Annotated in this window: 52 protein-coding genes and 1 riboswitch (2 of these 53 cut by a window edge); of the genes, 13 read left to right on the top strand and 39 right to left on the bottom strand. The window is 50.2% G+C overall.

Annotated elements, in window-relative coordinates:
• From ACAN54_RS26915 to yyaC, 6 genes are all read right to left on the bottom strand, one after another.
• Positions 1–679, bottom strand: the 5' portion of a protein-coding gene (locus ACAN54_RS26915; protein WP_379162959.1) for a hypothetical protein. 317 nt of this gene lie to the left of the window's left edge; 679 of the gene's 996 nt are visible here — the first part of the coding sequence; the start codon lies at positions 677–679; the stop codon falls past the left edge of the window.
• Positions 609–1274 (bottom strand): O-antigen ligase family protein, encoded by a 666-nt coding sequence (locus ACAN54_RS29930; RefSeq protein WP_489685753.1) that lies wholly within the window; start codon positions 1272–1274, stop codon positions 609–611. Before ACAN54_RS29930 ends, ACAN54_RS26915 begins: the two co-directional genes overlap by 71 nt.
• A gap of 1217 nt (positions 1275–2491) precedes the next feature.
• Positions 2492–3685, bottom strand: coding sequence for a class I SAM-dependent methyltransferase (locus tag ACAN54_RS26905; RefSeq protein ID WP_379162953.1), 1194 nt, complete (start codon positions 3683–3685; stop codon positions 2492–2494).
• 247 nt (positions 3686–3932) lie between these two features.
• Positions 3933–4595, bottom strand: coding sequence for a DUF6483 family protein (locus ACAN54_RS26900; RefSeq protein ID WP_379162950.1), 663 nt, complete (start codon positions 4593–4595; stop codon positions 3933–3935).
• Positions 4596–4765: 170 nt separating this feature from the next.
• Complete coding sequence (locus tag ACAN54_RS26895) at positions 4766–5551, bottom strand: alpha/beta fold hydrolase (RefSeq protein ID WP_379162947.1); 786 nt, start codon at positions 5549–5551, stop codon at positions 4766–4768.
• A 102-nt stretch (positions 5552–5653) separates the two neighbouring features.
• Entirely contained in the window at positions 5654–6160 is a 507-nt protein-coding gene (yyaC, locus tag ACAN54_RS26890) for a spore protease YyaC (RefSeq protein WP_379163040.1), read from the bottom strand.
• A 183-nt stretch (positions 6161–6343) separates the two neighbouring features.
• On the opposite strand from yyaC, the gene ACAN54_RS26885 reads away from it, so the two are divergent.
• Positions 6344–6568, top strand: coding sequence for a DUF1128 domain-containing protein (locus ACAN54_RS26885; protein ID WP_379162945.1), 225 nt, complete (start codon positions 6344–6346; stop codon positions 6566–6568).
• Positions 6569–6666: 98 nt separating this feature from the next.
• Here the strand turns inward: ACAN54_RS26885 and ACAN54_RS26880 are convergent, their stop codons facing one another.
• Positions 6667–7386 carry a pirin family protein gene (locus ACAN54_RS26880; RefSeq protein WP_379162942.1) on the bottom strand — a complete coding sequence of 240 codons (720 nt, stop codon included), beginning with the start codon at positions 7384–7386 and terminating at the stop codon, positions 6667–6669.
• A 391-nt stretch (positions 7387–7777) separates the two neighbouring features.
• On the opposite strand from ACAN54_RS26880, the gene ACAN54_RS26875 reads away from it, so the two are divergent.
• Positions 7778–8281, top strand: coding sequence for a YtxH domain-containing protein (locus ACAN54_RS26875; RefSeq protein ID WP_379162939.1), 504 nt, complete (start codon positions 7778–7780; stop codon positions 8279–8281).
• A gap of 125 nt (positions 8282–8406) precedes the next feature.
• Complete coding sequence (locus tag ACAN54_RS26870; protein ID WP_379163037.1) at positions 8407–8739, top strand: DUF5665 domain-containing protein; 333 nt, start codon at positions 8407–8409, stop codon at positions 8737–8739.
• Between the two features lie 90 nt (positions 8740–8829).
• Here ACAN54_RS26870 and ACAN54_RS26865 read toward each other — a convergent pair whose 3' ends face one another.
• From ACAN54_RS26865 to ACAN54_RS26820, 10 genes are all read right to left on the bottom strand, one after another.
• Positions 8830–9600 carry a sigma-70 family RNA polymerase sigma factor gene (locus ACAN54_RS26865; protein ID WP_062519132.1) on the bottom strand — a complete coding sequence of 257 codons (771 nt, stop codon included), beginning with the start codon at positions 9598–9600 and terminating at the stop codon, positions 8830–8832.
• Complete coding sequence (gene rsbW / locus ACAN54_RS26860; protein WP_379162936.1) at positions 9597–10049, bottom strand: anti-sigma B factor RsbW; 453 nt, start codon at positions 10047–10049, stop codon at positions 9597–9599. Before rsbW ends, ACAN54_RS26865 begins: the two co-directional genes overlap by 4 nt.
• Positions 10050–10067: 18 nt before the next feature.
• The gene (locus tag ACAN54_RS26855; protein WP_379162933.1) at positions 10068–10406 is read right to left on the bottom strand and encodes an STAS domain-containing protein; all 339 of its coding nucleotides are present in this window, start codon (positions 10404–10406) and stop codon (positions 10068–10070) included.
• Positions 10407–10503: 97 nt separating this feature from the next.
• Positions 10504–12174 (bottom strand): response regulator, encoded by a 1671-nt coding sequence (locus ACAN54_RS26850; protein WP_379162930.1) that lies wholly within the window; start codon positions 12172–12174, stop codon positions 10504–10506.
• Between the two features lie 17 nt (positions 12175–12191).
• On the bottom strand, positions 12192–13061 hold the full coding sequence (locus ACAN54_RS26845; RefSeq protein ID WP_379162927.1) for a CheR family methyltransferase: 870 nt from the start codon (positions 13059–13061) through the stop codon (positions 12192–12194).
• Between the two features lie 83 nt (positions 13062–13144).
• Positions 13145–16813 carry a response regulator gene (locus ACAN54_RS26840; protein WP_379162924.1) on the bottom strand — a complete coding sequence of 1223 codons (3669 nt, stop codon included), beginning with the start codon at positions 16811–16813 and terminating at the stop codon, positions 13145–13147.
• On the bottom strand, positions 16810–17982 hold the full coding sequence (locus ACAN54_RS26835) for a SpoIIE family protein phosphatase (RefSeq protein WP_379162921.1): 1173 nt from the start codon (positions 17980–17982) through the stop codon (positions 16810–16812). Before ACAN54_RS26835 ends, ACAN54_RS26840 begins: the two co-directional genes overlap by 4 nt.
• A gap of 215 nt (positions 17983–18197) precedes the next feature.
• The gene (locus ACAN54_RS26830) at positions 18198–18545 is read right to left on the bottom strand and encodes a YflT domain-containing protein (protein ID WP_379162918.1); all 348 of its coding nucleotides are present in this window, start codon (positions 18543–18545) and stop codon (positions 18198–18200) included.
• 88 nt (positions 18546–18633) lie between these two features.
• On the bottom strand, positions 18634–19167 hold the full coding sequence (locus tag ACAN54_RS26825; protein ID WP_379162915.1) for a hypothetical protein: 534 nt from the start codon (positions 19165–19167) through the stop codon (positions 18634–18636).
• Positions 19168–19237: 70 nt separating this feature from the next.
• Positions 19238–19744: a DUF948 domain-containing protein gene (locus ACAN54_RS26820; RefSeq protein WP_379163034.1), complete on the bottom strand. Its 507-nt coding sequence runs from the start codon at positions 19742–19744 to the stop codon at positions 19238–19240.
• A 185-nt stretch (positions 19745–19929) separates the two neighbouring features.
• Here ACAN54_RS26820 and ACAN54_RS26815 point away from each other — a divergent pair, with 185 nt between their 5' ends.
• Both ACAN54_RS26815 and ACAN54_RS26810 read left to right on the top strand, forming a co-directional pair.
• On the top strand, positions 19930–20097 hold the full coding sequence (locus ACAN54_RS26815) for a DUF1328 domain-containing protein (protein ID WP_025709419.1): 168 nt from the start codon (positions 19930–19932) through the stop codon (positions 20095–20097).
• Between the two features lie 320 nt (positions 20098–20417).
• Positions 20418–20792, top strand: coding sequence for a hypothetical protein (locus ACAN54_RS26810; protein WP_379162912.1), 375 nt, complete (start codon positions 20418–20420; stop codon positions 20790–20792).
• A 313-nt stretch (positions 20793–21105) separates the two neighbouring features.
• On the opposite strand, the gene ACAN54_RS26805 is transcribed toward ACAN54_RS26810, so the two are convergent.
• Both ACAN54_RS26805 and ACAN54_RS26800 read right to left on the bottom strand, forming a co-directional pair.
• On the bottom strand, positions 21106–22170 hold the full coding sequence (locus tag ACAN54_RS26805; RefSeq protein ID WP_379162909.1) for a C40 family peptidase: 1065 nt from the start codon (positions 22168–22170) through the stop codon (positions 21106–21108).
• A gap of 212 nt (positions 22171–22382) precedes the next feature.
• A complete protein-coding gene (locus ACAN54_RS26800) occupies positions 22383–23252 on the bottom strand; it encodes a cation diffusion facilitator family transporter (protein WP_379162906.1) in 870 nt (289 codons plus the stop codon).
• 141 nt (positions 23253–23393) lie between these two features.
• On the opposite strand from ACAN54_RS26800, the gene ACAN54_RS26795 reads away from it, so the two are divergent.
• The gene (locus ACAN54_RS26795; protein WP_379162904.1) at positions 23394–23579 is read left to right on the top strand and encodes a hypothetical protein; all 186 of its coding nucleotides are present in this window, start codon (positions 23394–23396) and stop codon (positions 23577–23579) included.
• Positions 23580–23687: 108 nt separating this feature from the next.
• Here the strand turns inward: ACAN54_RS26795 and ACAN54_RS26790 are convergent, their stop codons facing one another.
• Positions 23688–25313: an ABC-F family ATP-binding cassette domain-containing protein gene (locus ACAN54_RS26790; RefSeq protein ID WP_379162901.1), complete on the bottom strand. Its 1626-nt coding sequence runs from the start codon at positions 25311–25313 to the stop codon at positions 23688–23690.
• 121 nt (positions 25314–25434) lie between these two features.
• Positions 25435–26424: an MBL fold metallo-hydrolase gene (locus tag ACAN54_RS26785; protein WP_379162898.1), complete on the bottom strand. Its 990-nt coding sequence runs from the start codon at positions 26422–26424 to the stop codon at positions 25435–25437.
• A gap of 164 nt (positions 26425–26588) precedes the next feature.
• Here ACAN54_RS26785 and ACAN54_RS26780 point away from each other — a divergent pair, with 164 nt between their 5' ends.
• Complete coding sequence (locus tag ACAN54_RS26780) at positions 26589–27722, top strand: virulence factor (protein ID WP_379162895.1); 1134 nt, start codon at positions 26589–26591, stop codon at positions 27720–27722.
• 99 nt (positions 27723–27821) lie between these two features.
• Positions 27822–28036, top strand: a riboswitch (Lysine riboswitch).
• A 137-nt stretch (positions 28037–28173) separates the two neighbouring features.
• Positions 28174–29667 (top strand): amino acid permease, encoded by a 1494-nt coding sequence (locus ACAN54_RS26775; RefSeq protein WP_379162892.1) that lies wholly within the window; start codon positions 28174–28176, stop codon positions 29665–29667.
• A 167-nt stretch (positions 29668–29834) separates the two neighbouring features.
• On the opposite strand, the gene ACAN54_RS26770 is transcribed toward ACAN54_RS26775, so the two are convergent.
• From ACAN54_RS26770 to xylA, 9 genes are all read right to left on the bottom strand, one after another.
• The gene (locus ACAN54_RS26770; protein ID WP_379162889.1) at positions 29835–30974 is read right to left on the bottom strand and encodes a transglutaminase domain-containing protein; all 1140 of its coding nucleotides are present in this window, start codon (positions 30972–30974) and stop codon (positions 29835–29837) included.
• A 343-nt stretch (positions 30975–31317) separates the two neighbouring features.
• Positions 31318–33699: a glycoside hydrolase family 95 protein gene (locus ACAN54_RS26765; protein ID WP_379162886.1), complete on the bottom strand. Its 2382-nt coding sequence runs from the start codon at positions 33697–33699 to the stop codon at positions 31318–31320.
• 110 nt (positions 33700–33809) lie between these two features.
• On the bottom strand, positions 33810–35552 hold the full coding sequence (locus tag ACAN54_RS26760) for an ABC transporter substrate-binding protein (RefSeq protein WP_379162883.1): 1743 nt from the start codon (positions 35550–35552) through the stop codon (positions 33810–33812).
• Between the two features lie 194 nt (positions 35553–35746).
• Positions 35747–36646: a carbohydrate ABC transporter permease gene (locus tag ACAN54_RS26755; protein WP_379162880.1), complete on the bottom strand. Its 900-nt coding sequence runs from the start codon at positions 36644–36646 to the stop codon at positions 35747–35749.
• A 13-nt stretch (positions 36647–36659) separates the two neighbouring features.
• Positions 36660–37646, bottom strand: a complete 987-nt coding sequence (locus ACAN54_RS26750; RefSeq protein ID WP_379162877.1) for an ABC transporter permease — start codon at positions 37644–37646, stop codon at positions 36660–36662.
• 121 nt (positions 37647–37767) lie between these two features.
• The gene (locus ACAN54_RS26745; RefSeq protein ID WP_379162874.1) at positions 37768–39540 is read right to left on the bottom strand and encodes a sensor histidine kinase; all 1773 of its coding nucleotides are present in this window, start codon (positions 39538–39540) and stop codon (positions 37768–37770) included.
• Positions 39541–39692: 152 nt separating this feature from the next.
• Complete coding sequence (locus tag ACAN54_RS26740) at positions 39693–41240, bottom strand: response regulator transcription factor (protein ID WP_379162871.1); 1548 nt, start codon at positions 41238–41240, stop codon at positions 39693–39695.
• 91 nt (positions 41241–41331) lie between these two features.
• Positions 41332–42828 (bottom strand): xylulokinase, encoded by a 1497-nt coding sequence (gene xylB / locus ACAN54_RS26735; protein WP_379162868.1) that lies wholly within the window; start codon positions 42826–42828, stop codon positions 41332–41334.
• 129 nt (positions 42829–42957) lie between these two features.
• A complete protein-coding gene (xylA, locus tag ACAN54_RS26730) occupies positions 42958–44277 on the bottom strand; it encodes a xylose isomerase (protein ID WP_379162865.1) in 1320 nt (439 codons plus the stop codon).
• Between the two features lie 389 nt (positions 44278–44666).
• Between xylA and ACAN54_RS26725 the strand changes: the two genes are divergently transcribed.
• Positions 44667–45827 (top strand): ROK family protein, encoded by a 1161-nt coding sequence (locus ACAN54_RS26725; protein ID WP_379162862.1) that lies wholly within the window; start codon positions 44667–44669, stop codon positions 45825–45827.
• Between the two features lie 132 nt (positions 45828–45959).
• Positions 45960–46157: a hypothetical protein gene (locus ACAN54_RS26720; RefSeq protein WP_379162859.1), complete on the top strand. Its 198-nt coding sequence runs from the start codon at positions 45960–45962 to the stop codon at positions 46155–46157.
• Here the strand turns inward: ACAN54_RS26720 and ACAN54_RS26715 are convergent.
• From ACAN54_RS26715 to ACAN54_RS26700, 4 genes are all read right to left on the bottom strand, one after another.
• Positions 46138–46551: a GNAT family N-acetyltransferase gene (locus ACAN54_RS26715; RefSeq protein ID WP_379162856.1), complete on the bottom strand. Its 414-nt coding sequence runs from the start codon at positions 46549–46551 to the stop codon at positions 46138–46140. The genes ACAN54_RS26720 and ACAN54_RS26715 overlap by 20 nt on opposite strands.
• Positions 46552–46676: 125 nt before the next feature.
• Positions 46677–46910, bottom strand: coding sequence for a glutaredoxin family protein (locus ACAN54_RS26710; protein WP_074085007.1), 234 nt, complete (start codon positions 46908–46910; stop codon positions 46677–46679).
• Between the two features lie 220 nt (positions 46911–47130).
• Entirely contained in the window at positions 47131–48072 is a 942-nt protein-coding gene (trxB, locus tag ACAN54_RS26705) for a thioredoxin-disulfide reductase (protein WP_379162851.1), read from the bottom strand.
• Between the two features lie 204 nt (positions 48073–48276).
• The gene (locus ACAN54_RS26700; protein WP_379162848.1) at positions 48277–50232 is read right to left on the bottom strand and encodes a heavy metal translocating P-type ATPase; all 1956 of its coding nucleotides are present in this window, start codon (positions 50230–50232) and stop codon (positions 48277–48279) included.
• Between the two features lie 325 nt (positions 50233–50557).
• Between ACAN54_RS26700 and ACAN54_RS26695 the strand changes: the two genes are divergently transcribed.
• From ACAN54_RS26695 to ACAN54_RS26685, 3 genes are all read left to right on the top strand, one after another.
• Positions 50558–50722: a hypothetical protein gene (locus tag ACAN54_RS26695; RefSeq protein ID WP_379162844.1), complete on the top strand. Its 165-nt coding sequence runs from the start codon at positions 50558–50560 to the stop codon at positions 50720–50722.
• A gap of 93 nt (positions 50723–50815) precedes the next feature.
• Complete coding sequence (locus tag ACAN54_RS26690) at positions 50816–51616, top strand: polysaccharide deacetylase family protein (protein ID WP_379162841.1); 801 nt, start codon at positions 50816–50818, stop codon at positions 51614–51616.
• A 120-nt stretch (positions 51617–51736) separates the two neighbouring features.
• Positions 51737–52111 (top strand): hypothetical protein, encoded by a 375-nt coding sequence (locus ACAN54_RS26685; protein WP_379162838.1) that lies wholly within the window; start codon positions 51737–51739, stop codon positions 52109–52111.
• A gap of 79 nt (positions 52112–52190) precedes the next feature.
• Here the strand turns inward: ACAN54_RS26685 and ACAN54_RS26680 are convergent, their stop codons facing one another.
• The 5 genes from ACAN54_RS26680 to ACAN54_RS26660 form a co-directional block, all read right to left on the bottom strand.
• Positions 52191–53381 (bottom strand): hypothetical protein, encoded by a 1191-nt coding sequence (locus ACAN54_RS26680; protein WP_379162835.1) that lies wholly within the window; start codon positions 53379–53381, stop codon positions 52191–52193.
• 326 nt (positions 53382–53707) lie between these two features.
• On the bottom strand, positions 53708–55000 hold the full coding sequence (locus ACAN54_RS26675; protein ID WP_379162832.1) for a homocysteine synthase: 1293 nt from the start codon (positions 54998–55000) through the stop codon (positions 53708–53710).
• A 216-nt stretch (positions 55001–55216) separates the two neighbouring features.
• The gene (locus ACAN54_RS26670) at positions 55217–55747 is read right to left on the bottom strand and encodes a GNAT family N-acetyltransferase (protein ID WP_379162829.1); all 531 of its coding nucleotides are present in this window, start codon (positions 55745–55747) and stop codon (positions 55217–55219) included.
• 128 nt (positions 55748–55875) lie between these two features.
• Positions 55876–56553: a deoxyribose-phosphate aldolase gene (gene deoC, locus ACAN54_RS26665; RefSeq protein ID WP_379162826.1), complete on the bottom strand. Its 678-nt coding sequence runs from the start codon at positions 56551–56553 to the stop codon at positions 55876–55878.
• 169 nt (positions 56554–56722) lie between these two features.
• A protein-coding gene (locus tag ACAN54_RS26660) for a SulP family inorganic anion transporter (RefSeq protein WP_379162823.1) crosses the window boundary here: on the bottom strand, positions 56723–57671 show its 3' portion. Its footprint extends 503 nt past the window's final position; only the last 949 of its 1452 coding nucleotides appear in the window; the start codon falls outside the window, past its right edge; the stop codon is at positions 56723–56725.

The raw sequence follows: 57671 nt of genomic DNA, 5'->3' as shown, positions 1-57671 counted from the left end.
ATCCCGGATGATTACCTCCCAGGGCCCGCTTGGCCAGTTCCCAGTTCAAAAGCGCGTTCGCTGGAGAGTAGTTCAGACTTTCCAAAAGCAGGTCACGTCCCTCATTCCCGGGAAGCATCCGGGATAAAACAGCTGCTGTTATGGGATTGCGCGGGTTCCACTGCAAAGATTGCCGCAGCAGGGAAATCTTGTCCTTACTGTGTGCAGAATTAACCGCCTGCATATATAACGTTTCCCCCTTCATGGCTTGAAAGGAAAGAATGGAAAGTGCCAGAGCGGTACCGCAAACCAGTGTTAATGATGCAATCCGCCACAGGTAAACCAGCTTCGTAAAGCATAAACGACTGGGCTTGGTCTTGGGGGGGATTGGCGAAAGCTCCGGGAGCAATTCATCAGGTAGAGAGTTGGCCGATGCTGGTATGAACTTCATCAATGAAGCAGATCTTATCGGTCTGCCGGTAACGGAAGACAACTTGGCAAATGCCAGTGGCAATTTGGCGGATGCGGGGGAAGCCGGCGGTTCGCCTTCGGCCATACTGTACAGCTTCCGGGCCCGGGCAAGCGCCGGCAGCAGGAACAGCAGCAGCCACATGAGGCCATAGCTCCAGTCAAAATCGACGGCGCTGTGCAAAGCAAGCGCCAGCAGAGACGGCAGCAGCCTTGGTGATGCTGCTGCCACCAGCCATCCTGCTGCCACAAGCAGCAGCAGGAGTATGGCAAGGCCGACACCTCCCAGGTTCAGCAGGAGGTCGAGGTAGCCACTGTGCACCTGGCNGCCTTGGTGATGCTGCTGCCACCAGCCATCCTGCTGCCACAAGCAGCAGCAGGAGTATGGCAAGGCCGACACCTCCCAGGTTCAGCAGGAGGTCGAGGTAGCCACTGTGCACCTGGCTGCCCACATAGGGGCGGGACTGGGCGGCGAGATACGAGCTCCGCCAAGTCCCGCCTCCACGCCCCAGCCAGGGCGCCTCTGCCGCGAGCTTCCAGGCATCGCGGTAGAGCAGTCCGCGAGCGGCGACCGTCGAGGACGGTCCGGTGATCCGCTCGCGTACCTGCAGTAGGACGGCGCTGCCCGCCGCCGTCCACAACACCGCCGCCAGAGCTGCGCTGGCGGCCCAGCCCCTGCCTGCCGCGTCTAGCCGGCGGCAGCACAGCCAAGCGCCGCCAAGCAAGGCGGCGCTCCACAGCCCGGCCAGCAGCAGCAGGCCGGGGGCAGGCTCCACCGCCAGCCCGGCACGGGCCAGCTGGCGGTACAACAGCGCCGCAGCAGCCATGGGCGCGGCGCCGGCAAGCAGAAGCGGCGCGCAGAGCTGCCGCTTCCAGAGCAGGACCGCGGCGCCGGCCAAAGCCGCGGTCAACCACGCGCCGCGCGACTCGCTGAGGAGCAGCGCGGCTGCATAGGGGAATAGCGGCAGCGTGCGAAGCAGCTGTCGCCCGCCCGCAACCCCGCACATTCCGCTGCCTTCACTACTTTTCCGACCCTCCCCCCACTCCCTTATCCCGCTCCTTTCGCCACAATTATGAATACCCAGCACCGCGCCCCTTAACCTTTTCCCGTGTCCACCACTCCATTCCCTAAACGCAGATGCCCAGCCATACATTCCAGTGGCTGCAGAATGATCTACCGCTGCTGACTTGAGGTCAGCCCGTTCCACCAAGGGAGCAGCGGCAAATAGACGCTCCAGCAGAAAAACAGCCATCACCGCGCCAAACGTATTCGGATATTGAAGCAGGCCTGCCAGCCTGGCCCCTGTGGCGCTAATCTCAGCTGCTGAAGTATACATTACTGCATAGGGAAGCCTCATCCCCGCGCATACCGCAAGCAAAGCGCTTAAGCTGACGGCCATTCCTGTTACATGCCATATCGCCGCGAGAAGCCGGGCTCCCTGCCGGTATCCTGCACAGACATAGGCCAATATGGCAAAAGAAGCATAAAATCCCCAGCGGAGCAGCTCATCCAGGGTCCCCTGCGCAGATATGGGATTCCGCAGCCCTGCCCATGCATATAGAACAAACAGCGCCAGCGGGCAGACCAGCAGAATCAGAGCCGCATGATTCCCCGTGGGGATCTCGAATATTCGGACTGTCCCATTGGTCCGCTTGCGTAGTTCAACTACAGCTAGCCCCGAAGCAAAAAGAATCCCGCAACATACAAACCACACCGTAAGAAACGGATACATCTCTCCCGCAAAAAACATCCCTCTCAGCAGACAAGCTGCAAGAGCCGCAGCAAAAACCGCAATTGCACAAACATACCCGATAGCCAGATCCAGATGATTCTGCCGTTCGTTCCACCTCACACGAATTTCCCCTATATGAATTTAGTTACCTTTAGTATTTCCAGATTTAATCCGAAACAAAAGGCAACGCAGCCAGAACAAGGTTATCACGGGAAACCTTTACTTTCCCTAATGACAAACAGGACGGAATGGTTCCCTTAGGAAACAGTACCGTCCTGTCATGGTATTAACTATTAATCCTATAAATGAGGTTAACCCTCTAAGCTGCTTTGAATCGGCAGCAGATCGGTGCAGGCGCGTTCGAGATATGGCTGTGCACCGAGGAAGTCACGGAATGCGCTGTATTCGCGCCATTTGGCGGCGTTGTCCCCGCTTGTACTTTTGACAGCGCGGATCAGGATGTTCTTCGGCGTATGTTCCATATCGATGAACTCCAGAAGTTGTGTCCGGTACCCCATCAGATCCAGCAGCTTCGCCCGGATCGCATCGGTAGCGAGAGCAGAGAACCGTTCTTTCAGAATTCCGTGCGACAGCAGAGGATTCAACACCTCGCTTTCGATCTGGGCAAACAGCTCGTGCTGGCAGCAGGGAACGGAAAGGATCACCGATGCACCCCAGCGAACGGCTTTTTCGAGAGCAGCATCGGTTGCAGTATCGCAGGCATGGAGCGTAACGACCATATCAACCTGATCCAGCTCATTGTAGTCCGCAATATCACCAACCAGGAAGCGCAGCTTGTCGTAACCGAGCCTGGACGCAAGCGCACCGCAATGCTCAATGACATCGGCTTTGAGATCGAGTCCGACAATGTTCAGCTCCCGCTGCTCACGAATGGCCAGATAATGATATAAAGCAAAGGTTAAATAGGATTTGCCGCAGCCAAAATCAACAATGGTCAATGGACGGCCGGTCGGCAGATCAGCAAGCACATCCTCCACCATCTCCAGGAATCTGTTGATCTGACGAAACTTGTCGTATTTCTTGGCCAGCACCTTTCCTTCGCTGTTCATAATACCCAGCTCGACCAGAAACGGTACAGGTTCCCCTTCATCCAGCACATACTGCTTGCGCCGGTTATGAGCCAAATCGGGAGCCTCCTGCTTGCTAGGCGATTTGGTCAGGATTGAGACCTTGTACTTTTTGCTGATCAGCACTTGATAATCGGCCTCTATGGTACAGAGCAGCCCTTGGCGGAACGTCTCTCTCATCAGCGTCATCAATTCCTCCGCTGCAGTTTCAGCCGGGATATTGCGGTGCTCAACCTTCGGACCGGTATAATAGGCAAACTGATAGTGCAGCTTGCCCTTTAATTCCACAGGCTTCACCTGCACCTTGCTGTAGAGGGTCTCGCCTTTACTGCGCAGCTGGCTGAGAGTTGCCGTAATCAGAGTACGGCCGGCCATAATTTGTTCAATCAATGCATTTAAAGATTCCACAGGGTACATCTCACTTTCGTCACACAGAAACGGCTACGGACTCTTTGGGAAGGCAGCGTATGATTTTGAAACTGCGATCGTTCCCGGATGCCGTTTCTGCGCGAAATAGAAGAATATATTATAGCGTTATACATTTGAGTCCTGGTTATTCAACATTGGAGACGCTTGTTCTCCTGAATTTTCTTAATTAGTATAGCATTATTTCAGTTGGACCGTGGCCGTTGACGCGGTTCACCTTGTTAACCCGCACACCATACTACTGCGTAATCGCTGCAGTACGTCTCTCCCATTCATCCCTGCCTTCTGTAACCTCTTGTACCGGGAGACCGCCCCGTTCCAGTTCCTCCGGGCTTATCAGCAGCAAGCGGCCATAGAGTTCTCTGCCTTCCCGGGCAACGTCTTCCCCTTGCTCCCATAGTCTGTAGAGACTGTCTTCCGCTTTGGCGTACCGGCCGATGGATTCCATATAGACGAGCAGCAGACGCTCCGTTTTTGCCGGAAGCCTATACGCCTGAGTTTCTTTTAAGAGCTCATCAATATCAGCCGGCATCTGCAGCAATTCACGTTCTGCACCATGAAGATCGGCGTACAAATAAAGATGCAGCGATCTCATCGCCCTGAACAGCGCAGCATCTTTGTCTCCAGCCGCAGCAAAGATTTCTCCTTCTTCCTTAAGCAGCCGGGCCACACCCTGAAGCTTATCAGATTCCACCACGCCTCCAAGCAGATACATATCAATAATATCCTCGACGGACAGTGAATTCAGCAGCCGGGAATTCAGGCGAAAATGCCGGTTCAGCAGCTCATCGACCTCCCACAAGGCTTCGGTTGTCTTTTTCTCCTGCTTAAGTGTCATAACCTTGGCGACCATCGCCGTCATATCCTCTATCATCCGCACGATGTAGTCTCTTCGAAACATATTGCACACTCCTTCCGGCTCCCATTAGAATTCATCTTAAACCATTAGACACTTCTGCGCTACTTAGCCGGCCAGCCGCAAGTTCCAATAACAGAGGCAGCACCCGCTTGGTTCCGGCGGGTGCTGCCTCTGTAGGTTTGCTATATGCTCATCTTGTTCCAATTCTCCAGTTATTTGCGCACAGCCGCATGCACGTAATCTTTGATGATTTCGGTCAAACGTTCAGGGGCTTCATACATGCTCATATGCCCTGCTCCTGTAATCGTCGCCTGGGTTATGTTCGGTTTGTCTGAGGTAAACGTCCGCTCTGGAGATACCTTACTGTCCTCTGCACCGGCTACAAGCAGCACCGGCAGTGTCGTAGCTGAGATGACATCGCGGCGGTCAGGCCGCTCACGCATCGCCATCGCTGCACCCACCGCCCCTTGGGGAGGTGTTCTATAACCGATCTCCTTCGCACGTTGCAGTAACTTCGGAGCCGCACCGGGTGCAAAGAGGCCTGGCACCAGACCATCCACAAACGCAAAAATCCCTTCGTTCTGAATTATACTTACACTTTTCAGACGGTTCTCTTTGGCTTCATCACTATCCGGGTAACCACTGGAATGAATCAGCCCGAAGCCTTTGAGGCGGGATGCGTGACGCTGGGCAAAGGATAAAGTGATATAACCGCCAAGTGAATGTCCCAGCAGATAACACTCCTGGATCTCCAGCGCATTAAGCAGTGACAATACATCATCAGCCATCTGATCAACTGTATAAGCTCCGAGCGGGGCATCCGAAGCACCATGGCCCCGCAGATCCGGAGCAATTACCCGATAATCGCCGCTCAAAAGCGGGATCACCTGCTCCCAATATCCAGAGCTTCCACAGAAGCCGTGCAGCAGCACGATAACTTCACCTTTACCCTGATCACTGTAACAAATATTGCTTCCCTCACAACGAATGTTCTCCATGTCGCTTCCCTCTTTCTATGTAGCAGCCAAACGCGGCTCGCGGACCCCTGAACGCTCCGTATCTTGAGACGGTTTGCTTGTCTTAATTATTAAGCCGATTTCTCAATCTTGAAACGCTTTCTTGATATCCATTCCGAAACCGGCCGCCGCAGCATAAGCAATTTGCCCGGCCATTCCCATCACCCTGTTTAGTGGCGTGCTCTGCAGTGTCCGGTAGGGCCGCGGCCCGTTCACATCTACAATGGCAGCCAAGCTGTAATGTCCCACCGCCGGAAGCATCAATCCCACAGATTGTGCCGGCTGCAGCGGTTCAGCAGCTGTCAGGAAATAGCCAAGCGAGGCCGGAGGACCGAGACATGCATCAATTGCAATAATAACCTGCCCCGCAGGAATCTCTGCTATCCGTGCCTCCAGATTATCCGCGTCACAAGGTGACGGCAGCGTGCCGCTTACATGCGGAAACCCATGCTCCAAAAGCTTGCTTCCGGTCAGCGGTCCAAGCGCATCACCAGTAGATCTGTCCGTGCCTATGCACAAAAATGTGATCTGCTCCAGCGGATGCCGGGACGCGATCTCCTGAAAGAAGGAAGTCAGCCCGGAAGCATCCATTTTTTTGCGTTTTCTGCTTTCCTGCTCCCTGATTGCCAATTTCCTGCCCCTTTCTGCATTTGATAACGAATTTATTTCTTTTAATTTAACATGATATCTAAGAAAGGAACAAAAAAATGGTGTTTGCGTCCCCAAACATGTTAGAATGTTTGAATTAATATATAGAGAGGACTGTTAACCCTAATGGATCTTTCACAGCCAACACAGGAAAATGTTGAATATATGATTGAGGGCATTAAAAATAAGCTGAAGATGGCAAGTGCTGCAGCCATGCAGGCTTCAGCCTTCTCGGTAAAGAATTATGAGGATATTCTTGATATTTACGAAGTTGCTATGGGCAGTGACAGACTAAGCATCTCCCAGGTTGAAGCACTGGTCTCCGAACTTGGACGCCTGCGGGGGAAATAAAAAGGGATATAAGCACAGACAGGAGCCCCATACCTTAGGGCCATCAGCGGATGGACATCTAAGGCATGGGGCTCTCTTTGTCTGGTTGACCTATGGAATTAAGGAAGGTCGATCAACAGGAACTCCGCGTTCACGTCACTGCCTGTACCTTTTAAATTCAGATCGCAGCTCTTGCGGATGCGGGCGGCGTCGCCCGGCTGAAGGTAAAAGGTTCCGTCCGAGCACGAGATCTCCAGATTGCCGGAGACTAGATAAATATGCGTCCGCCTCTCTTCGCGCTGAACGTAAGTCAACTCCCGGTTAGTATCCAGAGAAGACAGATAGACCGTTACATTCTCATTGATCTCGAGCGCGCCCTCTTCTCCCTTCCCTGAGGCTACAGGCAGAAGCGTATTAGTCTTATGCTCAATTGGAAAGAATTTCGCATCCCATTTGGGCTGCCGGCCCGGCTGATCCGGGAGCAGCCAAATTTGTAGAAAACGTGTATTCTCCGTATCCGACGGGTTGGTCTCGGAATGATTGATGCCGGTACCCGCGCTCATAACCTGAACGCTGCCGCCCTGAAGCTCTGCATGATTACCCTGATCATCCTGATGCTTCAGTACCCCGGATACCACATAAGTTATAATCTCCAGGTCGTGATGCGGATGTTCGTGCATACCTTGCCCCGGTCTAAGCTCATTGTCGTTATGAGCCAGCAAGGCCCCAAAGTGCGCATTGCTTGGATCATCGTAATCGGCAAAAGAAAAGCTGAATTCACTGTGTATCCATTCTTTATTCGAAGTATGACGTTCTGCTGATGTAATAATCTTGATCATAATTGTGTGCACCTCCAATGGTGTAGGAACCTAATCCTCAAATGCAACGGCGCTATAATTATGTATTTCTTACCCCCTTCCTTTCTTTGTCAATCATGGAAGCATGGCTGGCTCCCAATTTTTAAAGTTCCGGCTGTTTGTAAAGTCCTAAAATCGCCCGTTTTGATCGCTCTATGCCTACTAATATCTCATATGCTGAACCATGCTTCGGCAATCTTTGCCATCCTACTTTGCTGTTTCAGCCTATACGCCCAAGTTTATATACGAAGTAAGAACGTTCAGGACACCCTGAAATCCAGTCGACGTCTGCATGGGAAACTATCTATTCTATATACTCCACTCCCTGCAGCCGGAACCTGGAATACAATAATCTAATGAGGAGTGATTGGTTATGAATAAAGCAGAGACAGAATATCCGGTAGAAAGCGGAAACACATTTTTCAAAGGTATTTTTATCGGAGGTTTGATTGGAGCTGCCGCTGCATTGCTGTTCGCTCCTAAGCCAGGCCGTGAAATGCGCAGTGACTTGTCTGAAAAGTTCTCGACAGCTACGGACAAAACTAAAGAGGTTGCAGGTGTCGTAACGGATAAAACGAAGACGATCGCCGCTACTGTCGGAGAAAAGGCTACGGATCTTGCCAGCACGGTATCCGCCAAAGCTTCTGATATCTTCACTACAGTCAGTGACAGCAAACAGCAGATTGCTGCTACGTTATCCGAAACAGGTAAAAAAATTGGTGAAACGGTAGGAAGTGCATCTGAGGATATCTCTTCTGATGTCAAAGACGCTTCCAAAGACGTTGCTGATGAGGCTTCCGCTTCTTCCAAGGATATAGCGGACACCGCAAAGGATGCCAAAGAAGAAGTTAAGTCTTCTTATAAATCTTCTTATTAAAAAAGGTGATCCGCGGCTTGATCTAAATTCGGGAACAGCCAGCTCACTTGCAGCTGGCTGTTGTTATGTCACATCTATTCGTTAATCAAAGTCCGGTTACGGGCTATAGAAAGCAGGTATACCTTATGGGAGATGCGGGAGGCAACACGAAAACCTACGATGTGGAGGAGCATCCCTTCGAGCTGAGACATGAAGTAAAACGGCTGAACGCCAGGCTTGACAAAATTGCCGATTCCCTGGAGAAATCGGAATTTAAGGATATCCTTGAAAACTATACAGACCCTAAAAAACGGATCATCACCAATCTCATGGCAGGCATATCCCGTGGTCTGGGACTATCGCTAGGTACCTTTGTTATTCTCGGCTTGCTGGGTTATATTCTTAGCTTGTTCCTGAATGTACCGGTAATCGGAGAATATCTGGGAGAGATTAAAAAGTACATTGATGCCAATAGCTGATGCACTCCGGAACGAATCCAAACAAAAAGGACATGCTCTCCCTGGATGGGAATCAAGGCATGTCCTTTTTGTAATAACACCACTTTTATATTAATAGGATGAATTCGCCATAATCTGCTTCAGCTTTTCTGTAGCCCGCTTCTGAATGCGGGATACGCTCATTTGCGACACTCCAAGCTTCTGGGCTATCGCACGTTGGGATTGACCGTCCTGGAAAGCGAGCAGCAATACCTGCTGTTCCTGCTCTTTGAGCTGTCCGAGAGCTTGTTGCAAGTCCATGCGTTTCTCCACGGTCTCATAATCATTGGCTTCGGAGCTGATAAGCTCACCAAGCGTAGCACCTGTCTCCTCCTGGGACAGAGGTGAATCCAGGGATACGTAATGGTAGCACTCTCGGCCGGCCAGTACTTCCACTGTTTCTTCTACGGTAAGATCAAGATAATGGGCAATTTCCTCTACAGCAGGAGAACGCTCCAATCTGATGGTTAGCTCATCAATGGCCTGCTGTACAAGAGCACCTTTTTCTTTAATCCGTCTAGGAACCTGTATGTACCAGGATTTATCACGCAGAAAATTCTTCATATGCCCGATCATGCTTTTCATGGCATAAGGCTCAAACGGAATTCCCAGACTGATGTCATATTGCTGCAGCAGCCGGATCAGCGCCATTTGTCCTACCTGGTACAAGTCTTCGTATAGATCTGGACGGTTGCGGGCAATTTTCCCGGCAGCCATCTTCACCATAGGTTCATATTTACGGATCAAAACCGTTGCAATTTCATTATCTTTGGTCTGCTGGTATTCCCAGATCAGACTTACCGCATCGTTCATGGACTCTGGGGGAGTCACTTTTTCGTTCATACTTTCTCCTCGCTGAAATTAAGCCGCTTGGTCAGGGTAACGACTGTCCCTCTCCCTGCTTCGCTCACTACGCTAACGTCATCCATGAGCGCTTGCATTAAATAAAATCCCAGCCCGCCTACCTGAACGTCATTCAGCTCTTTGTCATGCAGCGTCATGCGTTGCTCGGACGCTTCCAATCCGTCAAAACTCTCCCCCTCATCTTTGACGGTGATGGACAAGGCTCGTGTCCCAACTTCAAAGATCACATCAACCATCCCGTCTTCCTGCCCATAAGCATAAAGAACGGAATTGTTGCAGGCTTCCGAGACAGCCACTTTCATATCTTCGATGTCTTCATAAGTAAAGCCCATCTTAGAGGCAATGCCATATAAATTCAGTCTGACGATATCGACATATTCTGCACTTGCGGGTAACTGAAGAACTACTTTTTGCACGTCATCACTCATCCTTAGTTCGATCCTTTCCTAGTGGGAATTCTCTTGGGGGGCAAAAAACTTGGAGATTCCTGTCATATCAAATAGCTTCTGTATTTGCGATGGAACTTCCTCCACCGAAAACTTAACGTCCATTCCATGTCGTGCTTTGAGAATCGAGAGCAGAATACCAATTCCAGTACTGTCGATATATCTCAATTCCTTCAGATTAATCACAAGATCCAGCCCAGTATCCCCTACGAGTGGTTCCATGACCAGACGAAAATCGGGAGCTACCGACAAATCTAGCTCACCAACTAAGTAAACTGTGCACACATTACCTTCTTTTTCGGTTCTTGCGTGGAACTTTTCGCTTTTATTTGTATTCATAGACAATCTCTCCTGATAAATGTTTTCTTTACCAATAACCCTAAAGCTATACGATTGAAACAAAAAACGTCACATTCACAAAATGGTACTTAATGGATTACGCATTGAAAAGGGATGTATTCCGTTGTTCTGCCGGATTATCGCCAGGTGCATAACGTGAAATAATTTGTTTCAGACTGCTCATCTTCAGCGGTTTGCTAATATATCCATCCATTCCAGCGTCAGAACAACGATTCTGGACACCCTCCATTACGTTCGCTGTCATCGCGATAATCACTGCATGGGTAGCATTATGTCCAGCACTCTGCCGTATTTTGGACGTGGCCGTTAATCCGTCCATCACAGGCATCTGCAAGTCCATAAATATGAAATCATATTCCTCGCGGAGAGACAACTCCACTGCCTGGCGGCCATCCTGGGCAACTGTAGAGTCATACCCCAGCTTATCCAGCATACTAACCATCAGACGCTGATTGATCGGATGATCATCCACTACAAGGATCTTTTTCCGCCAATGATGGCCGGTTTCAGCGGCAGGGTCCTCTTCCTCCTGAAAGGTTCTTCCAAGTTCATCATCCGGCACCGTAGCCTTAATGGTAAAAACAAAGGTCGCCCCTTTTTCCTCCATGGATTCCACGCGGATATCACCGCCCATCATCCCGACCAGGGATTTACAGATGGCCAGTCCCAGGCCAGTCCCGCCATATTTGCGCGTCATAGAGGAGTCCAGCTGAGAAAACGGCTGGAACAGCCGGTCACATTTTTCCGGAGAAATCCCTATGCCTGTATCCTTAATCGTGAATTCTACGGTCATCTTATTATCCTCTGAAAGTACGCTGGAGGCTACAAGGTAAACACCGCCTTGATTGGTAAATTTAACTGCATTCGCCACCAAATTAATCAATACCTGACGCAAACGAGCCATGTCTCCATATATCAGCCTAGGCAGCTTTTGGTCAATAAAATAGGCCAGTTCAAGATTTTTCTTGCCGGCTTCCGCAGAAAACAAGCTAAAGACCTCCTGAATGGTGGTCTGTAGCTCAAACAACTGTTCTTCCATTTCCATTTTGCCTGATTCCATCTTGGTAAAATCAAGAATATCATTAATGACGGTAATGAGCGTATCCGCACTTTTACGGATAATCTCCGTATATTCCTTCTGGTCTGGAGCAAGATCCGTCTCCATCAGCAGGTCAATCATGCCCACTACACCGTTCATGGGTGTGCGGATCTCATGGCTCATCATAGCCAGGAATTCCGTCTTGGCTTTGGCGGCAATCTCGGCCTCTTCTTTGGCTTTGGTCAGTTCTCCATTGATTTTTTCCAGCTCCTGCGTCTTTTGCTGCAGCAGCATAGTCTGCATCTGATGTTTCTTGGTTGTCACGTACATATCGACGAAGCCTTCGATTTTGGACTTCAGAATCTGAGGGATAAAGGGCTTGACCATATAATCAATCGCACCAGCAGAATATCCCGCAAACAAATGCTCCGCCTCTTTGTTGTTGGCTGAGATGAAAATGATGGGGATATCCTTCGTTTTCTCTCTGGCTTTGATCAATTTGGCGGTTTCAATTCCATCCATACCCGGCATCTGTACGTCCAGTATAATCACAGCAAACTCATATCTTAATAAACACCGCAGTGCTTCTTCGCCGGAATTGGCTTTGACAAGCTTGTAATGCTGGCTTTCGAGCACTGCTTCCAGTGCCAGCAGATTCTCAGGACGATCATCGACAAGCAGTATATGAATCGGTTCTTGAACCCCCATTGGCCCCTCCTTACCCGCTATTTATTCTTGCGGTATATTTTTTCCACTCTGTCTAAGGGCTCATAGCTGTCGCTAAACCTGGTGAAATGTATAGACTCCTTAGAACCCAGCACCAGAACTCCGAACCGGCTTAGGCTTTCATGGAACAAGCCATGCACATGGTCCCTGAGTTCATCGTTAAAATAGATCATGACGTTCCGGCACAATATAACATTAAATTCATTAAAGGATGTATCTGTAGCCAGATTATGCTCTGCAAAAATAATATTTTTGCGTAAAAAAGGCTGCAGAATCACAGAATTATATTTCGCTGTATAGTATTCGGAGAATGCGCGGGTTCCACCCGCTTCCAAGTAATTCTTGGTATACTGCTTCATCTTACTGATCTCGTATACCCCTTCTTTCGCCTGCTGTAGTGAGCGAGCATTCATGTCTGTGGCATAAATCCGCGCCTTGTCATACAGTCCTTCCTCATGAAGCAGAATGGCCATGGAATATACTTCTTCTCCGGTAGAGCAACCGGCATGCCAAATCCGTATATAAGGGTAGGTGCGAAGAAGAGGAACTACCTTCTGACGGAAGGTAAGAAAAAGACCAGGATCCCGAAACATCTCCGTTACCGGAATGGACAAGCTGTATACAAACCGTTCAAAACAGTCCCGGTCATGCAGCACCTTCTCCTGCAGGGCCGAAATACTGGGCACATTCTCCGCATGCACATGATGCCAGATCCGCCGCTTCAAGGAAGGCAGCGCATAATTCCTGAAATCATATCCGTAAAAGCGGTGTACACCGCTAAGAAGCAGTTCAATTTCAATCTGCTCAAGCTCCTGTTTGGGCCCGGTGTGGGCAGATTGCTCCTCATATCCGCGTTCCATAGCTGTCATGATTATCAAGGCTCCCTTGCACCTAACGTAACTCAGGATGGGTTGTGATTCAGTATTGTAATCCTATTACCCCAAAAAACGGCTTACGAATACAACCACACACGCATTAGAGAAAGAAGCTGCTCTGTACTGATTGGTTTCTTCATATAATCAGAGGCACCAGCTTCTATGCACTTGGCACGATCCTCCTTCATTGCCTTGGCTGTAAGAGCTATAATGGGCAATTTCTGATACTGCGGCATTTGTCTGATCCGGCGCATAGCCTCATATCCGTCCATTTCCGGCATCATCATATCCATCAGAACCAGATCAAAATCCTCTTGTTCCACCAGCATGTCCAGCGCCTCACGGCCGTTCTCGGCAAACTTCACTTCCATATGATAGCCTTCCAGCACACTCGAAAGGGCGAATACGTTGCGGATATCATCATCAACCAGCAATATTTTTTTGCCGTCGAATAGTTCTTCTTTATTGTGCAGCTTTTGCAGAATTTTACGCTTGTCCTCCGGAAGATTGGCTTCCACACGGTGCAGGAACAATGTAGTTTCATCCAGCAGCCTTTCTGGTGAACGCACATCCTTAATAATTATGGATTCAGCATACTTGCGAAGTCTCGTTTCTTCCTTGCTGTCCAGGTCCTTACCGGTATAGATAATAATCGGCAGATCATTCAGCTCTTCATCATCACGGATCTGATCCAGCAGTTCGAAGCCGGTCATATCATCCAGCATCAGATCGAGAACCATACAGTCATATCTTTGCTTGCGAAGCTCGCCCAGCGCCTCACGGCCTGTGGAAACTGCGGTGATGACCACATCATCATGCCCGATGAGTTCCATGATGGAGCGGCGCTGGATATCGTCATCCTCTACAATCAGAAGATGCTTCAAGGTGCTGGCCGTATAATTCTCGATCTGTGAAAAGGCCCGGTCCAGCGCTTCTCTGGAGGAAGGTTTTCTCAAATAAGCCATGGCTCCCATCATTAGTCCCTGTTTCACTTCATCATTCACAGAAATCACATGAACAGGAATATGGCGGGTCTGGGAGGAGCCCTTGAGCTCCCGCAGAATGGACCAGCCATCCAGGACAGGAAGCTGGATATCCAGGATTATGGCATCCGGCAGATGCGTTTGGGCCATGCTCAGTCCGATATCCCCCTGAAGAGCTACCAGACCTTTGAACCCCCGGCTCCGGGCCATGTCTAGCAGAATCCTGGCAAATTTCTCGTCATCTTCAATAATCAGCAGAATCTTATCCTTAGACGACAAATTCTCACGGTCATCTTCCATGACAACAGGCTCCATCGGTGCCGCAGGAGTGTCCTCCTTACGTTCTGTCTGGAGATCACTATTCAATTCGGGTATTACTGAAACCTCACGGGAGGTTGCGGCCTCCAGCGCTCCAGGAAGGATGCTGTAATGGCCTTTAACCGGCAAGTATAGTGTGAAAATGCTGCCTTGGCCTTCGCGTGAATCGAGCCCAATGGCTCCACCCATGAGCCGTGCAAGTTCCCGGCTAATCGAGAGTCCCAGACCGGTGCCGCCATATTTACGGCTGGTTGTTCCATCGACCTGCTGGAAGGCTTCAAAGACAATATCCGTCTTGTCTGCCGGAATCCCAATGCCGCTGTCCTTCACGGAAATGGCAATATAATCGAAATCATTCGGAAGGAAGGCGGGCAGATGTTGCTTATTCGCAGCACTTACCGCAAATTCTACAAATCCCTCACTTGTGAACTTAAAGGCGTTGGACAACAGATTCCGCAATATTTGTTTCAGCCGGTGACTGTCCGTGAAGACCGTATCCGGTAGCGGCTCATCGAACAAAAGACGTAAAGACAACCCTTTTTTGACAGCCTGTGGTGCAAAATTCTGCTTCACGAAGGTTTTTAGCTCAGTCATAGGAATTTCTTCATAATTCAGTTCCATTTTGCCGGCATCTACCTTGGACAGATCAAGAATCTCATCAATCATCTTAAGCAAATCTGCGCCCGACATATAGATCGTATGCGCGAATTCCACCTGTCTCTCCGTGAGATTCCCGTCTTTGTTCTCCGTAAGCAACTGCGATAGAATCAGCAGACTGTTGAGTGGAGTACGCAACTCATGCGACATGTTGGCCAGAAACTCGGATTTGTATTTACTGGTAACAGCAAGCTGCATCGCCTGCTTCTCCAACTGGCTGCGGGCATGCTCGATTTCATCCTTCTTCTCCTCAACCTCCTGCACCTGTTCCTCCAATGCACGGGTCTTGGCAATCAACTCGGTATTGTAATGCTCCAGCTCTCCCTGCTGCCGCTGCAGCAGTTCTTCCGATCGTCTAAGCGCTTCCGTCTGCTCCTCCAGATTCTCATTGGAACGGCGAAGCTCTTCCTGCTGTGTCTGGAGCTCCTCGGATTGACATTGATATTCTTCAGCAAGCGCCTGAGACTCCCTCAGCAGCTCTTCCACGACAAGCCGGCGACTCACATTATTCAGAATCACGCCCATGCTGATTGCAAGCTGATGCAAGAGTTCATTCTGCAGGACACTAAATGGAGTAAAGGATGCAAATTCCAGAACCCCCATTAACTCATCTTCGAAAAGAACGGGATAGATCAGGATGTGATCCGGATGGGCTCCACCAAAACCGGAGGTAACAGAAACATAGTCTTCGGGGGCCTCTACAAGCTTGATCGGGGTTTTGTCCAGCGCACTCTGCCCTACAAGACCTTGCCCCATTTCAAAGCTTGCTCTGAGTGTGGTACTGCCCTCTCCCGCATAATATGCGCTGCTGACAAGCAAATTAGGATTGTTCTGATCCTTCAGGTATATCGCCCCATATTGGGCACCCAGCACCGGAGTGAACTCACCAATGAAGGTCTGTGATACCTGCTCCAGCGAGCTGACTCCACGCAGAAGATCTGTTACACGGGCAATGTTTGCATTAAGCCATGCCTGATCGCTCTGCGCTTGTGCATAGGCTTTTTCCATCTCCTGCTTCTGTTCAAGATCTTTAGCCATATTCTGAAAAACCCGGGCGACATCCCCAATTTCATCCTGGGAGTTAACCTTTAATCTGCGGATTGCCCTCATTTTTCCATTGCCGAAGCTCTTAATCATCATAGAAACGACATTAAGCCCCCGTGTAATGCTCGGAATCACCCATAAAATAACTCCTAGCCCCAGGAGCAGCCCTGTAATCATTATTAAGGTCACCATCTGGATGGAACCTTCATATGCATTCTTAGCTTTGTTATTCTCCTCTGTCATTCGGAAGGCGTTATAATCCGATAGGGCATTGAGGCTGTTCAGCACCTCTTCCTGAATGTCCTGGCCTTCCGCATTCCGGTAGGCATTAGCATTCTGAAAATAGCCGGCAGAGAGCATATCAAGCATTTTATTCTGATAATTTATATATTCCGTATAGGATGATTTAATCCGCTGCAGCAGCTGCATTTCTTCTGTTGTTTCCATCGATGCTTCTATATTCTTCAGATACCCTTCAGCCTTTTCCGCTTTAGCATCAATCTCCGTTTTTTGGGAATCGACTGAGAGCTTGTCGGCATTGAGCATGGAGGTCGTCAAAATACGCGCCATGTCGTTAACTTCCCCACGAAGTCCAGAAGACGAGCGGCCCTTGCTGTACCGGTCCTGAAAGCTGTTCAGCTGGCTGCTCATATAATTAAGCCGGTCGTATCCAACGAAGGTTAGCAGAAGCATAATGGCCAGCATTGCACCGAATCCGATCAGCAGTTTAGCTCTTATTTTCATGCCGAATCTTTTCCTTTCTTCAGTGAAATCCACACCAGGCATTTATCATCATCACGTTCCTGGTCAGGAACATCATGAAAGAAAGAGGCACGCATCAGCTGCTCATGCCACTCATGCCCTCCGTTCAAATAACCAACCATAAAGTTCAGCTGTTCTTCCTGTCCGCCCTCTGCCATCTCGAGCAATCCGTCGGTATAAAGCACCAAGTGGCCTTCATCCTCAAAGGTCAGCGTCTGCGGCTGAATATCAATACTGTCAAATAGACCAACCGGATGACAATTGCTCTCCAGCAGGACCGGACTTAAGGACCCACCTTCGAAGAAGAGTCCCGGCGGGTGTCCCGCGTTCACGTAATCAATACGTTTCATACGGGTATCTATGACCAGGTAAATCGCCGTAAAATAATACTGTACCAGCTGTTTCTCGATATATAGCTGATTAAACCGCCGGTTCAGCTCCTGAATGACTTTCTCCGGCTGCACATAAGTTGTTACGGTATCCTTGAGTACGGAGGCCAGGAACATGCAGAACAAGGACGAGGAGATACCATGTCCCATCATATCCAGCAGAATAACCCCATACCGCCCGTCTCCAAGCGGGTACCAGGCATACAAGTCTCCCGCAAGCTCAGCAGATGGCTGATAAAGAGCATGCACTTCAAAAGCCTCATCCTTGAGCGGCAGACTTAGAACTGCATTTTGCACCAGGGCAGCCAGCTTAAGCTCATCCTGTATCCGCTGATCCCGTTCCACATGCCAATCCTTTTCACGTTTCAGACGAAGGGCCAGCCGGATACGCGCCATCAGTTCAACCTTATTAATAGGCTTGGTCACATAATCTACAGCCCCTGCATCGAGGGCCTCGGCCAGTTTTTTGGAATCACCGACAGCAGTAACCATAATAATCGGTATATCCTTCAGATGCTCATACTGCTGTACGACCCGGCAAGCCTCGATTCCATCCATCTCCGGCATCATCATATCCAGAAGGATCAGGTCAATATCTGATTGCCTCGGCCGAATGTCTTCACTTCCCGCGCCGATACCCAGCAGCTTCAGCATCTCTTTGGCTGAAGCTGCAGTTATAAAGTTCCGGTAATCTTCTTTTTTTAGAATTTCACGGATAATGATTACGTTCGTTGGATTATCGTCTACGATTAAAATTCTCAATTCCCTTCACCTCGCACAAATATGGTTTCAACCGTAAAATTCAAAAACATTCATCTCTATCATACGATATATAAAAGTCCAGTTTCCATATATACAAATATTGGAATAAATCCATCCTTTTGCATTCAACAAAGTAACCTCCAGCCCCACCAATTGCAGTGGGACTGGAGGTTACGCTATTGGACTATAGGTCTCTTCATGTGAATACCATCGAATTAATGCAGGTTTCTTCTGGCTATGACAAGAACTTTACCCATATCAAGCTCTTTCTCGTAAAAGCCCGCTTCTGCTGCACTGAAACCTAATGAAGTAATCTTATTGCGGAGTGCATCACCCCGTGAACGGAACATGTTGGCAATGGAGCCGAACAGACCCTCTTCATGTAAACCAACCTCATTCGTGTCTGCCGCATCCACAATCCGGCCTTCACGATCAGCATTATGACTGAGCACATAAATGTCATCTCTCGTGTAGCCGCTATCGCGCAGCCGATTCACTTCTTCTATCGCCTGAATACCATTCTCAATCAGCTTGGCATAAGCCTGCGTACGGATCGAATCCATGAAATCACGCTCCTTGTATTATATAAGAGGGCAACGCAAAAAAAGATGACTGACTTTCATTAACCATCTTTCCCGCCTTTGAAACGCCTCAAGAAGAATTCCCGTCAAACAAATCCATACCATCCCATACACCTGTCTGGGAATTACGGTATATCTTAAGTGCGGTGCTTCCTCTCATATATACATCCCCGTCTTCAGCTGCAAAATCCGGGGAACCCAAAAGATCAGGCAGATTATTCATTTGCGGTTCAATCCGCTGTCCGTTCAGATAGAGTCCGTACTGTACGGCTTCGGCTGGAGTCACATGCACGTATAGAACCGCTCCCTCACAAATTCCTGCAGACATATCCTTGTAATGATACTCCTCACATCCCTGCCAAGGATCAGGGGTAACAGCGAGCGGCGATCCTTTAACCCGCAGCAACTCTTCTTCCGGCATATAGAGCGACACCCCTGCCAGGGAGTCAAACTCGGTGATATAAGGGCTGACATTCATACTGTCCTGGTTGGCGAGAACTACCGGGGGCTGCGGAGATAACCAAGCGGCAGGAACAGCTTCCTTCTGCGGAGATGCAGATAAATAAGGAGACAGGAGACTTAGCAAAAGAAGGATAACATTCATGTTTCATCCCGCCTTTCTTGTTCTGCTGCTTGATATTATCACCCGGCCTAGTATTGCTCAGCCTGATCCATTAATGACGGAATTTCTGCCAAATGGTAGCAGCAGTGTCTACGCCTTTTAGCGCCATGGCTATTTTGCCAGGAGACTTCTTAGCATGAGCACTGTCGTATGATTGAACGGTACGCTCTTCTGCAGGGCTAAGCGGAGTACTTTCTATAGAAACTGCCTTAGCCTTTTCCTTCAGTTCACGCGACTTCCGGTACTTCTCAATTACAGTTACCGATACCTGCTTCACGGTCAGTGTCAGTTCATTCATAACGTCACCGAGGTTTTTCACAGAATCGACAATCGGATCAATCTTTTGAATTTTACTCTGCACATCTGCAGTAATGTCGTTCGCATGTCTGACGGTAGTTTTCACTTCATAAGTAAGTTCATCAATCGTCTTCTGCACTTCCTGCAGAGTCTGGCTGACCTTGTCGAGGGATTCCTTCGCTGATTTCAAGGTTTTAATTAAAAAGAAGACAAGTACGGCGAATGCAATCGCAGCGAGTGCGACGCTAAGATCAATAATCATTTCCAAAACCCCTTCCAAATCGTTGAATGTCGGCTTGCTCTGCCTTATTACTGCATAGTTACCCTTACGAGAATGGCCCGAAACAAATGTCAAATCCCACCTCCTTGTTTGTTTCAAATCAGATCTCCCCGTTTAAACAATGACTACATTTGATTACACTTTACGCACCGAAAGGATGATACATCATGTTGAAATGGTCAGTAATTCTGCTTGTTATTGCTTTAATCGCCGGGATCTTTGGATTCTTCAATGTTGTAGCTGCAGCAGTAGGCATCGCAAAAGTACTCTTCTACATCTTCCTGGTTCTCTTCATTGTTTCACTCTTTATGGGACGCAGAGGAAGATCAATGTAACGGCATTAGACGTCTTTTAAATCTTCTGCCTATACACACACAACCTGAGCCCGGACTCCCTCATGGAGTATCCGGGCTCATTGTGTGTGAAGCGGCAGAACGGCGATTTATGACCAGAGAACCTCATGTCCCCGCTTCAAATTCTCTTCTATCCTATTCACACTGCAGAAAATGTAGGCCTCCCACCCTTGACTGCTTCTGAAAAATAAAAAAACAAAACGTTTGGTTCACAAGGTCCCCTTTCTGTTTACATGCTTATTAGCACAGCACAAAAAAGGAAAAACCTACTACAACCAAACTAATCTCAGGAGGAATCACAGATGAAAAAATTCGCCAGTATCGCAGTAGCCATGGGTCTTGTAGCTTCTTTTGCCGCAACAGCTTCAGCCGATGAAGTATCGGGTACGACAACAAGTGTAACAGGAAGCACATATGGCGCCCAATACGAGACTGTAATCACACAAGCAGATATTAAGCCAGCCACTCCTATGATTATCCTCACCAAAGCAACACCTTTCCACCTTTCCACAGGTAGTACGACTCCAGCCGGCTGGTTGAGCGCACAAACCGTAGATACCACTGGAGCTATCATGACCGACAGCTGGGGCAATGAATGGAGAGAGATTTATACATGGCTGGGCAAAGCATGGATCAAGGTGCCTGCGTCCGCTTATGTAATCACTCCAGCGATGTAATTATTGAATAATTGTACCCTCGGCCGTATGAACATGCTGTGAAGCATATTGCATACTTGGCTGAGAGCCCGTAAATCCCAGTCTATTCATACTTTTTGCGGGCCTACATACAACAAGCCATGCTGGATCTTGCCGATCCTGCATGGCTTGTTTATTCCGGTGGGTTTTGCCGGGAATATCTGCAATCCACATAAAAATAGAGGCTATCCCTTCAGTAGAATCATTCTACTGGAGGGATAGCCTAAAAAAACACCCGCCCTAGTTCACCCGTCACAAACATTACTGCTGTCGCTTCGCATCTCTACAATCTATTTTAGCGGATGACCGAGCCTCCGTAAAGGAAACGATTCACCCAAGAAGCGCTTAATTTATCAACCCGGACTCCGCCTGAAGCCACTGAATAGGTCTGAAGCAGCTGACCGTCTCCCAAATACATAGCTACATGCGTAATCCTTGCTGTCAACTTGTCAATTCCGGCATATGCGTAAGCCGAGCTGCCCTGATAATCCGTAAAAAACATCAAGTCTCCACGCTTCAGGCCGGAAATATCGGTGACTATCGTACTGTTCTGCTTAATCCATTCACCCTGCTGCCGGGAATCGGCTGGAAGCTTCAGATTAGCTGCATCCATAAAAATCTGCCGGATAAAATCGGAGCAGTCGAAGGTGCTGGTGTCGCTGCGGCTGGAGCCGAACTCATAAGGAGTTCCAAGATAGCCCATCCCTGCAGCAATTACACCCTCAATTCCAGCCGCTTGCTGCGGAGCCGAAGGCACCGGTGCTGGTGCTGGTGTTGGCACAGGTATTGGAGCCGGGGTCGGTAATGCCGTTCCCGCTCCTCCATCCACTACAATGTATTGAACCGAGGAACTTGTATATCCTACATTGCCACTTGCCGTTCTCACCTTGTACCAGTAACTATTCGGAACATCCACAATGGTGACCAGATCACCTTTGTTCAGATATCCAATAATCTGACCGCCCGTTGAAGGGGTATCCCGAAGGCGGACTGTAGCTTGAATCACTGCTGTCTGTGCTGCCGGAGCTGCAGCCACCTGAATATATTGTTCTCCCCTGCTCGTATACCCAACGTCACCGTCAGCAGTTCTGACTTTGTACCAAAAGCTGTTCGTTTCTTCCAGGATAACAACCTGGTCGCCCTTACTCAAATATTTCAGTACTGTTCCGCTTGTGGATGGTGCCGTACGCAGACGGACTGAAGATATAATCACACCTGTCTGTGCTGCGGAAGCCGTAATGGCGGATTGGACAGAAACAGAAGCCGCCTGCGCCTGCTGCGGATTGAACACTCCCAGTGTTACCGCAAGTGAAGCCGAGACCAGCAAAGATGATGCCAGCCCTTTATATGATACGATCATAGCGTTCCCCCGCTTGGCATAATGAGAAATTCAACAACGGCGCGCGTTACGTTTGTTGCTTTCTGCCCTCATTATAGGCTTGACCGGGAAATGGAACATGCTCCAAATTTCACAAAAAAACTTGCCAACTTATGGTAGTATCCAGGTCTATAGTCTTGAATTCTCCTTGGATTTGGTGGAAATTACAGCTAATTAGTAAAAATCAAGGAAGTTTAAGACTTCGGTTCGACATGAACCTGCACATTCATAATGTTATGCAGCTTGCTCATCCGCTCTTCTATAGAATCACTGATCGCGTGGCCTTGCTTCACTGTAATCTGGGCATCTACCTCCACGACTACATCCACCAGCACATGATTCCCGTGAACACGGGCCTTCAAGTCCTTGATGCCTTCGACTCCGGGTGTACGGGCAATCGTGCTTCGCAGATCCATAAGCTGATTCTGATCGAATCCATCCGTCAGGCGGTACGTTGAATCACGGAAAATATCCCATGCCGTCTTCAGTATAAGCAAGCCGACAGCAACGGCTGCTGCGGAATCAATCCAAGGCAGTCCGAATTGTGCCCCGACAATCCCTACAGCTGCGCCAATACTTACCATCGCATCCGAGAAATTATCCTTGGCTGCAGCCATCAGTGCGTGGTTATTAATCTGTCTGGCGAGCCGTTTGTTATATATATATACCCCCATCATAGCTGCGGCACACACCACTGCGACCCCGGCTGACCATAACTGCGGCGTGGCTTTGGCTCCCTCAAATAAGGAACGGACAGCTTCCACAATCACTTGAATACCAACCACCGCCATGATAAAGGAGGCGAGCAGCGCAGCCACCGTCTCCGCACGGAAATGTCCATAGGCATGATCCGAATCGGGAGGTTTCCGCGAAATGCGCAGACCAATCAGCACCGCAAGCGAAGCAACAATATCGGTGAGGTTGTTGAACCCGTCCGCAAGCAGTGCGCTCGAACCGAATACATACCCGCTGATCAGCTTGAAGGCCGATAGGATGAGATAGGCGATAATACTGATTAGAGCGCCCCGTTCACCTTTCCGTATGTCATCATAAATATCAACCAACCGCCATCCCTCCCCCATAATGCTCTCTATACTGTTCCCGTGCCCCGGCAGATCATTCTTTGAATTATTCTTGCCCTTGTGGCTGCATTTAAAAACAATTAGAATAAAGGAAAGGACTTGCTACCTAAGGGGGTTAACATAATGAGCGAGAGCAATGAAAAACCAAAAATCAATCTGGCAGATGCCATCCGTCAAAAACTGGAGCAGAAGAAGCAGCAGTCTTCCGGCAAACCAGGATCCACCTTTCAGGCCGGTTCTGCCAAACCGCTGAAAAGCCAGAATAACAAAAAGCCCAACAACCAGCGCCGCCGTACCGGCGGTTCCTAAGTACGGGTACTCGTGGATATTTGAACATAAACGGCTGCGTTATCCCTTATGGGACGACGCAGCCGTTTTTCATATGAACATTGCTTGTTCAAGGTTTCTATATAATTCTTATACTTCTACCGGATACATCCGGGCACGCATTTCCTTAATCTCCGGATTCTCCAGATACTCATCGTAGGTCATGGAGCGGTCGATAACGCCTGCCGGTGTAATCTCAATGATACGGTTAGCGATAGTCTGGATGAACTGATGGTCATGGGAAGTGAACAGGATCGTTCCATCAAAATCAATCAGCCCGTTGTTGAGTGCAGTAATCGATTCCAGATCCAAGTGGTTGGTTGGCTCATCGAACACGAGCACGTTGGCACCGTTCAGCATCATTTTGGCCAGCATGCAGCGGACCTTCTCGCCCCCGGACAGCACACTCGCTTTCTTCAGTGCTTCCTCACCGGCAAACAGCATCCGTCCAAGGAAACCGCGCAGGAAGGTTTCATCCTGATCCTTGGAATATTGGCGCAGCCATTCCACCAGGTTCATGTTCACCCCATCGAAATAACTGGAGTTGTCTTTCGGGAAATAAGCCTGTGTTGTTGTAACGCCCCAGGTATATTCGCCGGCGTCAGCCTCTTTCTCGCCCATAATCACATCGAACAATAGTGATTTTGGCTGGGAGTAAGGACCGACAAAAGCGATTTTGTCGCCTTTGTTGACCACAAAGCTGATCTCATCCAGCATCTTCTCGCCTTCCACCGATTTGCTCAGCCCGCTGATTGTAAGCAGCTGCTTGCCGGCTTCACGCTCAGGCTTGAAGTTGAGGAACGGATATTTGCGGTTCGACGGGCGGATATCGTCCAGGGTAATCTTCTCCAGCTGTTTCTTACGGGAGGTCGCCTGTTTCGACTTGGAAGCATTGGCGGAGAAGCGCTGGATAAACGCCTGCAGCTCCTTCATCTTGTCTTCCTTCTTCTTGTTCGAGTCACGCTGCAGCGCCTGGGCCAGCTGACTGGATTCATACCAGAAGTCGTAGTTGCCTACATACATCTGGATTTTGCCGAAGTCGATATCAGCAATATGCGTACATACCTTGTTCAGGAAGTGACGGTCATGGGATACGACAATAACTGTGCCTTCATAATCCATGAGGAAGTTCTCCAGCCAGCCGATGGATTCCAGATCCAAATGGTTGGTAGGCTCATCGAGCAGAAGGTTGTTCGGACGTCCGAACAGGGCTTGCGCAAGGAGTACCCGGACCTTCTCGTTACCGCTGAGTTCGGCCATTTTCTTATCATGCATTTCACGCATAATCCCAAGTCCGATCAGCATAGCAGCAGCATCAGGCTCTGCGTCCCAGCCGTTCAGTTCAGCGAATTCGCCTTCCAGCTCACCGGCGCGAAGTCCGTCAGCTTCGGTGAAGTCGCTTTTGGCATAAAGGGCATCTTTTTCCTTCATGATGTCATACAGGCGTGTATGACCCATTATTACCGTTTCCAGCACCTGGAACTCGTCATACTCGAAGTGGTTCTGTTTCAATATGGCCAGACGTTCGCCGGGTGTAATATGCACTTCGCCGACATTGGCTTCAATCTCTCCGGACAGGATTTTCAAAAAGGTCGATTTGCCGGCGCCATTAGCGCCAATCAGGCCATAGCAGTTGCCGGGTGTGAATTTTATGTTTACATCCTCAAATAGTGCGCGTTTTCCGTAGCGGAGTGTTACGCCGCTTGTGCTAATCATTAAGCATTACCATCCTTTTCACTTAGGGTTCCGGCTCATTATAGCATAAAAACAAGGAAAAAAGCCCGAAGATCCGCCTATAAAATGTAGTTTTACCTCATTAAACGGTTATAAGTAAGCTCTACCCGACTGGCGTTCGCTCCTCGGGATGCACGACCAGCGTTTCCCCATATGCCAGCGTTCGGATCCGTTTCTCCTCAATCCCATGTGCCAAGCGGGCCTGCTCCATCCGGTCCAGTGCCTCCCTGGCCGTGTCATCTGCCAGCCTGAAGGTCCCAAAGTGCATGGGGATCATCAGTTCCGCGCCGACATCTATGAAAGCCTGAACGGCCTCCTCTGGAGTTACATGCTGGGAGCTCATGAACCATTCGGGCTCATAGGCACCAATCGGCATCAGCGCCACATGCAGCTTGAATCGGCTTCCAATCTCTTTGAATCCGGGAAAAAAACCGCTGTCTCCGGCAAAATACAGATTGGGCGGCAGCTCATGCTTAGCCCCGTCACCCCGGGGATGCTTGCCCGGCTCAGCAGGCTGTAGCACATAACCGCCCCAGTGGGAAGTATTGGTATCAAAGGGCGTCCGCCGTGTCCAGTGCTGTGTTGGAACAAAGGTCAGCTTCACGGCTCCCAGTGTAAGCTCCTCCCACCACTGCATTTCCAGGCAATTGGCAAAGCCTTTGCGCACCATCTTCCGCTTCAGGCCCGCCGGCACCACAAGCGTAGTTCCCGCCTTGTACAATTTGCGGACTGATGCGAGATGCAGGTGGTCATAATGCGAATGGGAGATCAGAATGAGATCCACCGGGGGAATGCTGCTGAGCGGAATACCCGGCTGGCAGATCCGTTTCTCGAACCCCAGCCGCTGCGCCCATACGGGATCAGTAATGATATTTACCCCTTCATATTGAAGCAAAAATGTTGAATGCCCGATCCAGGTTATCGTCGTATCGAGACGGTTCTTCACCAGATAGTCCAGCTCGGGTGGATGATTCGGCACTTTATAGGAATAATCTTTCTTCTTCATCCGCCGCTCCTCGCGCCATTGACGGAGCTGCTTCAGCGTTTTGTCCGTACTAACATTATCAATGTTATTGTAGCGTATTCTGGCCATTTGGCTTCTCTCCTTCCCATTCATTTATTACAAAGCTTAACCATTTACCCTCCGGCTTAAGCGGAACTATACTGTAGCCCTTTTGTATTGAGTGGCCGAAATGAGGTAAAATGCGGGTACAGTACTTACGGTGTTCTTATGCCGTTTAAAGAGGAGCCTAGCGTATGAAGATTACATTTATTGAACCGACTCCAAGTCCCAATACGATGAAGCTTCATCTCGATGAGACTCTGGAGGCCGGAGTCCGCCGTACCTATACACCGGAGAGCCAGCGCTCTGCTCCTTCCTGGGCTCGAGAGATGCTCAACATCCCGGGAGTTACCAGTATTTATCACGCGGCCGATTTCGCCGCGCTGGAGCGTAGAGGCAGTGCCGACTGGGCAGCGATTCTCCGCGAGGTCCAGACCCGTTTCGGTGCGGAAGGCTTAAGTGCCGACTTCAATCTGGAGGATGAGAATGCCGGGGCTCACTTCGGGGAATCACAGGTATTCGTGCAGATGTTCCGCGGCATCCCGATTCAGATCCGCGTGAAGACCGGCGCGAGTGAGGAGCGCATCGCCCTTGCCGCCAGGTTCACGAAGGCGGTAACCGATGTAGCCAGCGCCGTAATGATCAAAGAGCGTAAGCTCACCGATTACGGCGTGCGCTACGGGGAGCCCGAAGCGATCGCACGCGAGGTCGAGCAGGAGCTGGAAGCGGCGTATCCGCAGGAACGCCTCGACTCCCTCGTGCAGCAGGCCATCGCGCACGGGGCTGGCGGCGAGTTCGTCGAGCAGCGCGTGAAGAAGGAACAGGCCGAGCTGCTGCGAGACCTGCAGGACGAGGACTGGCGCGTGCGCTACGCCGCGCTGGAGGATCTTCAGCCGGAGGCAGCGCTCCTGCCGGAGCTGCGCACGGCGCTGCACGACCCCAAGCTGCATATCCGCAGGCTTGCGGTCGTGTACCTGGGCGACATCCGCACGCCAGAGGCGATGGAGCTGCTCTATGAGGCGATGGCAGACAGCGCCCCAGCCGTGCGGCGCACGGCCGGAGATACGCTGTCCGACATCGGCGATCCGGCAGCGACGCCAGTGATGACAGCGGCGCTCACAGACAAGAGCAAGCTCGTCCGCTGGCGGGCCGCGCGCTTCTTGTATGAGGTTGGAACAGCCGAGGCACAGGAAGCGCTCAGCACCGCAGTGGATGATCCCGAATTCGAGGTCGGCCTGCAGGCCCGTATGGCGCTGGAGCGCATCGCATCCGGTGAAGAGGCTGCCGGTACTGTCTGGCAGCAGATGTCGGAGCGCCGGAGAACCTGACGCTAATCTTCCGTAAATTGTCATTGCTTGCCCAGCTAAGTTGCATTATACTAGTTCCTGTTGTGTTCATATCATTACAAGATAGCCTCATCATACCTAAGATGAGGTAGAGGTCGCGGATATAAAGAGTACGCGCGTGGAGACGCTATAAGAGCCGTCTGTGAAACGCCGCCGAAAGGAATATCTGCCGAAGCTTGCACCGCTGCTCTTATTAAGCAGTGCAGGCTGGGGCCGTTGCCGAAAGGCACGGAACTGTCACAGCGCTTAGCCCTCCAGGAAACTGCGGCCAGGCACTGTGTTGCGCTATCTGAACAGGGAGTATGGTGCGGAGCTGTAAATACAGAAAACCGCAGAATCCGTCTGCGGTTTTTTTTGTGCTTGCAGGATGGATATGCTTCTTTGGTTAGAGCCCTTGAACAGAAACATTACAATTAGAGGGAGTGTCCTATTCATGCAAGTTAAGAAAGACAATCAGCAGCACCTATCTGCGCAGGGCAGCAATGCTGCCGCTCCAGGGCTGCGCAAAACCTTTAAGGCCAGACATTTAACCATGATCGCGCTTGGCGGTTCCATCGGAACCGGACTGTTCCTGGCCAGCGGCGGCGCTATCGCTTCTTCCGGACCGGGAGGCGCGCTGCTGGCTTATGCAGCAGTCGGGATTATGGTGTACTTTTTGATGACGAGCCTTGGTGAGCTGGCAACTTACCTGCCGGACTCTGGTTCCTTCAGCACCTACGGCACTCGGTTTGTCAGCCCTGCCTTCGGCTTCGCCATCGGCTGGAACTTCTGGTATAACTGGGCCGTCACTATCGCTGCCGAACTTTCGGCCGCGACTGTCATTATTAAATACTGGTTCCCAGACAGTCCCTCCATGCTATGGAGCCTGCTGTTCCTGCTGCTGATGTTCGGACTGAACTTCCTGTCAGCCCGTGGTTACGGTGAATCGGAATACTGGTTTGCGATTATCAAAATTATTACCGTAGTTGTATTCCTAGCTGTCGGAGTGCTGATGATCTTCGGGATTATGGGCGGCAAAGCGGTAGGACTCAGCAACTTCCAGCTTGGCGGGAGCTCCTTCCATGGCGGATTTTTCGCCTTCATCGGGGTCTTTATGGCTGCCGGTTTCTCCTTCCAGGGAACTGAACTCGTCGGGGTCGCAGCAGGTGAGAGCGAGAACCCTCGCCGCAATGTGCCACTGGCCATCCGCCAGGTATTCTGGCGCATCCTGATCTTCTACATTTTTGCCATTCTTGTGATTGGACTGCTTATTCCTTACACCAATCCGGATCTGCTGCGTGGGGGTATCGATGATATCGGTGTCAGCCCGTTCACCATTGTCTTCAACAAAGCAGGACTTGCAATTGCCGCATCTGTTATGAATGCCGTCATTCTCAGCTCTGTGCTGTCAGCTGGGAACTCAGGCATGTACGCTTCTACCCGTGTCCTGTACGCAATGGCCAAGGATGGTATGGCACCGCGTGCCCTGGGCAGACTGAACCGCCGCGGAGTACCTGTAGGCGCGCTCCTCGTGACCACCGCGGTTGGAATGCTGGCTTTTCTGGCCTCCTTCTTTGGTGACGGTGCCGTTTATAATTGGCTCCTCAATGCTTCCGGAATGTGCGGATTCATTAACTGGCTGGGCATTGCCGTATGTCATTACCGTTTCCGCCGCGCTTTTGTAGCGCAAGGCCATTCGCTGGATGAGCTGCCTTACCGGGCCAAATGGTTCCCCTTCGGTCCAATCTTCGCGCTGGTGCTATGTCTTATTGCTGTCTTCGGGCAGAACCTGGGCGCTTTCACAGGCGGCAGCATCGACTGGTACGGTGTTCTCGTATCCTATGTCAGCCTGCCTCTGTTCCTGCTCATCTGGATTGGTTACCGCTGGTTCCGCCAGAGCCGTATTGTCCCGCTGGATCAATGCGATCTGAGTACACATCCGGAGTAATTATACGCAGGGAGCGGCTATATTCTTATCCGCGGAAAGACTTAGCTGTATTCCACGATTTCATTAAAACAGGGATGCTCCGCAGCCGTTTGGCTGATGGAGCATCCCTGTTTTTGTGCCGCAACTCTTCCCTCTACATCTCAAGGTGAATCGGGCCATTGCTTTTCTTATTCCCAGGTCACATATACTTTCAAATCCCCGGTATTATCAAACGGGGTACTGTTATATGACAAGTTCTCCAAGCCTAGACTATATAGTCCCTGGAGATCGATTTTGAGGAGTCTTTCTGTGCCCCGGTAACGGAACAAAAGAGACTTTTTGCCCGAAGCCACCGCTTCCTTCACAAGCGTATTCAACTCTGACGCTGAGGTAACCACCTGATCCTCTTCATACAACCGGTAGTCGAGCTTCTGCTGAAGGTCCTTGTATACAGACACATTCTGCCCACCGCTGCTGACCAGTTCAGACAGGGTCTGCGAGTATCTGACGGATGCTGCCGGATAAGACTTAGTCCAGCTGTGATCACGCCGCATCTGGGCATCGGTCCGCATATAGTAAAGCGTGCTGATCCCCCCGTCCGGACTTGGTGTTGGATCATCCCAAGTGGTATCCAAGTGATACCATCGCCCGTCCAGCTGCACCAGATTCCAGGCATGCGACTGGGTAGGTCCACCCTCCGGTCTTGCTGAACCTTCAACAATTTTATTAGGGATACCCGCACCCAGGAGCAGTTTGTAAGTCAGAAGCGAATATCCCTGGCACACGGCACTGCCGGTCTGCAAGCCTTCGTAGGCCGTATATTTGCGGTAGGTGGCATCATATTGGAGATGCAGCACCACCCAATCATGAATAACCTTCACCTTCTGGTGATTATTCATCCCTGGGGTAATAATCTGTTGAAGAATCGTCTTCACCTGCTTGTTCACTAAGGCGGTCTGCTGCAGCGTTTCCCGGTACTCCACCTGCACTGTTACGTTGGCCGAGCGGCTACTCCCCCGGTAAGAGAAAGCATAGCTGTCAATTATATAGTACAGGTAAGGGTCACTGCCCATCGCCTGGTCAATTGCTTTTTGCACCAAAGATTTTAAGTTGGTCGTCTTACCTTCATATACGAATGTGATGTTCTCCCTACGGTTATTCATTGCTGCAGTCAGCTTCTGCGCCATCTCCGCTTCCGATTGCAGCGCCGATTGAGTGCTGGCGGCATAAGCATGGTCCCAACCCCAGTATAACGCCGGCGGCAACGCTGCACATACAAGCATACCCCCCAGAATGGTTTTCATCAGTGACAGATGCTTTTTCCCCATAAATCCTGTTACCTCCTGCATATCCTGTAATGGATCACCCAATAGTATGTACTATATAGTAGATGCTGAAATTCCATTCTGCACAACTGTAACATTACATATTCAGTGCAATTTATTCTTGGAGAAATTTACGTATCTTAAGATCCTGCTATATTGTCTATTATCGGTCTGATGGAGGCGCAGAATAAGCCCTGCAACCAAAGAATATCTTCAAGGGGAATGAATAACATTTAGTTCCTAGTATACGCAAAAAAACTGCTTCCCGGCAGGTTCTCTGCCAGGAAGCAGTATACAATGTCCGCCGCCGTATAGTCACGGATACGGCTCATCATTCAAATCTCTGCTACACGCTTGCTGTAATGCTGTCTCCCGCCTTCATGTGCAGTGGGCCTCCGGATTCTGCCAGGGTACCGTCCATAAGCTGAAGCTTCAGGTTATGGGAGTAGCTTACACGGCATAAGCCATCCTGCTCTGCAGTAATCTTGGCCGAGACCAGCATATGATTCTTCCACTCCATATCCACAACAAAGCCACCCCGGGCTCTGAGCCCTTTCACCCGGCCATTCTTCCATTGATCCGGCAGTGCCGGCAGCAGATTGATTTCAGCCAGATGGCTCTGCAGCAGCATTTCCGCAATCCCAGCAGCAGCCCCGAAATTCCCGTCAATCTGAAATGGCGGATGAGCATCGAACAGGTTCGGGTACACGGATCGGGTCAGTAATGTCCGCACAAAGCCGTAAGCGGCTTCCCCATCCTTAAGCCGGGCGTACAGATTGATCAGCCAGGCGCAGCTCCAGCCGGTATGGCCGCCACCGGAGGTGATCCGCTTCGCCAGTGATAAACGGGCGGCCTCCAGCAGGTCAGGAGTATCCTTCTCATTAATCAAATTCCCGGGATACAGCCCGTACAAATGGGAGACATGACGGTGTCCCGGCTCTGACTCGGTGAAATCCTGGAACCACTCCTGCAAACGTCCGTCCCGGCTGATCTGCAGAGGGAACAGACGGGCAACCGTCTCCTCCAATTGAAGCCGGAAGTCGTCGTCAACACCAAGAATATTCGCGGCTTCAAGGCAATTGCCGAACAATTCGCGGATTAGGCTCATATCCATAGCCGAACCCATAGAGATACTGCAGGGCCGACCATCTTCCGTTACAAAACGGTTCTCCGGCGAGGTAGACGGATTCGTAATGAGCATGCCGTCCGGCCCTTCTGTCAGCCAGTCCAGACAGAACAACGCTGCCCCTTTCATCAGCGGATATGCTGTATGCGCAAGGTACTCGCGGTCCGGATTAAAAGAATAATGCTCCCACAGATGGCTGCTGAGCCACACCCCGCCCATCGGCCAGAAGGCCCAGCTGGCATCCCCGCCCGAGGGGGATGAATGACGCCACAGATCCACATTGTGATGAGCTACCCAGCCGCGGGCCCCATAATGAATAGCCGCTGTTCTTGAGCCGGTGACGCTGACCTCACGGATCAAATCGATTAAGGGTTCATGACATTCGCTCAGATTACATACCTCGGCCAGCCAATAATTCATCTGTGCATTAATATTGGTGGTGTAGTTGCTGTTCCATGGCGGTGTCAGATGATGGTTCCATATCCCTTGCAAATTGGCAGCCTGCGTACCCGGCCGGGAGCTGGCCATCAGCAAATAACGGCCATATTGAAACAAAAGAGCCTCCAGTGCCGGATCTGCCTGGCCTTCCCCGTATGCAGCCAGACGCTGGTCAGTCGGCAGCGCAGCGGCTTCCCAGCCCCCGAGATTGAGGTCCACACGGCGGAAGATGGCCTGATGATCGTCTGTATGACGCTGCAGCAGCTCCTCGTAGGACCTTGGCGCTGCTGCCGATAATCTCTTGGCACAACTTTCCCCAGGACTTAGAACTGCAGTGGAATCACCAATAAAATCAGCGCGAATATGGGCCGCCTTATGCTTCAGCTCCTCATAAGTGGTCCCGGCTGCAAGCAGCAGGACTACGCTATCCGCACCGGAGATTACAATCTTTCCTCCTACGGTCTGCACACTTCCGCCGGTGACCATCGCCTCCAGCTGCAGTTCAAAGCCGATACCCAGTCCCTCCTCATACTGGACCGGATACGGATGATCACCAAAGTAATTATCTGCTACGTACGTTGGACACTGCCCGCGCATCGTCAGCTTTGACTCTCCGCCGCACTGAACTTCATGTTTTAAGAGGCTGTCCAAGGAGACAACCAGTTCAAGCTTCCCCTTTACCCCACTTGCAACACGGACCACGCAGACTCCATCAGGAGCGCTGATAAAAGCCTCACGGGTAAAAGTGCCTTCTTCCGTTTGATAAGACACGGTAGCAATACCGCTGTCCAGATCCAGCTCCCGGCGGTAGCCCTCCGTCTTCTCCACTCCCGGATGCTCCAGATACAGATCTCCCAGCGGTAAATACGGCTGTGTGTTTACACCAAGCATACGCGAGTTAATAAGGTCCTCGGCTTCGCCATAGCTGCCTACCGAGACAAGCCCGCGCGCTTTCTTCAAATAACGCTGAGCTTCATAATTATTACTATCACGCGGAATCCCTGCCCATAATGTATCCTCATTCAGCTGGATACGCTCCTTGGCAGCCCCGCCGAACACCATAGCTCCCATATGCCCGTTGCCGAGCGGCAGTGCTTCTTCCCATTCCACTGCAGGCTGATCATATTTTAGTATCCAGTTCGGTGCACTTTTCTCCTCCGCCATTCCCTCTCCTCCTCCAAGTTACCTGGCTACAAGCAAAAGGCCCTGACCAAAGTCGGGCCTTTGCTTTACATTAGCAGATAGTAGATTAGTGCTTCAATACCTACTGTTGATTACAGATCTTTACCGGTCCACAGGGTAATTCTCGCTTTTACGAGATCCGTGTATTCAGCTTCCATCTTTTCAGCACCAGCTTTGTTCAGCTCAGCGATGAATGCATCATATACCTTATCGAAATCTGCTGGTTTGGACAGGATGGCTTCAGGGATACGTTTACGAACGATATCCTGTGTTTTCTTGAAGGTAACCTGATAGTCGCCATCAGTAGGAACAGGCATGTTGTACAGCGCGCCCCATTCTTTAACCGGGAAGTCAGATTCCTTAGGGAACAGATCCTTCCAAGTGGTAGCATTGTAAGCCTTCAGTGTTTCTTTTTCTGCATCAGAATAACCAGCTACGATTTGTTCAGGGAAGTTAGTAGTATAGTAGTTGCCTGTGGAATCCTTCACGCCATCACCGTAGTGGGCAGAGAATGCCGTGTACAAGCTAATACCTGTTTCCTTAGCAAAATTGGCAGCATCATCTGTTTTCTTCTTTTGGATATCCGCAGGAATTTCACGTTTGCCGTCTGCGTTTACAGTGTAATGTTTTCCTTCAATACCCCAGTTAATCAGCACTTGACCTTCATCGGAAGCGAGCCAATCCAGGAACTTAATGGCACGAACCGGATCTTTACAAGCGGTAGTAATAGAGATACCTGATGCATCAATACCTACGGATTGGAAAGAGTGATCTTTGTACTCATCAGACATAGTTACAGGGAAATGAGCATAAGTGTATTCGTCTTTACCTGCTGCCTTAAGAGCATTCTCGCCGTCTTGATATTCCCATTCCTGAGAGATCAGACCAAGTACGCGTCCACTAGCTATTTTAGCTTTATATTGGTCATCTTTTTGTACAAAGGTATCTTTGTCCAGCAATCCTTCGCTATACATGTGGTTCAACCAACGGAAATATTCTTTTTCAGCTGGACGTTTGTAGTGAAGTTGTGCTGCATAGGTTGTTGGATCTACATAATATTCACCATCATCCGGTGCACCGGTTGTAAGGAACGCCGGGTTGGTAACCGTAATCATGATTTTCCAGTCATCTGCATTCAGCGTAAGCGGAATGGTTGGCTGACCGTCTGTTTCCGGATGTTTAGCTACATAATCTTTAAGCACTTTTTCATAATCCTGAACCGTCTTCACTTGAGGATATCCAAGTTCCTTCAGGACACGCTGCTGAATTTCAAAACCGCCGCCGGCATCAAAGGATTGTTGGTCAACCCCTGCATTTGTAGGGATGGAATAGATTTTTTGATCGTCATTGCTGTATTTCAGACGATTCATATTATCGCCATAGACCTTTTTCAGGTTCGGCGCGTATTTGTCGATCAAATCTGTCATATCGATAACCAGGCCGGCATCGACCAGTTTGCTAAGATTACCTTTAGCAAAGATCAGATCAGGCACATCACCACTGGCTGCCATCAAAGAAATTTTTTGTTCCCCGCCGCCGCTGCCTACATCATATTCAGCATTCACGGTTACACCAGTTTTTTCGGTGATCACTTTACCTACTTCATCCTGCATTTTATTCCAGTTAGGACTGGCATCAGCACCAAAGAACGAGAATGTAACAGGGCTGGTATCTACAGTTGTATTCGCAGCACCATCGGTTGCGGTTGCTGTGTTATTTCCCGAGTTAGCCGCATTGCCGGTATTGGCTGCATTATTATTTCCGCCACAGCCGGCAATCAGCATGGAACTCATGAGCATGAGCGTAAACGCAGTTTTGATACTCTTGCTTTTCATTGTGTATCCCCCTTGTAATGTGTGTTTCATCTATGCATATCAGGATAGTCCTGAATATACCACTGGTAGCGTTTGCAAAACCATCACAAATCTAAATTCCAATTAGTGTTCCGGTAGTACTGCCGGGAAGGCTTCCTGATCCGTTCATAGCTGAATCAGGAAACACGTTCCCATGCAATTTACTCCTAATGGGTCTAAGCCTTAACGGCACCCAGTGTCATACCGCCTACAAAGTACTTTTGCAGGAATGGATACACCACAAGAATTGGTACTGTAACTACGATGGTAATAGCCATCTTGATGGATTCAGGTGATATTTGCGCCATTTGCTTCGCCATATCGTTGGCATTTACCATGCCGCTGCCCTGATTGGTGGTGGCCAGTACCTTCATCAACTCGTACTGGAGCGTGGTCAGATGCGGCTTGTTACCGTTGTACAGATAGGTGGTGAACCATTCATTCCATTGACCTACAGCCAAGAACAATGCAATTGTTGCCAGTACAGGCTTGCAGAGCGGCATGATGATCTTGTAATAAATCATGAAGTCATTGGCTCCGTCCAGCTTCGCCGATTCCTGCAGGGCGAAAGGCAGCCCGTCCATAAAGGAGCGAATGACGAATACGTTGAAAGCAGAGACTGCTCCTGGCAAGATGTAGATCCAGAACGTTCCGATCAGATTCAAATCTCTCATCAGAATGTACATAGGCACCATACCGCCGGAGAAATACATGGTCATCGCCAGGAAATACGAGACGAACTTTCTCCCCCGGAACTCTGGACGGCTTAATGTAAAGGCCAGCATGGATGCACTGAGCAGCCCTAGAATAGTTCCGGCTAAAGTCCGGAGAATAGAGATTTTGAAGCCCTGAATCAGTCCTGTGTAACTGAATATCCGCTGGTAGTTCTCAAGCGTCAGAACCCTCGGCCAAATGTAAATGCCGCCGCGGACGGTGTCTGTAGATTCATTTAAAGAAATCGCCAGTACATTCAGGAAGGGATAAATCGTCACAATCATGATGATCCCAAGAAAAAAGTATAGAAAGATGTCGAACGCACGTTCAGACTTAGTCATTTGAAAAGCTTTGCCTGCCACTCTTATCCCCTCCTTACATAATGCTTTCTTTAGTGAATCTCTTCATAATACCGTTGGCTGAGAGCAGCAATATTACGCTGACTACCGAGGTAAACATACTGATGGCTGTACCATATGAGAATCGCCCGATTTGAATCCCGTACTTAAGCGCATACAAATCCAGCACTTCCGAATAATCGGTAACCAGGTTATTGCCCAGCTGGAACTGTTTTTCGAATCCGATACCGATCAGATGGCCAATGGACATAATCAGCAGTACCATAATGGTGGTGCGGATACCCGGCAGTGTAATATTGAACATTTGTTTGATTCTTCCGGCACCATCCACTTTTGCAGCTTCATAGAGTTCTTTATCAATACCTGTAATCGCTGCCAAATAGATAATGGCGTTCCATCCTGTTTCTTTCCATACATCTGAGACCGTTACGATTCCCCAGAACCACTTGGCTTTCGCCATAAACTGGATCGGTTGATCAATGATGTGAAGTCCTGTCAACAGGTCGTTAACGATCCCTCCGTCAATAGACAGCGTTTTCGAAACAATCCCGGCTACTACAACCCAGGATACAAAGTGAGGCAGATAGGACACGGTCTGAACCGTTCTCTTGAATACACTGCCACGCAGCTCGTTGAGCATTACCGCGAACAATATCGGAATAACGAAGCCGAACACGAGTCCAAGTCCACTCATAGCCAGCGTATTTCTCAATACTAGATAGAACCGCTCATCATGGAAAAGCTCCTTGAAATTCTTAAGCCCTACCCATTTCTGATCTCCAAACGACTTGGCCGGTTTATAATTCTGAAATGCCATCAACCATCCCCATAAGGGCACGTAACTGAAAACAAATACCCAGATCACGAACGGTAGAGACATCAGATACAAGTACTTTTGCTGCAGTACGCTTTTCCAAAATCCACTATTCCGTTTCGCAGGTGGGACAGGGGTTACGTTTTCATTTATAGTAACACCATTTTCCGTGAGCGCTTTCACGTTCATTATTCCCCCTTCGTTTTGTATACACATATCATATCGTACACGACTTAGGGAGAATACCCGACAGATTTTACGTAAAATCAGTGCAAATTAGACATTAAGTGAAAGCGCTACCCGTAAGGGCCTACAATCTGGGAATCGAGAAGGATATTTCTGTCCCCACTCCCTCTTCACTCGATATATTCAGCCCGTGCGCTTCCCCGTAATACAGCACTAGCCGCTGATGAACATTGCGAAGTCCGATGCGGCTCTGAGGCTCCTCCTCTGCCTGGGAGATGACAGAGACAATCTCAGCGAGCCGTTCCTCCGTCATGCCAAGCCCATCGTCAGTAACGCAAACTTTAAGCTCATCCTCACAGAGCGTTATGCGGACATGGACATGCACCGTTCCTTCTTTGTTCTCCAGTCCGTGCACCACCGAATTCTCGACCATAGGTTGAATGATCAGCGGTGGTATGAGGATATCTGCAGCCTTGGTATCAAACTCAATTTCATACTCCAGCCGCTCTTCATAACGGAATTTCTGAATCTCCAGGTATGAACGCATCATTTCCACTTCTTCTTTGATCGGTGCCCGGTCCCGGCCCACTTCCAGGTTTTTACGCATAAGCTTGCCCAGCAGCCGTACAATGTTGGCGATTTCCTTTTCCCCCTTGAGGTGGGCATTCATACGGATAGACTCCAGTGCATTGAACAGAAAATGAGGGTGAATCTGGCTCGCCATCATTTTCAGCTTAATCTCTCTCTGGGCGATCTCCAGCTTGTTATTTTTCTCGTTGCTCTCCACGACTTGTGACAACAAAAGATTAATACTGGATACCATATAATTGAACTGGCGCGAGAGTTGGCCGATTTCATCAGTGCCGTCAATATGCGAGACTACGTTCAGATTGCCGAGGGCGACTTGATTCAATTGGCGGCTTAGCTGCAGCAGACGACTGCTCATTAGAAAAGAAATAACATACACAAGCACAAGCGCAATCAGCAGGACACCGCCAATGATCAGCAGTCCCAGAAGACTTACCTTGTTCGCGGCGCTCAGGATACTCTTGGTTTCGAACACAGAGATTACTTTCAGCCGGCTGACACTAAGCTGCGGTCTGATCTCATCAACAATGACATAGGAGTCTTTGCCTTTGACTGTGGTCCGGATTACATTTCGGGAAGTTTTCTGCAGATCCATTCCGATATCAAAAGCAGCGAGCGTGCTGCCCACGAGACGCGGGTTTTTGGCGGCCACGATATATCCCTGCTCGTCTGTAATAATCGTCTCAAACGGTTCTTGAACGAGCATCTGGTTCAGCTCATCCTGGACCACCTGGACCATCAATATTCCTGTTTTCTGATATTCAGGGTAAAAAACTTGCCGTACCAGACTGAGCTTGTTGATCGTTCCTTTCGTGCTGTTGATGTAAGCCTCTTTGTCGGGAATATACATCCAGTTGAGTCCTGGGCCCATCATGGCGCTTTTATACCAATTCTTCGCCTTGATCTCTGGAGTTAGAGGAGCAATAGACATGTTATCTACAAGTGTAGGGTTATCTATAAAAAAGCGGATATTGGAAATCTCCCTGTACTGGAGAATATAATCCTGGAAATCCGTATAATTCAAATAGGCCTTTGTCAGCTCCAGAATACTCGGATATTGTGTATTGACAAGCTTTTCAAGATTAGTGTCAAAATAAAGCAGATTGGAAATGTCTGTGGGTACCCGCAGTTTTGTGGCCATTTGACTCTTGATCTTCTCCACATTATTCGTCGCCTGCTCAATAGCTCTGGTCAAGGCTGCTCCGCGGAAATAGCTGGTCAGCATAATCCCCACAATCAATACAGGTATCATGACCACTATAATATAGAAAAAAATCAGCTTGTATTTCAGCTTCAAATTGTTGATCATTCTTACCAGCTTCTTGATACCAATTCCCCCTCACAATGTTTCCGGCCAAATCATGGAGAAACAGGCTGCTCCCCGCATCTGCCGCAGCATGGGAACAGCCTGTACCACTTAATGACTATTATACAGTTTTACATTCATTTCAGCAGATCCATTTATTGTTCCTTGCGGAAAGCGGTTGGAGACACACCGACATATTTGCGAAATTTGGCGTTAAAATAATCGGAATTCATATAACCGACTTTTTCAGCTACCTCGTACACTTTCATTCCCTGATTCAAAAATTGCTTCGCCTTCTCGATTCTGACTTTGTCCAAATAAGTATTAAAGTGTTCGCCTACCTGGTTTTTGAACATTTTGCCTAGATATGCGCTGTTATAATTAAAAACTTCCGCAAGCGATCCCAGCTTCAGGTTCTCATTATAACGCCGCTGAATCAGATCGGTAATCCGCTTGATCTCATCGCCTCGTCCGCCGCTGTTCATCTGTCTGGAGATTTGCTCCATATATTCTGCAACCTGCTTCTCTACGTCAATCAGATAATCACTGCCGTATACCTCGCCTATCGGGGAAGGATGACTCAGGATGAAACTGCGAAAATCCGGATTAGCCGCTTCCAGTCGGGCAATGGTACTGCTTACGACACGCATCAGGTTTTCCTTAATGTAGGTTTCGTCGCGTCTGACTGCAACCAGCTTACGGACAATTTGCCCCACCAGCACGGGAATGGCCTCATTACTTCCGGTTTCAATAGCCAGCAGCAGCTGCATCTCTACATCCCGTTCGGGGTCAGGCTCCTCCTCCGGTGCAGTCTCAGGCTCAGGCTCCGCCCAGTCATCCGGTGTTACGCTCAGAATAACATCCTTTCTGCCAAAAAAAGCCTCTTCCAGCAGCCCGGTGGCCGTTGTAAAAGACCTTGACGCTTCTTCCGGTCCAGATGCAGCTCCCCCTGCAGCGGCACGGAATTCCAGTCCCTGTCCAGTGATGACTCCATTCAGCTTCCGCCACAGAGCGTCGCGGCCGGCATCGTCCTGCAATGGTTCCTTTAGAAGTAGACCTAAATAAGGTGGCAGATTGAATAATAATCCCCTATCTGGCTGCCACTGCTGCTCAAGTTCGCTTCTCACCTGCTCTTCACGGATATCTCCGCCCTTATGCAGTCCCTTCAGCTCCAGTAATATGACTTCACAGCTATGCCCTTCGAGGCCCAGTTCCACAGCAGCTTCAGCCCTGACAGCATCTTCCTCCTGCGGCTGCAGCAAATGGCGCAGCAAAGTATCCTCGTTCCGCGCAGGTTCACTGTTTTGCCATTCGTTCGCACGTTCTTCCTGAGATATGGTATCCCGTAGCTCCTGCAAATAGGAGATCAGTTCCTCTTCATCCACCGGTTTAAGCAAATACCCGTCAATATGATAGGAGATCGCCCGTTTGGCATATTCAAAGTCCGCATAACCGCTGAGGATCAGCACATGACAGTTAGCGTCTACTTTACGCAGTTCGCCAATCAGCTCCAGGCCATCCATGCCAGGCATACGGATATCTGCAATAATCAGCTTGGGTGTATGGGTCCGGAACTTATCAAGTGCTTCCAGTCCGCTCGCTGCCGTATCGACTACAGTATAGCCGTAATCCTCCCATGGGATCAGCGATCGCATTCCTTCCCTCAGCTTGGGCTCGTCATCAACAATCAGCACTTTTATCATCTGTGGTCAACCCCTAAGGCAGAATCCCGGAAGACCTCTGCAGGCCTCCCGGCAATTCCAAGATATAGGCCCAGGCTTCCCCGGGCTCTGACTATTTGCGGTATTCTGCCAGTTTATCATTTAGTGAACGAGTCTGCCCATATACTTCTTGATAGACTTCAAACAATCCGTTATAGATTGCAGCCTGCTGAGCATTCGGTGTGTACACTTCTGCAGGCCGGATGAAAGCTTCTGCGCATTCACTGAGGGATGCAAACCAGCCGGAGCCATAAGCAGCCAGCATTGCAGCTCCCATAGCGGGACCCTGCTCGCTCTCAAGCTTGATAATCGAAGCATTGAAAATATCCGCCTGCATCTGCAGCCAAGCTTCATTCTTGGCGCCTCCGCCAATCGCTACAACCTCGGTTATTTCTCTGCCGGAATCACGCACGATATCAATGGATTCCCGCAGCGAGAAGGTAATTCCCTCCAGCACTGAACGGGTGAAATGGTCCAAGGTATGCCCGGAATCCATACCGATAAAGCTTCCGCGGATATTAGGATCTGGATGCGGAGTGCGTTCACCTACAATATAGGGCGTGAACAGAAGACCGCCGCTGCCGGCAGGGATGGAATCTACACCTTGAAGCAGTTCATCAAAGCTTTTTTCTGCGGCAAACGTTTCTTTGAACCAGGTAAGGCTATAGCCAGCAGCCAGCGTAACGCCCATGATGTAAAAGGCATCCTTCTCCCCATGGTTGAAGAAATGGACCTTGCCTTCCAGATTCAAGTCCTTATTGCTCTCATAGGACAGTACCACGCCTGAAGTACCGATGCTGCACATTGTCCGGCCTTCGCCAAGAATGCCGGCACCAAGTGCACCGCATGCGTTGTCAGCTCCACCGGCGAATACTTTGGTGGTGGGGAGCAGGCCGGATGCTTCGGCGATTTCAGGAAGCAGCGTACCGGTCTGGTCGAATGACTCCACAAGCTTCGGACAGAGTGAAACGGGTAATCCAAAGGCTTCAGCGATTTCCGCACTCCATTTTTTGGAGGCCACATCCAGCAATAACGTACCAGCGGCATCAGAATAATCCATGGCATAATCACCAGTCAGCCGGTAACGGACATAATCCTTCGGCAGAAGGAACAACTCTGCCTGTGCCAGCACTTCTGGTTCATTCTCTTGTACCCATAGAATCTTAGGCAAAGTGAAGCCTTCCAGAGCACGGTTTCTGGCGATTTCGATCAGCTTGCTGCCAAGTGTCTTCTCAATCTTCCGGCACTGCGCCGTAGTCCGGGTATCATTCCAGAGAATCGCCGGGCGCAGCACCTTCCCGTCACGATCCACCAGCACCAGGCCGTGCATCTGGCCGGAAAAGCTGATGCCGTCCACATCAGACGGGTCCACTCCAGATACTTCGATCAGACGGTGCAGGCTGACCAGGGTTCCCTGCACCCAATCCTCAGGATTCTGTTCACTCCAGTTCGGTTGGGGACGGCTTAAGGGATAGGATTCGGAGTGCTCAAACGCCACCTTTCCCTGCGGGTCCACCAATACCGTTTTTACAGCGCTGGTTCCAAGATCGACGCCGATTACATATTTCATAGTTATCCTCCTAAAGGTTACTTTTCTATTCAATAGAAAAGGGGCTGCCGAAGAATGCTCTCTTCAGCAACCCCCGTTGCGTTAGTGGCCTGCCCAGACTACGGACAAATCCGTAAACCCGGTGTAATCTTACTCAGCAGTCAGAATGTACTGGTTCAAAGTAGCTCTGAGCATCTCTTGACGTCCGGATTGGTTCGGACGCGGAGTTTCATTGTTCAGTGCATAATCAGCCAGGGAAGCCAAAGTCGCTTTGCCGGATACGACATCAGCGCCTACGCCTTCAGTGAAGCTGCTGTAACGTTTAGCGATAAAGTCCTCGAACACGCGGTCTTCAATCAGCTTAGCGGCAACCTTCAGACCCTTAGCATAGATGTCCATACCGGAGATGTGTGCCAAGAACAGGTCCTCAGGCTCGAAAGAAGGACGGCGTACTTTGGAGTCGAAGTTGATACCGCCTTTGCCAAGTCCGTCGTTCTTCAACACTTCATACAGGGTAAGAGTAGCATCGTAGATGCTTGCAGGGAATTCATCTGTATCCCAGCCGAGCAATGGATCGCCCTGGTTCGCATCAAGCGATCCCAGCATACCGTTGATACGTGCTACGCGCAGTTCATGCTCGAACGTATGACCTGCAAGGGTTGCATGGTTAGCTTCAAGGTTCAGCTTGAAGTGTTTATCAAGATTGTACTTCTGCAGGAACGCGATAGTTGTTGCCGCATCGAAGTCATATTGATGTTTGGTAGGCTCTTTCGGTTTAGGCTCGATCAGGAACTGGCCGTCGAAGCCGATTTCCTTAGCGTAATCTACAGCCATGCTGAACAGGCGGGCAATGTTATCCTGTTCAAGGCCCATATCTGTATTCAGCAGAGTTTCGTAGCCTTCACGGCCGCCCCAGAATACATAGTTATCAGCGCCCAGACGTTTACCAACTTCCAGACCTTTCTTCACTTGTGCAGCAGCGTGTGCGAATACGTCAGCGTTGCAAGTGGAACCGGCACCGTGCATATAGCGCGGATTGGTGAACATGTTGGCAGTGTTCCACAGCAGTTTTTTGCCGGATGCCTTCATGCCTTTTTCAAGGATGTCTACGATGGTATCGATGTTGCTGTAGAATTCACGCAGGGATGCGCCTTCTGGAGCGATATCCACATCATGGAAGCAGTAGTACTGAAGGTCCATTTTTTCCATGAATTCAAAAGCTGCTTCTGCGCGGGCCTTTGCCTTGTCCAGGGTACTGAGCTTATCCCAAGAACGGACTGCAGTCTCAGCGCCGAACGGATCAGCACCGCCAGCTGTTAGTGTATGCCAATAAGCCATTGCAAACTTCAGGTGCTCTTCCATGGTTTTGCCGGCTACGATTTCTTTCGGGTTGTAGAATTTGAATGCATAAGGGTTGGTGGAACGGCTTCCCTCGTAAGAGATCTTGCTCACTGATTCAAAATAAGCCATTTGTAAAATCCTCCTCGATATTTTGCTTCGCCCGCAAGCGTTTACAGGATCATCTTAACATATCTTTTTGACTTTGTATATTGGTTAAACAAAGTTTTTTGCAACTTTATTTTTTCTCATTTAGCCGATGCGGCAGTCCCAGACGTAAACCCTTCAAGTACTCCGACGAACATAAAGTACCCCCTGACTCCAGCGCCTATGCGTCTATTTCATTAGACCTCCCAAGCCGGAAAGCTCCGGATTGCTGCTCCCCTCTCTCTAGTTCAGCATGGCTGCAAGAAAGTCCGCAGGCTAATTATATACATCGACACTGTTGCATTTTAATGCGCATCGCACTAGACTAAGTGGCATACTCTTATGAGAACGTTGTCAAGAAGGAAGTGTAGGTTGTGAAGGTTACCGGTGATCAGGCGCTGGTCAAAAAAATCAATAAATCGATTATTTTACATACGATTCGCATGCAGTCTCCTGTATCCCGGGCCCGGGTATCCGAAATGACCGGGCTGAACAAAGCCACCGTATCCAATCTCGTCGCCGAGCTCTGCGGGCAGGAACTGGTCACCGAGGCCGGCCCGGGGGAATCTAGCGGCGGCCGCAAACCGCTGATGCTGCATTTCAACAGTATGGCAGGCAGTGTGATTGGCATCGAACTGCAGGTGAAACAGTTGAAGGCGGTCTTATGCGACTTGGGCGGCAGCATACTGGAAGAATTGGATTGCCCGCTGGAAGTCCATGACCTGCCTTATGTACTGGACAAAATGAAGAGCATGATCACCAAGCTGATTGCTGCAGCCCCTCCCTCGCCTTACGGTTTAGTGGGGATTGGGGTAGGAGTTCCAGGAATGGTGGATGAGCATGGGATGGTGCTGTTCGCACCCAATCTGGGCTGGGAAATGGTAGATCTGCGGGGGATTCTGGAACAGTCTTTCGAAGTTCCGGTGACTATCGATAACGAGGCTAATGCTGGGGCTCAAGGCGAACTGAACTTTGGAGCGGCACGTAATGTGCGGCATCTGCTCTATATCAGTGCAGGCTCAGGGATCGGCTCTGGAATCATTATCGGCGGAGAATTGTATAAGGGGGCACGCGGTTATGCCGGGGAGACCGGCCATATGACCATCGAGGCGGAAGGCAAACCCTGCAGCTGCGGCAGCCGGGGGTGCTGGGAGCTGTACGCTTCGGAGAAGACCTACGACAATCCCGGGCTGGCGCTGCCTGCCCGCAGCACATCCGAGCTTGTACAGTATGCATTGGAGGGACAGGAAGACACATTGCGCCATTTCAATACCATCGGCGAGTACCTCGGGATCGGCGTCACCAATCTCATCAACAGCTTTAACCCTGAGCTGATTGTCATTGGCGGTGCTTTATCTGAAGCCGAGCCCTGGCTGGGCGAGCCGCTGCGCAAAGTGGTTGCGGAGCGGACCCTGCCGTATCATAAACAGCAGCTCGAAATCATATTTTCCCGGCTGGGCAGCCGCGGGACCATGGTAGGGGCGGGTTTTTCGGCAGTGATGCATTTCCTGGGGAACATCCGGGTAACCCTCTAGGCAAAATTGACGTAAAATTGCCGCAATTATACTGGCAGCGGTACAGAAAAAGGAAGATCAATCCTATATAATAAGGGGTAAAAGTGTGACGAATGTCACTATAATCCTTTTTTCCGAATGGAGAGAGAATCCATGACTTATGTTGATACGTCTGATATTTCGGCGCAGATGTTCATCACTGTGCTGCTGCTTCTGCTCATCATCGCTCCACTCATCAGCCTCGGCGTTCTTCGCCTGTTCCAGTCCAGAAGGAAATCAGGATTGCTGCTTATTGTCTGCGGAATTGCTGTCTATGCCGTTTTTCAGATCATCATGTATCTATACAACTGAAACGCTCTACCCCCGGGTACTTTTCGCCCAAACTGCTAATCTTAAATCCGCACTGGCTGTAAAAACCCACGGCTTCCCGGTCCGTCTCAGCCCGAAGCGCTCCGATGCCATCACATTTCCGGATTTCTTCGATCATGGCGGAACCAATTCCACGGCCCCGCCAGCGGGCCTGAACTGCGATATGCAGGATTTCCGCATCTGTTCCCGGGCCCTGCCGGGTGCCGATGAGTCCCGCCAATTCACCACTTATGAAGGTACCCTGAAGTTCCCGTGAGTCTTCAGCGAGGTAGCTGTCCACTTCCTCCCGAACACGCTCATCGTCCGCCATCATACATTCTGCAAGCAGCCGCTCAACGGCATTCCTGTCCCAGTAATTTTTCAAACTGACTAACATGGCTCATCGCCTCCTTTGATGTTTTGCTGATAGGGAACATATCACAACCTTATATTCAAACGAAAGACCGCCTCCAGCGCGGAAGCGGCCTTGTTTATTAAGCAGAGGACTACCTGGTCTTGCGTTTATACAGTGGCCAACGCCTTATCGAATTGGGTTTTGTTCATGCCTACGATTTTGAAATCACCGATGACAGTTACTGGAACGGCACGCATACCCATATCCCATACCTGCTGGGCGAAATCATCATTTTGTTCAATGTTACGCTCCTCGTAGGAGACGCCTTTCTCACTCAGGAAGCTCTTGACCTGACGGCAATGCGGACAGTTGGTCGAAGTGTAGACAATTACATTTTCCATATTTATCTCCTCCTAAAAGTTTTGTGAGCCTTACTTCTCAGTATTACTTCGTACAAAACTCACTTCGTAAGCATATACCAAGTTTTGTGAGCCTTACTTCTCAGTATTACTTCGTACAAAACTCACTTCGCAAGCTTATACCAAGTTGTACGAGTAACTTACACTAAAACATCTACTTACTATATTATAGCACCATTTCGCCTTCAATACCAAGGAAATGTTACAAAATAACGGCACTATGCTCCAGACTCTCAATGTATTTCTCGGCATCCATAGCCGCCATACATCCGCTTCCTGCTGCGGTAATTGCTTGTTTGTAACGGGTATCCTGCACGTCTCCGCAAGCGAATACGCCAGGAATATTAGTCTCGGAAGTGCCTGGATTGGTAACGATATATCCGTTAGCATCCGTCGTAATCTGTCCGCCGAGGAATGCCGTATTCGGGTGATGCCCAATGGCAACAAACACACCACTGGCTTCAATGAACTCTTCTTCACCAGTTTCATTGTTAAGCACCTTAATTCCGTTGACACCTCTGTCGCCAGAAGTAACTTCCAGTGGAGTACGGTTCAGGCCCCAGGCTACCTTTTCATTGTCACGGACACGGTCCTGCATGATTTTGGAGGCGCGTAGTTCTTCCCGGCGGTGCACAAGAGTTACTTTGGAAGCAAAACGGGTCAGGAAACCTGCCTCTTCAAGCGCCGAATCGCCGCCGCCGACCACCACGATCTCTTTGCCCCGGAAGAAAAATCCGTCACAGGTAGCACAAGTGCTGACACCGCGTCCGATATTGTCCTGTTCACCCGGAATACCCAGGTATTTAGCCGTTGCACCTGTTGAGAGAATCAAGGTATCTGTAGTCAGTGCGCCCATACCTTCAACATTCAGCTTAAAAGGGCGTTCCCCAAGCTCCACACTGTTCACCCAGCCTGTAACAAACTTGGCGCCGAAGCGCTCAGCCTGTTTGCGCATATTGTCCATGAGCTCCGGACCCATGATGCCATCAGGGAATCCCGGAAAGTTCTCCACTTCCGTAGTGGTGGTAAGCTGTCCGCCCGGCTGAGGACCTTCAATAACCAATGGATTCAGATTGGCACGGGCCAGGTAGATGGCTGCAGTCAATCCGGCAGGACCGGTACCGATAATAATTGATTTATACATGACTATATCCTCCTTGAGATGGACGGCTAAAGCGCCGATTCAACTTCCTTAATTAAAATAATTATAATCTAGTATTAATTATGCTCATCTCAAGGGAATATGTCAATATGCCAGACACGATGTAATCGCTCTATTTGGTGAACAATTTAATTTTAAGCAATCTATTTATCGGAATAGGTAAAAAAAGATGAATCCCGGCCTTTTTTAGCGTAAAAGTCTTAGCCCGTTGAGGATCACGAGGATTGTGCTGCCTTCATGACCAATGACTCCAAACGGAAGAGCGATTCCCTGCAAAAAGTTGCTCAGCATCAAGGTTGCAATGACTGTCACGGCAAAAATCATATTCTGCTTCACAATCCGTTGTGTGCGGCGTGCCAGCTTGATGGTTGCGGCAATTTCTTCAATGTTGTCATTCATCAGAACCACATCGGCAATCTCCAGGGCTGCACCGCTGCCGTTCATGCCCATTCCCATGCCGACCGTGGCTGTAGCGAGTGCCGGTGCATCGTTTACCCCGTCACCCACCATAATTACATTCCCGTATTGTTCCCGCAGTGCTTTGATATGCGTCACTTTGTCCTCAGGCAGCAGTCCTGCAAATACAAGATCCACACCCGTCTGCCCGGCAATTACTTCTGCCGTCGCCGGGCGGTCACCCGTCAGCATGGCCACCTTGATACCCAGATCATGCAGCTTGCGAACCGCCGCAACCGCCTGCGGACGCACTGTATCCTGCAGTGCAATCATTCCGGCAATCTGTTCGCCGTCGAGAATCAGAGATACCGTCTTGCCTTCGTTCTCCAGCTGCTTACGCAGCGTTTTCCACTGCTCATCCTGACGCTCATTACGTTCATCCAGCAGATTGGACTTACCGATTCTCCATAGCCGACCTTCGATCCATCCTTCAATCCCCCATCCAGTAACGGATGTACTCTCTTCAATTACATGCAGCACAAGGTGCTCTTCCTCCGCCTTGCGCACAATCGCCTCCGCCAGCGGATGGCGGGATAGCTTCTCAATAGAAGCACTGACCCTCAGCAGCTCAATCCGGTCATACTCTTCTCCGGCAATAAAATCAGTCACCTGCGGAAGCCCTGCGGTCAATGTCCCGGTCTTGTCGAATGCAACTACAGAGGTTTTTGCCATGTTCTCCAAGTGGACACCACCCTTGAAGAGAATGCCTTTACGGGCACTTTTAGAGATCGCAGATAACATTGCTGGCATAATAGACGAAACCAGGGCACAAGGAGAAGCCACTACCAGAAACACCATTGCCTTATAAAAAGTGGCGCTCCAGCTCCAGTCCAGCACAAATGGCGGCAGTGCAATCAGAACGATTGTCGAAGCAACCACTACACGGGCATAAACGGACTCCAGCCGTTTGATGAAACGCTGCGATTCTGGCACCTCGGTCTCGGCTTCTTCCACCATCTTAATAATTTTTGAAAACAAGGTATTCTCCGCAGACTTGGTCACCTCTATATAGAGCGGACCTTCTCCATTGATGGTTCCGGCAAACACATCACTGCCTGTACATTTCTCTACAGGTAAGGACTCGCCTGTGATGGATGCCTGGTTGACTGCCGATTCACCCTGGTAGACCGTGCCGTCTGCCGGAATAAGCTCACCCGGACGCACAAGAAGCAAATCTCCAACGGCGAGCAGTTCAATTGCAACTTCACTCATGATCCCCTTTTCGATCCGGACGGCGGTGGCCGGCTTCAGAGCCAGCAGCGATGAGATGTCCTTCTTGCTGCGCTCCATCGTATAACTCTCCAGGGCCCCGCTCAGCGCAAAAATAAAGATCAGCATCGCGCCTTCATTCCAGTATCCGATCGATGCTGCACCAAGGGCGGCGGCAATCATCAGAAGGTTCACGTCCAGGTCATGTTCCTTAACAAGGGTCTCTACGCCTTCCTTCGCCTTGATCCATCCGCCTACAGTGTAGGATACAACATACAGAAGAACAGAGAACACCTCTGACCAGCCGCTGACGCCCCAGGCGATCAGCATGATCAGCCCGCTGCCAAGTGCAGCCTGCATTTCAGAATTGCTGAGCATGGCTTTGGGATCGAACCGGCGCGGCTGTGGAGTGCGCGGCTGCTGTGCGCCTTCTCCTTGAGCCATGGATTTGGGCAGTTGTTTGGATGTAGCTTGCATAAGTAAATCACTCTCCTGATTTATTTTGGGGAATACTGTTTGGGTAGTACTTCGTAAAACTTCTCCGGCGGGCGGCAACAGGCTTACTGAGAATGAGAGCCATTCTTAAGACCCTTAAAATGACACATGCTGCCCCGGCTTAGCCGGGACAGCATGGTAAATGAGAATGATAATCGTTGTTGCCATTGCACAAATTTATTTCCTTAGTGCAACTTATAGCTATAATATATCACAGTCATCGAAAAAGTAAAGCCGGGGGCGCTCACCTGTATCGGAGAGCATTTTTGCAGCCTATTTTATAGCAAGGTCTGACCGTTCTGCTTATATGTCGAAGCGCCAGATGCTGCATGGGTTCACCCGGATTTATAATTCGGTAGCACTTGATGAGGTCATCCGCAAAAGGTTGAGCTACTTCTGCACGCTGTTGCACAATCCTGAGCTATCACCTCTCCTGTGCCATGGACAGCAGCTTCGGCTTCCGGTTAGCTGAAGGCCGTCTATGGACAAGAAGTTTGCTCTAGACGCAGTCTCTGGCATTGTTCATAATGTAGCTATTATTGAATAATCAGGAGGTTGAAATGCGATGCGAATCAAGCTCGATCTTTTTCCAGGCGGTGTTGCTAAAGCGCTAACAACGAGTTGGGATGACGGCAGAATCTATGACAGGCAGCTTGTAGCAATACTGAACCGGCATGGCCTGAAGGGCTCCTTCCATTTAAATTCAGGGTTCTTCGGCAAGGAAAGCTATATCCTCGGTGAAGAAGTGTCCGCCCTGTATGAGGGGCATGAAATTTCTGCACATACAAGCACTCATCCTTTTCTCACCATGACTCCAGACGCGGGCATTGCTGAAGAAATTCTGAGGGACCGCGAACATCTGGAAAAATTCGCAGGCTATCCCGTAAGAGGCATGTCCTATCCGTTCGGTGATTATAATAACCAGGTGATAGGCATTCTTCCCGCGCTGGGAATCGAATATTCACGTACTGTTCAATCCCACGGCAGCTTTACTCTGCCGGACAACCTGCTGGCCTGGCATCCCACCTGTCATCACCAAGACATGCTGTCATGTGGACAGCAATTTCTGGAGGAGAAGCCCCGATTCCCTCGGATGCAGCTCTTATATGTCTGGGGTCACAGCTATGAATTCAATGACAATCACAACTGGGAGGAATTAGAGCAGTTCGCCAGCATGATGGGCGGGCATCCAGAGATCTGGTATGCCACCAATATCCAGATTGCCGACTATCTATCCGCTGTCCGGGGATTGCGATTCTCCGCTTCCCAAGCCATCGTTTATAATCCGTCAGCAGTGGATGTATGGATCACGGCAGAGGACCAACCCCGCCAGATCCCCGCAGGCGCTACCGTGCAGCTGGATTAATTGCATGTAAGGACAGAAATGGAATGTGAAAGAAGCATGTTGTAAGCGGAGAGTGGGATCAGGCAGGAGCTTGCTGGTAAGTGCTGAATTTCAGCGGGAAATGGAATATAGCAGAAATGTTTGAGTAAAAAGATGGTTGCCAGCTTAAATGAGGAGGTTGCGGAGCTGATCGACACGCGGCGTCTCAACAACGGTATTTCTGCCGTTGTTAGAGAGCTGATCGTCCGGCGTAGCCCTAATAACGGCACTTCTGCCGTTGTTAGAGAGCTGATCGTCCGGCGTAGCCCCAACAACGGTATTTCTGCCGTTGTTACAGAGTGGATCGGCCAGCGATGCACAAACAACGGTATTTCTGCCGTTGTTAGTGTAAAAAACCGTCCGGTGGACGAATCTACTCTATGCACAGCTGCAGATAGTTACAATTCTCATAATAATAAAAGACCCGATTTCTTCACGCACAGGAAGCGGAAGAGATCGGGTCTGCTGCTTTTATAAGACAAAGAACTGGAAATCCGCAACAGCAGATTTCCAGTTCTCTTCAACGTTCAAATGTGTTGCCGAACGTGCAGATGATTCAATTGCTCAGCCATCCTCCGGCGGCTGCATCGGCATGATCCTGCCGGGCCATCCATGTCAGGCAGGCTGCCCGCAGCAGCGCTTCGGTCCGCTGGCCCGCGCTGCAAAAGATCCCGCTGAAGCCGATCCGGTACAGATCGGCCAGCGCAAACGCCGCCGGTGCCCCCGCGGCGAGCAGTGCCGCCGCCGGCTTCACGCGCTTCACGGCGGCCAGAACCTCTTCCGCCGCCTTGGCGAAGCCTCCGGCGGCGTCTTCCGGCGCGGCTTCAGCGGCCGCGCCATCCAGCACCAGGAAATCGGCGATGCGCGCGATTTCCCCCGCGGCGGCGCGCTCCACATCGGGCGGAATCACCGCCCCGATGCGGCACGCCGCCGCGTAAGCGTGGCCGAGAGTCTGTTCGGCCACGCCCTCAATGAATTCGCGCTGAGATGCGAATTCGGCTGCGCTGGCGGGATACGGCGCCAGCAGGTCCACGCGGCAGTCACCGCCCAGGCGCTGGCGCTCTGCGACTGCACTGAAAAGCGCTGCAAGCTGCGCATCCTGCAGCGCAGCCAGCCTGGCCGGCTGATCGGCCAGCTCCGGCATGAAGGGCAGCATGACGGCGGTCCAGACCCCGTCCGCCGACTCCAGTAACGCTGCAGCTGACGCCCGCAGCCGATAATAAATCCGCTGCAGAATCCGTTCCTCCTGCTCCGCGGTTTCGTTGAACAGCCAGTTCGCGTAGAGTTCATTCACCCCAGGCGCAAGCAGCCACTCCCCGCTGCGGATCAAGCAGGGTCCCGCAGGTAATTCTCCGGGTTCTTCCCGCTGAACCGGCCGCTCCCCAGGCCCCTCCCGCAGCACCAAAAAAGCCGGACGTTCCCCCGGACGTCTGAAATAAGCACGGCTCACCGGTTCAAGTAAGCTTCTACGCTCTTCTTCAGTAATAAATTCTGCAGCTGCGGAAGCCACAGACGCCGATTGGCTCATCTCCACCCCAATTGCCCGATCTCCGGCAAGATACTTGAACGGGCGCTCTTCCTTATTCCGGTTATGTCCCTGCTCGCGTTCACCCTTCATTTCCGCACCTACCTTTTTAGCTTTGGATTGCTGCCAGCTTCTTAGGGGCTTAAGGCCGCCACCGGCATCACCTTCATACTTCATCTTATAAATACGGGAACCTGAGGCTAAATATGCAAGCGTTACCAACTAATTACGGTCAACAAAGCGGGGATCACTGTTACTCTGCCAGCTCTCCCTCTTCTTAAGGCATATACTTATAGGACATGCACTATTCTGAATCATTACAGCGGATAAGCAAGCAGGCTCGCCTGCGCGATCCTTGAAGGTAGTCTACGTTTCCGAATAAGCGATACTCCTTGTCGTTGTAGTTCCCAATTCAGCGAGTAAAATCCTTATATTTAAAAAAGACCACTGTCCAGATACGCCGCTCCTCTTTCGATGAACGGTTACGTATGTGGATAGTGGTCTGCGCGTTCTACAGCATCTGAATTATCACTCTTGCAGTGTCTGTTTTATTGCTGACTTGCTGCGATCGCCTGCTCCAGATCATATAGAATATCGTCGATGGATTCCGTACCGATGGAGAGCCGGATCAATTCCGGGGTTACTCCTGCGGCAATCTGCTCCGCATCCGAAAGCTGCTGATGCGTGGTGCTCGCGGGATGGATAATCAGCGATTTGGAATCGCCGACATTAGCTAAGTGGGAGAACAGCTTCACGTTCTCGATTAGCTTGACTCCGTTAGCCGCTCCTCCCTTAATCCCGAAGGTGAGAATTGCCCCCTGCCCCTTGGGTAGATACTTCTGGGCCAACTCATAAGAAGGGTGGCTCGGCAAGCCTGTATAGCTAACCCAATCCACAGCTTCATGCTGCTCCAGGTACCGGGCTACCTTCAGTGCATTCTCACTATGGCGCTCCATTCTCAGGTGCAGAGTTTCTAGTCCCTGCAGCAGCAGCCAGGAATTGAACGGCGATATTGCTGCACCCAAATCCCGCAGCAATTGTACCCGTGCTTTGATGATATAGGCAATCGGTCCCACAGCTTCCGCGTAGACAAGTCCATGATAGCTGGGATCAGGTTCGGTCAGGCCGGGGAACCGGCCGCTTGCCTTCCAATCAAACTTGCCGCTATCGACAATCACCCCTCCTATAGAGGTACCGTGTCCACCAATGAACTTGGTAGCGGAATGAACAACGATATCCGCACCATATTCTATCGGACGAAGCAAGTACGGACTTGGGAATGTATTGTCTACAATCAGCGGGATTCCATGCTCATGGGCGATAGCCGCCACCGCTTCGATATCCAGCACATTTCCCTGAGGATTGCCGATGGTTTCGGCATATAGCGCCTTGGTCTTGTCCGTAATCGCACTGCGGAAGTTCTCCGGATTGTCGGAATCTACAAAGTGTACTTTAATTCCCAGCTTAGGAAGTGTAGTAGAGAACAAATTATAAGTACCGCCGTATAGACTGGCAGAAGAGACGATCTCATCTCCGGCCCCGGCAATATTAAGGATGGAAAAGGAAATTGCCGCTGACCCGGAAGCTGTCGCAAGCGCACCCGCCCCACCTTCCAGTGCAGCAATACGCTGTTCGAAAACATCGGTGGTCGGATTCATCAGACGGGTATAGATGTTACCAAACTCCTTCAGCGCGAACAAGTTAGCGGCATGCTCTGCGTCACGGAATCCGTAGGAAGTGGTCTGGTAGAGCGGCACTGCACGTGAAAAGGTAGTAGGATCAATCTCCTGGCCTGCATGTACGGCTAACGTTTCAAAGGACAGCTTACGATCTTCTGACAATGGGTTTTCCTCCCTTGATCTGTATAATGGTAAACCTTAACAACTATGAATTGTACCTATTCTCTCACAATCTATGTTATTTGGGAAGAAAAATATCTCATTATTCCAATGTGTTTTATTCAATTAGGAACCTAACAGGATTCTTACGCATGCCCCAGAAAAGAAGGCGCTTGCATAACATCCGATCCCTGACCTGTACCATCCATAACCGGTTGTTTATTCAGGCAAGCCTAACGTTCCTGTGAATTTCTCCCGCCGCAAATAAAAAACAACCAGATTGTCTACAAGCTCCGCCTCTCTGCCATAACCTAACGCCGCCAGCAGCCGTAGGGATCTGTCATTATCGGGATCAACTGTAGCTTCAATGACCTCAAGCTCCATCTGTTCAAATCCAAATTGGATCACCGGAATTAGCGCTTCCTTCATCATACCCAAGCCCCAGAAGTCTCTGGACAGATCGAAGCCAATTTCTGCTTTGCCCAAAGGTACTGCTGTCCAGCAATGGTACCCGCAGGTTCCCGCCATCTGTCCTCTCTGCTTATCAAACACTCCCCAGCGGCAGCCCGAGTCATCGATATGGAACTGGATAATTTCATCGGCTTCAGCAATGTCCCGGCAGGGTGCAATATCCATATACCGCGTTACCTCTTCGTCGGAGAAATGCCGGAATACAGCCTCGTTATCTTCGAGCGTCAGTAATCTTAATCTCAGCCTGTCTGTTTCCATGACAGGATAATTCATCTTCATCAATAACCTCACCGCCTTCCCCCACTGAATCGAATTCAAAGGTTTCCATAACTTTTCGTACAATCAAAAATAGCTACGGCGTCCCAGATTCAAAGACGCCGCAGCCGTTTTTTTGAAAGTATCTGCTATTAATAAGTGTTGTTGCTTTGTTCGCCTTTGGCAATAGCGACTCCGCCGCTCGTGCCGATACGGGTTGCGCCTGCTCCAACCATAACCAGCGCATCTTCTGCGCTGCGCACGCCGCCGGAAGCTTTAACGCCGATATCAGGGCCCACTGCTGCACGCATTAGTGCGATATCTTCCTTAGTTGCGCCGCCGGTGGAGAATCCGGTCGAGGTTTTGACGAAATCGGCTCCGGCTTCTACGGCGAGCTTGCAGGCGCGGATTTTCTCTTCATCCGTGAGCAGGCAGGTTTCAATAATGACTTTGGTCAGTGCTTTACCGCGTGCTGCATCGACTACCGCAGCAATATCCCGCTTCACCAGCTCATTGTTACCGTCCTTCAGTGCGCCGATGTTGATGACCATATCTACTTCACCCGCACCGTTTGCAATCGCGTTCGTGGTCTCAAATGCCTTTGTTTCCGGTGTCGAAGCGCCCAGCGGGAATCCGATAACCGTGCAGACCTTCACTTCAGGGGTGTCTTTCAACACCTCATAGGCAGTAGCCACCCATGCCGGATTCACGCACACTGAAGCAAATGTATAGGTCTTGGCCTCTTCCGCCAGCTTGATGATATCTTCTTTACGGGCATCCGCCTTCAACAGTGTATGGTCAATGATCCCGGATAGTGTGTTTTCGCTCATTATTAATTCCTCCATAATAATCGGTAGTTGACGTTCGCATTCCTTGTAATCATACCAATAGTAGGGCGCTTTGGAAAGCTGTCCCGATAAGCTTAAGCTATAAAAAAGAAGCTTTCCCAGCAGCCATACGTCTGGCATCTAGGAAAGCTTCGCTAATCACATGGATAATCTAATGTCCGCCGGATGGAGACATTCCAATCCGTTTCACCAGCTGGGCACTCGGTTCGTTAAGTCCGGTAATGGTTACTTTCTTGCCGATCGCCTGGTATTTGGACATGATCTTGGCCATGGCATTCACTGCCGACTGATCCCATACATGTGAATGAGTGAAATCAATAATAATCTGCTCCGGGTCACTTTCCGGATTGAAATGGTGAATGAATTGGCTCGTTGTGCCGAAGAACAGCTGACCATGCACCGTATACCGGGTGGAGACGGCTGCCGTATGAATGGTCATGCGGATGGAGGCGATTTTCCAGGCAAAGGTAAGGGCGCTGAGCAGCACACCAAATAATACGCCGATAGAGAGGTTATCCGTGACAACCACTGTAACTACGGTGACCAGCATAACCAGAGCATCGCTTAACGGAACCTTCGACAACGAGCTCAGAGATTTCCATTCAAAGGTGCTAATGGACACCATGAACATTACCCCGACCAGTGCTCCCATGGGAATCTGCTTCACCACATCGCCCAGGACCAGAATCAGGAACAGCAGAAAAATCCCGGAGACAAGGGTCGACAGCCGGGTGCGGCCGCCTGATTTCATATTCACCATGGATTGGCCGATCATCGCACAGCCAGCCATTCCCCCGAATAAACCAGTGACCATGTTCGCCAGACCTTGACCCTTAGCTTCACGGTTCTTGTCGCTTCCGGTGCCTGTAATGTCGTCAATCAGGGTTGCAGTCATCAATGACTCCAGCAGTCCCACGACGGCAAGCGACAGCGAATAAGGCAGAATAATCAGCAGTGTATCCAGTGTAAACGGAAGCTGCGGCAGGTGGAATACTGGCAACGCCGACGTAATTTCTCCCATATCACCAACAGTTCTCACATCCAGATTCAGAACAATGCTGAGCACGGACACCACAATGATCGCAACAAGCGCCGAAGGA

Source organism: Paenibacillus diazotrophicus, from assembly GCF_042610465.1.
This window is presented reverse-complemented; position numbering and strand designations above follow the sequence as displayed.

Bases quoted from the DNA above. Each gene is read 5' to 3' on its own strand.
- ACAN54_RS26715 (WP_379162856.1), bottom strand. From the start codon at position 46,551: ATGTTAGTCAGTTTGAAAAATTACTGGGACAGGAATGCCGTTGAGCGG.
- ACAN54_RS26760 (WP_379162883.1), bottom strand. From the start codon at position 35,552: ATGAAAAGCAAGAGTATCAAAACTGCGTTTACGCTCATGCTCATGAGT.
- ACAN54_RS26695 (WP_379162844.1), top strand. From the start codon at position 50,558: ATGTCGAAGCGCCAGATGCTGCATGGGTTCACCCGGATTTATAATTCG.
- ACAN54_RS26840 (WP_379162924.1), bottom strand. From the start codon at position 16,813: ATGAAAATAAGAGCTAAACTGCTGATCGGATTCGGTGCAATGCTGGCC.
- ACAN54_RS26895 (WP_379162947.1), bottom strand. From the start codon at position 5,551: ATGGAGAACATTCGTTGTGAGGGAAGCAATATTTGTTACAGTGATCAG.
- deoC (WP_379162826.1), bottom strand. From the start codon at position 56,553: ATGAGCGAAAACACACTATCCGGGATCATTGACCATACACTGTTGAAG.
- ACAN54_RS26850 (WP_379162930.1), bottom strand. From the start codon at position 12,174: ATGGGGGTTCAAGAACCGATTCATATACTGCTTGTCGATGATCGTCCT.
- xylA (WP_379162865.1), bottom strand. From the start codon at position 44,277: ATGGCTTATTTTGAATCAGTGAGCAAGATCTCTTACGAGGGAAGCCGT.
- ACAN54_RS26765 (WP_379162886.1), bottom strand. From the start codon at position 33,699: ATGGCGGAGGAGAAAAGTGCACCGAACTGGATACTAAAATATGATCAG.
- ACAN54_RS26805 (WP_379162909.1), bottom strand. From the start codon at position 22,170: ATGATCGTATCATATAAAGGGCTGGCATCATCTTTGCTGGTCTCGGCT.
- ACAN54_RS26785 (WP_379162898.1), bottom strand. From the start codon at position 26,424: ATGGCCAGAATACGCTACAATAACATTGATAATGTTAGTACGGACAAA.
- ACAN54_RS26700 (WP_379162848.1), bottom strand. From the start codon at position 50,232: ATGCAAGCTACATCCAAACAACTGCCCAAATCCATGGCTCAAGGAGAA.
- ACAN54_RS26815 (WP_025709419.1), top strand. From the start codon at position 19,930: ATGTTGAAATGGTCAGTAATTCTGCTTGTTATTGCTTTAATCGCCGGG.
- ACAN54_RS26845 (WP_379162927.1), bottom strand. From the start codon at position 13,061: ATGACAGCTATGGAACGCGGATATGAGGAGCAATCTGCCCACACCGGG.
- ACAN54_RS26670 (WP_379162829.1), bottom strand. From the start codon at position 55,747: ATGAAGATGAATTATCCTGTCATGGAAACAGACAGGCTGAGATTAAGA.
- rsbW (WP_379162936.1), bottom strand. From the start codon at position 10,049: ATGAGTGATGACGTGCAAAAAGTAGTTCTTCAGTTACCCGCAAGTGCA.
- ACAN54_RS26775 (WP_379162892.1), top strand. From the start codon at position 28,174: ATGCAAGTTAAGAAAGACAATCAGCAGCACCTATCTGCGCAGGGCAGC.
- xylB (WP_379162868.1), bottom strand. From the start codon at position 42,828: ATGAAATATGTAATCGGCGTCGATCTTGGAACCAGCGCTGTAAAAACG.
- yyaC (WP_379163040.1), bottom strand. From the start codon at position 6,160: ATGGATGCTTCCGGGCTGACTTCCTTCTTTCAGGAGATCGCGTCCCGG.
- ACAN54_RS26770 (WP_379162889.1), bottom strand. From the start codon at position 30,974: ATGGGGAAAAAGCATCTGTCACTGATGAAAACCATTCTGGGGGGTATG.
- ACAN54_RS26790 (WP_379162901.1), bottom strand. From the start codon at position 25,313: ATGATTAGCACAAGCGGCGTAACACTCCGCTACGGAAAACGCGCACTA.
- ACAN54_RS26740 (WP_379162871.1), bottom strand. From the start codon at position 41,240: ATGATAAAAGTGCTGATTGTTGATGACGAGCCCAAGCTGAGGGAAGGA.
- ACAN54_RS26870 (WP_379163037.1), top strand. From the start codon at position 8,407: ATGGGAGATGCGGGAGGCAACACGAAAACCTACGATGTGGAGGAGCAT.
- ACAN54_RS26745 (WP_379162874.1), bottom strand. From the start codon at position 39,540: ATGATCAACAATTTGAAGCTGAAATACAAGCTGATTTTTTTCTATATT.
- ACAN54_RS26750 (WP_379162877.1), bottom strand. From the start codon at position 37,646: ATGAACGTGAAAGCGCTCACGGAAAATGGTGTTACTATAAATGAAAAC.
- ACAN54_RS26905 (WP_379162953.1), bottom strand. From the start codon at position 3,685: ATGTACCCTGTGGAATCTTTAAATGCATTGATTGAACAAATTATGGCC.
- ACAN54_RS26710 (WP_074085007.1), bottom strand. From the start codon at position 46,910: ATGGAAAATGTAATTGTCTACACTTCGACCAACTGTCCGCATTGCCGT.
- ACAN54_RS26825 (WP_379162915.1), bottom strand. From the start codon at position 19,167: ATGAATGTTATCCTTCTTTTGCTAAGTCTCCTGTCTCCTTATTTATCT.
- ACAN54_RS26875 (WP_379162939.1), top strand. From the start codon at position 7,778: ATGAATAAAGCAGAGACAGAATATCCGGTAGAAAGCGGAAACACATTT.
- ACAN54_RS26880 (WP_379162942.1), bottom strand. From the start codon at position 7,386: ATGATCAAGATTATTACATCAGCAGAACGTCATACTTCGAATAAAGAA.
- ACAN54_RS26780 (WP_379162895.1), top strand. From the start codon at position 26,589: ATGAAGATTACATTTATTGAACCGACTCCAAGTCCCAATACGATGAAG.
- ACAN54_RS26885 (WP_379162945.1), top strand. From the start codon at position 6,344: ATGGATCTTTCACAGCCAACACAGGAAAATGTTGAATATATGATTGAG.
- ACAN54_RS26865 (WP_062519132.1), bottom strand. From the start codon at position 9,600: ATGAACGAAAAAGTGACTCCCCCAGAGTCCATGAACGATGCGGTAAGT.
- ACAN54_RS26830 (WP_379162918.1), bottom strand. From the start codon at position 18,545: ATGGATTCGATCCGTACGCAGGCTTATGCCAAGCTGATTGAGAATGGT.
- ACAN54_RS26820 (WP_379163034.1), bottom strand. From the start codon at position 19,744: ATGATTATTGATCTTAGCGTCGCACTCGCTGCGATTGCATTCGCCGTA.
- ACAN54_RS26690 (WP_379162841.1), top strand. From the start codon at position 50,816: ATGCGAATCAAGCTCGATCTTTTTCCAGGCGGTGTTGCTAAAGCGCTA.
- ACAN54_RS26855 (WP_379162933.1), bottom strand. From the start codon at position 10,406: ATGAATACAAATAAAAGCGAAAAGTTCCACGCAAGAACCGAAAAAGAA.
- trxB (WP_379162851.1), bottom strand. From the start codon at position 48,072: ATGTATAAATCAATTATTATCGGTACCGGTCCTGCCGGATTGACTGCA.
- ACAN54_RS26810 (WP_379162912.1), top strand. From the start codon at position 20,418: ATGAAAAAATTCGCCAGTATCGCAGTAGCCATGGGTCTTGTAGCTTCT.
- ACAN54_RS26720 (WP_379162859.1), top strand. From the start codon at position 45,960: ATGACTTATGTTGATACGTCTGATATTTCGGCGCAGATGTTCATCACT.
- ACAN54_RS26795 (WP_379162904.1), top strand. From the start codon at position 23,394: ATGAGCGAGAGCAATGAAAAACCAAAAATCAATCTGGCAGATGCCATC.
- ACAN54_RS26900 (WP_379162950.1), bottom strand. From the start codon at position 4,595: ATGTTTCGAAGAGACTACATCGTGCGGATGATAGAGGATATGACGGCG.